This is a genomic window from Candidatus Thermoplasmatota archaeon, assembly GCA_035540375.1.
GTDB lineage: Archaea > Thermoplasmatota > SW-10-69-26 > JACQPN01 > JAJPHT01 > DATLGO01.
Map to the genome: position 1 here is coordinate 1 of DATLGO010000110.1, position 56,017 is coordinate 56,017.

The 56,017-nt window shown below is 69.7% G+C and carries 59 protein-coding genes (1 of these 59 cut by a window edge); 34 read left to right on the forward strand and 25 right to left on the reverse strand.

Translation table 11 applies throughout. From position 1 onward, the window contains the following. Nucleotides 1–308: 308 nt before the first annotated feature. From VM889_14715 to VM889_14750, 8 genes are all read right to left on the reverse strand, one after another. Nucleotides 309–731: a hypothetical protein gene (locus VM889_14715; GenBank protein HVL49805.1), complete on the reverse strand. Its 423-nt coding sequence runs from the start codon at nt 729–731 to the stop codon at nt 309–311. 385 nt (nt 732–1,116) lie between these two features. Then, entirely contained in the window at nt 1,117–1,557 is a 441-nt protein-coding gene (locus VM889_14720) for a hypothetical protein (GenBank protein HVL49806.1), read from the reverse strand. Nucleotides 1,558–1,620: 63 nt separating this feature from the next. Then, nucleotides 1,621–3,708 carry a PKD domain-containing protein gene (locus VM889_14725; protein HVL49807.1) on the reverse strand — a complete coding sequence of 696 codons (2,088 nt, stop codon included), beginning with the start codon at nt 3,706–3,708 and terminating at the stop codon, nt 1,621–1,623. Nucleotides 3,709–4,219: 511 nt separating this feature from the next. Then, nucleotides 4,220–4,996, reverse strand: a complete 777-nt coding sequence (locus VM889_14730; protein ID HVL49808.1) for a hypothetical protein — start codon at nt 4,994–4,996, stop codon at nt 4,220–4,222. Next, the gene (locus VM889_14735) at nt 4,993–6,318 is read right to left on the reverse strand and encodes a DUF58 domain-containing protein (GenBank protein ID HVL49809.1); all 1,326 of its coding nucleotides are present in this window, start codon (nt 6,316–6,318) and stop codon (nt 4,993–4,995) included. The genes VM889_14730 and VM889_14735 overlap by 4 nt, the downstream gene beginning before the upstream one ends. A gap of 13 nt (nt 6,319–6,331) precedes the next feature. Continuing rightward, nucleotides 6,332–7,261 carry a MoxR family ATPase gene (locus tag VM889_14740; GenBank protein ID HVL49810.1) on the reverse strand — a complete coding sequence of 310 codons (930 nt, stop codon included), beginning with the start codon at nt 7,259–7,261 and terminating at the stop codon, nt 6,332–6,334. 104 nt (nt 7,262–7,365) lie between these two features. Next, nucleotides 7,366–9,003: a hypothetical protein gene (locus tag VM889_14745; protein ID HVL49811.1), complete on the reverse strand. Its 1,638-nt coding sequence runs from the start codon at nt 9,001–9,003 to the stop codon at nt 7,366–7,368. 16 nt (nt 9,004–9,019) lie between these two features. Continuing rightward, entirely contained in the window at nt 9,020–12,346 is a 3,327-nt protein-coding gene (locus VM889_14750; protein ID HVL49812.1) for a carboxypeptidase-like regulatory domain-containing protein, read from the reverse strand. A 160-nt stretch (nt 12,347–12,506) separates the two neighbouring features. On the opposite strand from VM889_14750, the gene VM889_14755 reads away from it, so the two are divergent. From VM889_14755 to VM889_14765, 3 genes are all read left to right on the forward strand, one after another. Continuing rightward, nucleotides 12,507–14,117, forward strand: coding sequence for a methylmalonyl-CoA mutase family protein (locus VM889_14755; protein HVL49813.1), 1,611 nt, complete (start codon nt 12,507–12,509; stop codon nt 14,115–14,117). 45 nt (nt 14,118–14,162) lie between these two features. Next, entirely contained in the window at nt 14,163–15,959 is a 1,797-nt protein-coding gene (locus VM889_14760) for a CocE/NonD family hydrolase (protein HVL49814.1), read from the forward strand. A gap of 78 nt (nt 15,960–16,037) precedes the next feature. Next, nucleotides 16,038–16,778, forward strand: coding sequence for a hypothetical protein (locus VM889_14765; GenBank protein ID HVL49815.1), 741 nt, complete (start codon nt 16,038–16,040; stop codon nt 16,776–16,778). An 11-nt stretch (nt 16,779–16,789) separates the two neighbouring features. Here the strand turns inward: VM889_14765 and VM889_14770 are convergent, their stop codons facing one another. From VM889_14770 to VM889_14785, 4 genes are all read right to left on the reverse strand, one after another. Beyond that, nucleotides 16,790–17,092 (reverse strand): hypothetical protein, encoded by a 303-nt coding sequence (locus VM889_14770; protein HVL49816.1) that lies wholly within the window; start codon nt 17,090–17,092, stop codon nt 16,790–16,792. Between the two features lie 62 nt (nt 17,093–17,154). Then, on the reverse strand, nt 17,155–17,376 hold the full coding sequence (locus tag VM889_14775) for a hypothetical protein (GenBank protein ID HVL49817.1): 222 nt from the start codon (nt 17,374–17,376) through the stop codon (nt 17,155–17,157). 37 nt (nt 17,377–17,413) lie between these two features. After that, nucleotides 17,414–18,178, reverse strand: a complete 765-nt coding sequence (locus tag VM889_14780; GenBank protein HVL49818.1) for an alpha/beta fold hydrolase — start codon at nt 18,176–18,178, stop codon at nt 17,414–17,416. A 37-nt stretch (nt 18,179–18,215) separates the two neighbouring features. Further along, the gene (locus VM889_14785) at nt 18,216–19,094 is read right to left on the reverse strand and encodes a hypothetical protein (protein ID HVL49819.1); all 879 of its coding nucleotides are present in this window, start codon (nt 19,092–19,094) and stop codon (nt 18,216–18,218) included. A gap of 188 nt (nt 19,095–19,282) precedes the next feature. On the opposite strand from VM889_14785, the gene VM889_14790 reads away from it, so the two are divergent. Then, nucleotides 19,283–20,773 carry a hypothetical protein gene (locus VM889_14790; GenBank protein HVL49820.1) on the forward strand — a complete coding sequence of 497 codons (1,491 nt, stop codon included), beginning with the start codon at nt 19,283–19,285 and terminating at the stop codon, nt 20,771–20,773. An 81-nt stretch (nt 20,774–20,854) separates the two neighbouring features. Then, on the forward strand, nt 20,855–21,004 hold the full coding sequence (locus VM889_14795; protein ID HVL49821.1) for a hypothetical protein: 150 nt from the start codon (nt 20,855–20,857) through the stop codon (nt 21,002–21,004). On the opposite strand, the gene VM889_14800 is transcribed toward VM889_14795, so the two are convergent. After that, complete coding sequence (locus VM889_14800) at nt 21,001–21,231, reverse strand: hypothetical protein (protein HVL49822.1); 231 nt, start codon at nt 21,229–21,231, stop codon at nt 21,001–21,003. The genes VM889_14795 and VM889_14800 overlap by 4 nt on opposite strands. Before the next feature lie 86 nt (nt 21,232–21,317). Between VM889_14800 and VM889_14805 the strand changes: the two genes are divergently transcribed. Continuing rightward, nucleotides 21,318–22,775, forward strand: a complete 1,458-nt coding sequence (locus VM889_14805) for a hypothetical protein (protein HVL49823.1) — start codon at nt 21,318–21,320, stop codon at nt 22,773–22,775. Continuing rightward, nucleotides 22,772–23,284 carry a hypothetical protein gene (locus tag VM889_14810; protein HVL49824.1) on the forward strand — a complete coding sequence of 171 codons (513 nt, stop codon included), beginning with the start codon at nt 22,772–22,774 and terminating at the stop codon, nt 23,282–23,284. Before VM889_14805 ends, VM889_14810 begins: the two co-directional genes overlap by 4 nt. A gap of 145 nt (nt 23,285–23,429) precedes the next feature. Here the strand turns inward: VM889_14810 and mgtE are convergent, their stop codons facing one another. Genes mgtE through eif1A form a run of 4 tightly spaced genes read right to left on the reverse strand, consistent with a single transcriptional unit; the run spans nt 23,430 to nt 26,659 of the window. Next, nucleotides 23,430–24,770 carry a magnesium transporter gene (gene mgtE / locus VM889_14815; protein HVL49825.1) on the reverse strand — a complete coding sequence of 447 codons (1,341 nt, stop codon included), beginning with the start codon at nt 24,768–24,770 and terminating at the stop codon, nt 23,430–23,432. 50 nt (nt 24,771–24,820) lie between these two features. Continuing rightward, nucleotides 24,821–25,366 carry a KH domain-containing protein gene (locus VM889_14820; protein ID HVL49826.1) on the reverse strand — a complete coding sequence of 182 codons (546 nt, stop codon included), beginning with the start codon at nt 25,364–25,366 and terminating at the stop codon, nt 24,821–24,823. A gap of 1 nt (nt 25,367) precedes the next feature. Continuing rightward, nucleotides 25,368–26,261: a serine protein kinase RIO gene (locus VM889_14825; GenBank protein ID HVL49827.1), complete on the reverse strand. Its 894-nt coding sequence runs from the start codon at nt 26,259–26,261 to the stop codon at nt 25,368–25,370. Between the two features lie 53 nt (nt 26,262–26,314). Then, nucleotides 26,315–26,659 (reverse strand): translation initiation factor eIF-1A, encoded by a 345-nt coding sequence (eif1A, locus tag VM889_14830; GenBank protein HVL49828.1) that lies wholly within the window; start codon nt 26,657–26,659, stop codon nt 26,315–26,317. Between the two features lie 236 nt (nt 26,660–26,895). Between eif1A and VM889_14835 the strand changes: the two genes are divergently transcribed. The 3 genes from VM889_14835 to VM889_14845 all read left to right on the forward strand — a co-directional run bounded on the left by VM889_14835 (nt 26,896) and on the right by VM889_14845 (nt 31,025). After that, nucleotides 26,896–28,560: a hypothetical protein gene (locus tag VM889_14835; protein HVL49829.1), complete on the forward strand. Its 1,665-nt coding sequence runs from the start codon at nt 26,896–26,898 to the stop codon at nt 28,558–28,560. A gap of 64 nt (nt 28,561–28,624) precedes the next feature. Further along, nucleotides 28,625–30,025 (forward strand): hypothetical protein, encoded by a 1,401-nt coding sequence (locus tag VM889_14840; GenBank protein HVL49830.1) that lies wholly within the window; start codon nt 28,625–28,627, stop codon nt 30,023–30,025. Between the two features lie 514 nt (nt 30,026–30,539). Then, a complete protein-coding gene (locus tag VM889_14845; protein HVL49831.1) occupies nt 30,540–31,025 on the forward strand; it encodes a 50S ribosomal protein L11 in 486 nt (161 codons plus the stop codon). A 440-nt stretch (nt 31,026–31,465) separates the two neighbouring features. Here VM889_14845 and VM889_14850 read toward each other — a convergent pair whose 3' ends face one another. Beyond that, nucleotides 31,466–32,149 carry a hypothetical protein gene (locus tag VM889_14850; protein HVL49832.1) on the reverse strand — a complete coding sequence of 228 codons (684 nt, stop codon included), beginning with the start codon at nt 32,147–32,149 and terminating at the stop codon, nt 31,466–31,468. A gap of 108 nt (nt 32,150–32,257) precedes the next feature. Between VM889_14850 and VM889_14855 the strand changes: the two genes are divergently transcribed. Next, the gene (locus VM889_14855; GenBank protein HVL49833.1) at nt 32,258–33,031 is read left to right on the forward strand and encodes an inositol monophosphatase family protein; all 774 of its coding nucleotides are present in this window, start codon (nt 32,258–32,260) and stop codon (nt 33,029–33,031) included. Beyond that, nucleotides 33,028–33,840, forward strand: a complete 813-nt coding sequence (locus VM889_14860; GenBank protein ID HVL49834.1) for an NAD(+)/NADH kinase — start codon at nt 33,028–33,030, stop codon at nt 33,838–33,840. The genes VM889_14855 and VM889_14860 overlap by 4 nt, the downstream gene beginning before the upstream one ends. Here the strand turns inward: VM889_14860 and VM889_14865 are convergent, their stop codons facing one another. Beyond that, the gene (locus VM889_14865; GenBank protein ID HVL49835.1) at nt 33,841–34,302 is read right to left on the reverse strand and encodes a hypothetical protein; all 462 of its coding nucleotides are present in this window, start codon (nt 34,300–34,302) and stop codon (nt 33,841–33,843) included. It lies immediately after the preceding gene. A gap of 111 nt (nt 34,303–34,413) precedes the next feature. On the opposite strand from VM889_14865, the gene VM889_14870 reads away from it, so the two are divergent. The 6 genes from VM889_14870 to VM889_14895 all read left to right on the forward strand — a co-directional run bounded on the left by VM889_14870 (nt 34,414) and on the right by VM889_14895 (nt 37,638). Further along, nucleotides 34,414–34,914, forward strand: a complete 501-nt coding sequence (locus VM889_14870; GenBank protein HVL49836.1) for a Mov34/MPN/PAD-1 family protein — start codon at nt 34,414–34,416, stop codon at nt 34,912–34,914. Next, a complete protein-coding gene (locus tag VM889_14875; protein HVL49837.1) occupies nt 34,911–35,240 on the forward strand; it encodes a hypothetical protein in 330 nt (109 codons plus the stop codon). Before VM889_14870 ends, VM889_14875 begins: the two co-directional genes overlap by 4 nt. Before the next feature lie 4 nt (nt 35,241–35,244). Next, nucleotides 35,245–35,463 (forward strand): PspC domain-containing protein, encoded by a 219-nt coding sequence (locus VM889_14880; protein HVL49838.1) that lies wholly within the window; start codon nt 35,245–35,247, stop codon nt 35,461–35,463. 26 nt (nt 35,464–35,489) lie between these two features. Beyond that, nucleotides 35,490–36,527: a YkgJ family cysteine cluster protein gene (locus tag VM889_14885; protein HVL49839.1), complete on the forward strand. Its 1,038-nt coding sequence runs from the start codon at nt 35,490–35,492 to the stop codon at nt 36,525–36,527. A 44-nt stretch (nt 36,528–36,571) separates the two neighbouring features. Further along, nucleotides 36,572–36,985 carry a GNAT family N-acetyltransferase gene (locus tag VM889_14890; protein ID HVL49840.1) on the forward strand — a complete coding sequence of 138 codons (414 nt, stop codon included), beginning with the start codon at nt 36,572–36,574 and terminating at the stop codon, nt 36,983–36,985. An 80-nt stretch (nt 36,986–37,065) separates the two neighbouring features. Beyond that, nucleotides 37,066–37,638, forward strand: a complete 573-nt coding sequence (locus VM889_14895; GenBank protein ID HVL49841.1) for an archaellin/type IV pilin N-terminal domain-containing protein — start codon at nt 37,066–37,068, stop codon at nt 37,636–37,638. Here VM889_14895 and VM889_14900 read toward each other — a convergent pair. Then, a complete protein-coding gene (locus VM889_14900; protein ID HVL49842.1) occupies nt 37,619–39,094 on the reverse strand; it encodes a hypothetical protein in 1,476 nt (491 codons plus the stop codon). The two genes, VM889_14895 and VM889_14900, sit on opposite strands and share 20 nt — an antisense overlap. A gap of 190 nt (nt 39,095–39,284) precedes the next feature. On the opposite strand from VM889_14900, the gene VM889_14905 reads away from it, so the two are divergent. After that, a complete protein-coding gene (locus VM889_14905) occupies nt 39,285–39,881 on the forward strand; it encodes a type 1 glutamine amidotransferase (GenBank protein HVL49843.1) in 597 nt (198 codons plus the stop codon). A 587-nt stretch (nt 39,882–40,468) separates the two neighbouring features. On the opposite strand, the gene VM889_14910 is transcribed toward VM889_14905, so the two are convergent. Continuing rightward, nucleotides 40,469–41,560, reverse strand: coding sequence for a DUF1611 domain-containing protein (locus VM889_14910; GenBank protein ID HVL49844.1), 1,092 nt, complete (start codon nt 41,558–41,560; stop codon nt 40,469–40,471). After that, complete coding sequence (locus VM889_14915) at nt 41,557–42,558, reverse strand: pyridoxal-phosphate dependent enzyme (GenBank protein ID HVL49845.1); 1,002 nt, start codon at nt 42,556–42,558, stop codon at nt 41,557–41,559. The genes VM889_14910 and VM889_14915 overlap by 4 nt, the downstream gene beginning before the upstream one ends. A 141-nt stretch (nt 42,559–42,699) precedes the next feature. On the opposite strand from VM889_14915, the gene VM889_14920 reads away from it, so the two are divergent. Genes VM889_14920 through VM889_14945 form a run of 6 tightly spaced genes read left to right on the forward strand, consistent with a single transcriptional unit; the run spans nt 42,700 to nt 46,899 of the window. Next, nucleotides 42,700–43,725 (forward strand): hypothetical protein, encoded by a 1,026-nt coding sequence (locus tag VM889_14920; GenBank protein HVL49846.1) that lies wholly within the window; start codon nt 42,700–42,702, stop codon nt 43,723–43,725. Nucleotides 43,726–43,782: 57 nt separating this feature from the next. Beyond that, a complete protein-coding gene (locus VM889_14925; GenBank protein HVL49847.1) occupies nt 43,783–44,862 on the forward strand; it encodes a deoxyhypusine synthase family protein in 1,080 nt (359 codons plus the stop codon). Further along, on the forward strand, nt 44,843–45,322 hold the full coding sequence (locus tag VM889_14930; GenBank protein HVL49848.1) for a hypothetical protein: 480 nt from the start codon (nt 44,843–44,845) through the stop codon (nt 45,320–45,322). Before VM889_14925 ends, VM889_14930 begins: the two co-directional genes overlap by 20 nt. 60 nt (nt 45,323–45,382) lie before the next feature. Continuing rightward, entirely contained in the window at nt 45,383–46,177 is a 795-nt protein-coding gene (cas4, locus tag VM889_14935) for a CRISPR-associated protein Cas4 (GenBank protein HVL49849.1), read from the forward strand. 44 nt (nt 46,178–46,221) lie between these two features. Further along, complete coding sequence (locus VM889_14940) at nt 46,222–46,500, forward strand: hypothetical protein (GenBank protein ID HVL49850.1); 279 nt, start codon at nt 46,222–46,224, stop codon at nt 46,498–46,500. Between the two features lie 39 nt (nt 46,501–46,539). Next, nucleotides 46,540–46,899 carry a hypothetical protein gene (locus VM889_14945; GenBank protein ID HVL49851.1) on the forward strand — a complete coding sequence of 120 codons (360 nt, stop codon included), beginning with the start codon at nt 46,540–46,542 and terminating at the stop codon, nt 46,897–46,899. Here VM889_14945 and VM889_14950 read toward each other — a convergent pair. Continuing rightward, nucleotides 46,868–47,323 (reverse strand): hypothetical protein, encoded by a 456-nt coding sequence (locus VM889_14950; protein ID HVL49852.1) that lies wholly within the window; start codon nt 47,321–47,323, stop codon nt 46,868–46,870. The two genes, VM889_14945 and VM889_14950, sit on opposite strands and share 32 nt — an antisense overlap. An 88-nt stretch (nt 47,324–47,411) precedes the next feature. Here VM889_14950 and VM889_14955 point away from each other — a divergent pair, with 88 nt between their 5' ends. After that, entirely contained in the window at nt 47,412–49,007 is a 1,596-nt protein-coding gene (locus VM889_14955; GenBank protein ID HVL49853.1) for a sialidase family protein, read from the forward strand. Nucleotides 49,008–49,140: 133 nt separating this feature from the next. After that, nucleotides 49,141–49,425 carry a hypothetical protein gene (locus VM889_14960; protein HVL49854.1) on the forward strand — a complete coding sequence of 95 codons (285 nt, stop codon included), beginning with the start codon at nt 49,141–49,143 and terminating at the stop codon, nt 49,423–49,425. A gap of 4 nt (nt 49,426–49,429) precedes the next feature. Here the strand turns inward: VM889_14960 and VM889_14965 are convergent, their stop codons facing one another. Beyond that, nucleotides 49,430–49,582, reverse strand: a complete 153-nt coding sequence (locus tag VM889_14965) for a hypothetical protein (protein HVL49855.1) — start codon at nt 49,580–49,582, stop codon at nt 49,430–49,432. 568 nt (nt 49,583–50,150) lie between these two features. Here VM889_14965 and VM889_14970 point away from each other — a divergent pair. The 7 genes from VM889_14970 to VM889_15000 are packed head-to-tail and all read left to right on the forward strand — an operon-like array spanning nt 50,151 to nt 54,737. Continuing rightward, the gene (locus VM889_14970) at nt 50,151–50,921 is read left to right on the forward strand and encodes an SDR family NAD(P)-dependent oxidoreductase (protein HVL49856.1); all 771 of its coding nucleotides are present in this window, start codon (nt 50,151–50,153) and stop codon (nt 50,919–50,921) included. A gap of 39 nt (nt 50,922–50,960) precedes the next feature. After that, on the forward strand, nt 50,961–52,166 hold the full coding sequence (locus VM889_14975; GenBank protein ID HVL49857.1) for a cation:proton antiporter: 1,206 nt from the start codon (nt 50,961–50,963) through the stop codon (nt 52,164–52,166). Nucleotides 52,167–52,221: 55 nt separating this feature from the next. Next, nucleotides 52,222–52,446 carry a hypothetical protein gene (locus tag VM889_14980; protein HVL49858.1) on the forward strand — a complete coding sequence of 75 codons (225 nt, stop codon included), beginning with the start codon at nt 52,222–52,224 and terminating at the stop codon, nt 52,444–52,446. Then, the gene (locus tag VM889_14985) at nt 52,447–52,719 is read left to right on the forward strand and encodes a hypothetical protein (protein ID HVL49859.1); all 273 of its coding nucleotides are present in this window, start codon (nt 52,447–52,449) and stop codon (nt 52,717–52,719) included. Between the two features lie 52 nt (nt 52,720–52,771). Next, nucleotides 52,772–53,269 (forward strand): CBS domain-containing protein, encoded by a 498-nt coding sequence (locus VM889_14990; GenBank protein ID HVL49860.1) that lies wholly within the window; start codon nt 52,772–52,774, stop codon nt 53,267–53,269. 31 nt (nt 53,270–53,300) lie between these two features. Continuing rightward, the gene (locus VM889_14995; protein HVL49861.1) at nt 53,301–53,723 is read left to right on the forward strand and encodes a secondary thiamine-phosphate synthase enzyme YjbQ; all 423 of its coding nucleotides are present in this window, start codon (nt 53,301–53,303) and stop codon (nt 53,721–53,723) included. A gap of 30 nt (nt 53,724–53,753) precedes the next feature. Continuing rightward, nucleotides 53,754–54,737, forward strand: a complete 984-nt coding sequence (locus tag VM889_15000; protein HVL49862.1) for a kelch repeat-containing protein — start codon at nt 53,754–53,756, stop codon at nt 54,735–54,737. Here the strand turns inward: VM889_15000 and VM889_15005 are convergent, their stop codons facing one another. After that, nucleotides 54,738–56,017 carry the 3' portion of an MFS transporter gene (locus VM889_15005; GenBank protein HVL49863.1) on the reverse strand. It continues 541 nt past the right edge of the window, so only the last 1,280 of its 1,821 coding nucleotides appear in the window; the start codon falls outside the window, past its right edge; its stop codon occupies nt 54,738–54,740.

The following is a 56,017-nucleotide window of genomic DNA, read 5'->3' on the forward strand; positions in this document are numbered from 1 at the left end:
GGACGACCCCCGCGACCCCGATCGCGAGCAGGACCGGGACGATGACGAGGGTGAGGCGCCCCGTCCGGCAGGGTCGCGAGGATGGCCTCGCGTCTCTGGAGGAAGAGGAACGCGAGGCCAATGCCGGCCGCGGACCCGGCCGCGAACGTCGTGAGGGCGCTGCGGGCGACGGCCTGCGTCGCCGCGCGCGCGTTGCATGCGCCATCGCCGGGCTCGCGCCAACGCCGCGGCCGCGAAGAGACGGTCGCCGACTGGGTCCGCCGGTATCCATGTCATGACGACCGTGCTTGAGGGTCGCTCGCGCTGGATCACCCGCCTGGGACGCGGACCTCCACGCTACGCGACGCGAGGTCCACGTCGCGGCAGCTTTGGGTGCAGGCGTGTTCGATGAGGCGGAACTCGAACGCGTAGGTGCCTGCAGAGGGCACCTCGACCGTGAGGTTCCAGGACGGCCAGGCTCCGTCGATGTCCACCACGTCTGTGGTGTGAATCTCAAGCCACACGTGCACGCGCTGAGCGGCGGGCTCGAGCTTGACGAAGCGAACCCAGTCCACGGTGCCTGGTTCCCGATCGATGAAGTCCCCGGTGGTGGGACCCTCGACTCGGAACGCGACCGACGTGTTTGCGACGCGGACGACGCTCACATTGAGGCCTTCGCGGTGGCCTTCGACGGCGCGGTACTCCGCCGCGTAGGGGAGGTCCTCACCGGGGGGCGGGGGAAATCGCCACACGCATCCGGCCAAGAGCGCCGCGACGACAACCGAGGCGCCGATGGCCGCGAGGGCTGGGATGAAGGCATGTCCATGCGCACGCCCTGCTCCGGCATCACACGACCCACGGTCGGCAGGTTGCGCGGGAACTACCGCAACCCCCTCGCAGTCGGGTTGGTAGTCAACTCGCGGGTCACAGGCACCTCCAAGATCGCTTCCGTCTCGCTGCTCCCGCAGCCCACTGCGCAGTAAGCCTTCGCGATGCGGATCCAGACCCGCTCGGGCTGCCGAGGGGGGTGGGCCGTGGCGGTCCAGGTCGAGATCAACGGTTCCGGCAACATCACATCCGACGCCACCGGCATCCGTCCCCTCGTGTTGGCCGTGCTTGACGGTGGAGCCCGTTGGATCACCCGCCCGGGACGCGGACCTCCACGGTCCGGGAGGCGAGGTCCACGTCACGGCAGCTTTGGGTGCAGGCGTGTTCGATGAGGCGGAAATCGAACGCGTAGGACCCTGCAGAGGGCACCTCGACCGTGAGGTTCCAGGACGGCCAGGCGTGCTCGCCGACCACATCGGTGGTGAAGATTTCAAGCCAGACATGCACGCGATCGAAGGCGCGATCGAGCCTGACATACCGAACCCACTCCACGGTGCCTGGCTCCTGGTTGAAGCTGGACCAGGTGGAGGGCCCCTCGACGAGGAAGGCAACAGACGAGTTCGTGACGCGCACGACGCTGACGTTGAGGCCTTCGCGGCGGCCCTCGACACCGCGGTAGACGGCCTCGAAGGGGAGATCCTCGCCGGGAGGCTCGGGGAACCGCCACGTGCACCCGGAAACGAGCAACACCGCGACGACTAGCAGCGTGGCCGGGATTGGCCCTTGGTTTCGGGTGATAGAATGCAAGTCAGTTCACTTGGTCTCCCTGGCATGGCCAGATTGAATCTCGGCATAGGCGTCGTGGTGACGCGCTCGGAGGCGCTCGGTCTCCCCATATCCGAGGAGCCGCAGCCACGCGCCGTAGGAGGCGGGATCGTCCAGCGTCGCCTCGTCCCCGTGAAGGTGATGCCATGGATCACGGTCTCCCAAGAAGGGCCCGTTGGCTGCCCAATGCTGAGCGTTGGTTTCTCGCAAACCGGCGCCGATGTCGTTGCTGGGGCCCAAGTTGTAGGACCAGCGCCGCGGGCCGTAATCATTCTGCTGGCTCTCCACACGATACCACATGATGTAGTCTTGCTGGTTGTGGTGGTACACATCTGACCTTCCATTATCATCGAGCCCGCGGTCTTGCGAGGGCTCTATCGTCCCAATGAGGTTGTGGCCGAGTTCGTGGATGAAAGATCGTCGTTGCATGGCGTCCACTTCCCACGGGAAGTACACGTTCATCATGCAGCCGTGGAAGAGGACGAACATGAAGCCCGGAGCGCTGCCCATGCCTACCGTGCGATCTTCCCACGGGAGAACACCGCACGAGGACTGCATCGAGTCGGCGATGAGCGCGTAGTGGAAAACTCCCCGCTTGACCATGGGCATGTTCGTATTGTAATAGCTCTTCCACTGCGACTCAGTGTTGAAGGGCTTCTGATAGGGCACCTTGTACCCAACGAAAATGTGGAGCCGGAAGCCCTTGCCTTGGAAGAGATTCTTTGCGATCGTTGCCTGCTCGTCGGTCAGCGCGATCAGGCACCGCCCGCTTTCGAAGCACTTGTCCATCACGTCCTGCCAAACGTAAATGTCCCGGACGGTCGGCGATGGATACTCGCATGGGCTGCCGCCGTCGCGGCAGAAGATGGCGTTGCGGTCGTGCATCGGGTACCACTGCGACTCGAGGTAGTCGTTGAGCCCGTCGAAATCGTGGTCGGGGTTGCCGTCGCTCGTGCCCTGGGCCGCTTCTCGGCATAGAACGAGCCCGTCCTGGTCGACGTCGCGCGTGTCGGCCGTGTGAATGGACTCGGAGGAGGTCGCGGAACCGCCGCGCCCGTCGTTCACGGTGAGGCGGATGGTGAAGGTGCCGCCGGGGCACGCGTAGGTCTTGGTCTTCGTGGGCCCGCCCGTGGCCGTGGTCCCGTCGCCCCAGACCCAACTGTACGCGATTGGGTCGCCGTCGGGATCCCCCGAGCACCCCGCTTCCACACGAACGAGCAAGATTGAATCGAAGTAGGTCTGGAAGCATGCCGTCGGCGCGCGGTTCGCAGGCGGAGGCGAGCTTCCTGAGTGGCTCACGGAGCAGCTGACGTCGGCACCGCCGGGGCGGTTCGTCGTGCCTTGGACGAGGACGCTGGAGGCAAAGGCGACGTTGGCGTTCAGCTGCGTCGTGGTGATCGAGCCGGCCGTGAAACCTTCGGTCCCTCCCGTGTTGAAGGGCGGCGTGTCGGTCGGGTTCGGCAGGAGATAGTACGTCGTGGACCACGCGTTGGACTGCCAGTGGATCCACGCCCCACCGTCGACGCGAAGGCGGTACCACTGACCATACGACGTGGTCCCCGTATAGGCAAACTGCGTGAGCGTTCCCGAGCCGGACGCGCTCCAGATGGTCGTCCACGCGCCGTCGGTGTCCGCCGGCGTATACGTGGCAGACGTGGCAAGGTGCACGGTGCCCGATACGGGGGCCGGCGACGGCCCGGATGACGTCACGGCCGTGTAGCTCGTGGTCGTCGAGGGGTTCCGGTTCGTCGTCCCTTCGACCCGCACGCTCGAGGTGTATGCGAGGTTCGCGTCCGTCGGCGTCGTGGTGATGGAACCGGCAGTGAAACCGTCGGTGCTGGGCGTATTGTACGGGGCGGTGTTCATCGGGTTGGGCTGGAGATAGTACGTCGTGGACCCCGCGTTGGACTGCCAATGGATCCACGCCCCGCCGTCGATCTGGATCCGGTACCATTGGCCGTACGACGTGGTGCCGGTGTAGCTGAAGCGGGTGAGGGTGCCGGAGCCCGTCGTGCTCCACATGAGCGACCAGCCGGGGTCCGAATCGGGAGGCGCAACGGTCTCCGCCCTATTCAACGTGGCACTGCCCGAGTCCGTGCCCATAGGAGAAACTGAGACCTCCTCACCCTCCTCGGAATCCTCGCCCGATCCCCGCCTCACCGCGCTCAGGGTGGCGTCGAGCGAGCCGAGGGAGTCGTTGGTCGCGTGCACGAGTCCGGTGTCATGAGCCGAACCCGGTGCGCGGTCGTCCTGCGAATCGCTCACGTCCGCGGAATGGCTGTCATTGTGTGTGTGTGTGTGTGTGTGTTCGCGTATCCGGCCTGCCTGCGTACTCCGTCGCTGGCTCTTGGGCCGTGCCGTCCTCGGCCGATTCGGCGAGGACGAACCCCGGTAGCCCGGGGGCAATCAGAGCGGCCACCACGATCCACGATCTGATCCTTGTCCAACTGCCTCCCATGGCATGACAGAAGCACGCCACCCGGACATGTACGTTTCGTTGCGACTGAGTATGGCACCTGCTCCGCTGGCTTGGAGACTGCGCTCGACGGTCGGGCCGGCCTCGCACGGCGCCAGTTCCTCGACGTGGTCAAGGGGACCCGGGAGGACGCGGGACTTCGGGAGCGTCTTTCCCCCGGGGCGCGAACAGCGCCGCCCGGCGCCCGTCGAGCCCCCGCCCCCGGGCGAAGGCGAGGACGACGCCCGCGACGCCGATCGCGAGGAGCACGGGGACGATCACGAGGTTGAGGCGCGCGTCCGGGAGGACCGCGAGGATGGCATCGCGCCCTTCGAGGAAGAGGAGGGCGAGGACGAGGCCCGCGCCCGACCCGGCCGCGAACGTCGTGAGCGCGCTCCGGGCGACGGCCTGCGTCGCCGCGCGGGCCTCGGTCGCCGCGACCCCGCGTTCGCGCCAGCGCGCGGCCGCCGCGAAGAGGCCTTCCCCGATCGCGTAGGCGCCCGCGGCCGTGACGAGGAGCGCGGCCGCGACCCACACCGCGAAGTCGGGCTCGCCGCCCGGAAAGAGGCCGCTCAGGGGCGAGGGCCCGAACTGCTGCAGGACCTTCACCCACTGGAGGCGCGTGTACCCGTACCCCATGAGGAAGATGGCGCCGACCGTGACGGTGCGGTAGAGCGCGACGCGGCGCGTCGAGAGCATCGCGAGCGCGGCGGCCGTGAGCGTCCCCGTGAGGACGAGCGTGGGCGCGTACCCCAGGGGGGAGCGGTCGAGAGGCCCGAGCGGCACGCGCGGGAACGACTCGATGAGCCGGAACGATCCGATCGCGAGGGCGAGCGCGAGGACGAGCGCCGCGGCGACCGCGACGGCGACGACGCGGAGGACGAACGGCGCGGGGACCGCGACCTTCATCGCGCGACCCCCGGGCGCGCGGTGCCGCTGAGGAGCACCGCTTCGATGGTCTGCCGCGAAGGGTCCCACTCGACGACGCTCGCGCCGATGCGACGAAGGCGCTGGATGCGCGGACGCTCGGCGCGCGCGAGGAGCGCGGCGACGTCGCGACCGTACTCCTTCGGGCTCGGGATGAGCGTGTGGACCGTCGGCGAGACGACGAGCACGGGGAGGCGTCGGCGGCGCCGGCCCACGAGCGCGCGCAGGCGCTTCACGGCCGCGAACTCGGGTTCGTCCGCGCGGCCCGCGCGCGTCACGATGACGATGAGCGGCCGGTCGGTGACGAGGTGCCGGTGGCAGCGGTCGAGCGCGCCCGCGAGCCCCTCGCGCGGCGGCTGCGGCGAGAGCGCGGTGAAGGCGCGCTGGAGCTTGAGGAGCTGCTTGCGCCCCACTTCAGGATAAAAGAAGTCGCGGCCCGTGCCGTTGTAGACGTACGCGCCGAGGCTGTAACCGCGGTCGAGGAAGAACTGCGCGATGCCCTGCGCCGCCTTGACGGATTCCTCGAACGCGTTCACGACGGTGTTGCCGACCTCCATGTAGTCGGCCGTGTCGAGAAGCAGCCACACCGCCTTCTTGCCTTCCTTCTCGTACTCGTTCACGAGCGGCGCTTCGGACCCGTCGAGGACGCCGGGCCTGCGCGCGGTCGCCTTCCAGTTGATCGACTTCACGGGGTCGCCGTACGTCATCGCGCGGATCTCGCGGAACTCGCTCGTGCGGATGCCGAGCGTCGCGCGATCGTTCTCGGGGGCAAGCTGCTTCGCGAAGCCCTGGGAGGATCGCACGCGGCGCACAGGCGACGGCTTCGGGCGCACCTCGAGGGCGAGCGGCTCGCCGATCTCGCCTGCGGTCGGTCCGCGGATCCCGGGCCCGTGGACGCTTTCCACCCGGAGGGGCGGGAGCACGTACATGCCTCGGCGCGTCGCGCGCATCGTGAAGACGTGCCGCCCTTCGAGACGACCGGCCTCCTTCACCGCGACGTGGAGGTTCGAGCCCTCGACGAGGTCGAAGAAGTCAGGGAGCTTCTGGTGGAACTCGAGGACGCCGCGGCCTCCCGAAGCCGTGTAGCGGATCTCGACCTCGACGAGGTCGCCCGCGCGCGGCGTCGCGGAGGAGAGGCTCACGCGCGCGGTGACGCCGTGCGGGTTGTCGACGAGGAGGCCCGCGAAGAGGGCGAGGAGCGGGGCGAGGCCGGCTGCGAGGTAGAGGAGGTTGCCCGCGGCGAGGCCCGCGGCGAGGAGCGCGAGCGCCGCGACGAGGATGGTGAGGCCCGCCCGCGTCAGCATCGCTCGACCCTCCTCAGGCGGCAGATCCCCCGCTGTCCTTCCAGCGGAACGTCGTCGGGATCGGCACGTTCGCGACGACCTCGGAGACGATCCGTTCGGGACGCGTGCCCTCGATGATCTCGTCGAGATCGAGGATCGTGCGGTGCGCGAGCGCGTCCACCGCGAAGGTCTTGACGTCGTCAGGCACGACGAAATCGCGACCGTTCACGACGGCGAAGGCGCGCGAGAGCCGGAGGAGCGCGAGCGAGCCGCGCGGCGATGGGCCGACCTCGACCTTCGGGTGCGCGCGGATGCCGCGCACGATCTGGCCGATGTAGTCGAGCAGCTGGTCGTGGATGTAGACACGCGTCTCGACGATCGACTGCAGCTCGCGGAACTCCTCCGCGGAGACGACAGGCTTCAGATCGTCCGTGGGATCGTTCTTCGTCCACGCGATGCGTCGCTTCAGGATCTCGCGCTCGTCCTTGAGCTCCGGCGGGTAACCCGTCGAGAGGCGCATGAGGAAGCGGTCCATCTGCGCCTCGGGCAGCGGGTACGTGCCCTCCTGCTCGATCGGGTTCTGCGTCGCGAGCACGAAGAAGGGGGGCGCGAGCTTGAGCGTCTCGCCCTCGATCGTGACCTGGCGCTCCTCCATCGCCTCGAGGAGCGCGCTTTGCGTCTTCGGGGGCGCTCGGTTGATCTCGTCCGCGAGAAGCACGTTCGTGAAAACCGGTCCCTTCTGCAGCGTGAAGGCGCCCGTGCGCGGGTTCCACGTCTTCGTGCCGAGGATGTCCGAAGGAAGCAGGTCGGGCGTGAACTGCACGCGGCTCGACGCGCAGCCGATCGCGCGCGCGAAGACCTTGACGAGCAGCGTCTTGCCGAGGCCCGGGTAGTCCTCGAAGAGGACGTGGCCGTCGGAGAGCGCGCCGGCGAGAAGCTTCCTCAGGATGAGCGGTTGACCCACAAACGTGCGGCCGACGCTTCCGACGACGGTCTCGCACCGCGCCTTGATGCGGGGCCAATCGGAAGCGGGCGCGACGGGGACGGTCCTTGCGGGATTGTCGGTGCTCAGCGCGTCACCAGCCTGTCCATGACGGCGCGGTGCGCGTCCAGCCGGCGGCTGCGACGCGCGGTCTCCTCCGACTCGACCCTCGGCCGAGCGGACCGGGCCGCCGTCCAGAGGATCGCGTAGGAGATGAAAAGCCCTCCGAGAAAGGCGCCGAGCGGCCCCTGCACGTGCTCGAGCGCGGCGAGGAACCCGCTCGGGACGACGCCGACCGCGACGAGCCAGGAGACGGCCGACGCAAGCGGCACGTAGAGCACGAGCACCATGACGGCGACGAGCGTGGCGCGGCGCCGGGTGAGCGCTTCGCGCTTTGCGAGCGTCTCCAGCCGGGGCGGCCCAGGGGGCCACGTGTTGTTCGCGAGCCTCCGCCGCATGCGCAGGGCTTCCGCGACGGGGACGGCGGTGACGGCGAGGACGACGCCCCCGGCGATCGCGAGGAAGAGAAGGGGAGGCGCGCCGCCCGTGATCTCGACGACCGCCTGCCATGCGCCGATCGCGACGAGCGCTGAGCCTCCGAGGCCGAAGGCGAGCAGCGCCTCGACGCTCGCCGCGGCCCGCGCCTCGTCCTGGTAGCGATAGACCGCGAATCCCGCGACCGCGATCCCGAGCGCGACCCCGGCCGGCGTCCATTCGAGCAGGAGGAGGACGAAGAGGGCCGCCCCTGCGGCCTGCGCGAGCGCCGCCATGACGAGGGCCGCGAGGGGGATCGCGGGCGGCGCAGGAGGCTCCCGGAAGCGCGCGATCGCGCCGAGGTCGTCGTGGTCGGGCTCGACGCCGGCCACCTGCGCGACGACCTCGCGGTACGTTTCCGCGCCTTCGCCGCGTTCGACGAAGTCCTCGACCACGCGCGCGAGGCGATCGTACGACGCCTCGGACCGGGGATCGAGCTTCGAGACGTGGCGGCGGCGCTCGGAGGCGGTCGGCGATTCGGAGAGATCCTTCTTGATGAGGTTGCGGAGGCGCGCGAGGACCGCGCCGAAGAGGATCATGCCGAACGAGAACTCGACCATCCCGAACATCGGGACGTTCTCGCTGATCCAGGGTCGCGCCGCGAAATAGGCGACGAGGATGCCCGCGAAGAGCGCGTTCCGCGCGAGGTTCTGCTTCAGCCACGCCGCGAATCCGTGGGCTCGCTTGTCGCTTTCCGAAGCCGTGTAAGCGAGGACGACGCGCAGGACCCAGAAGACGTAGAGCAGCGCCGCGCCCGCCATGAGCTGCGGAGCGGCCGGGATGACGTCCTGGACGTCCTCGTACACGAGCCAACCGCCGAGGCCCGCGAGCGCGACGCCCGCGAGCACGAGACCGAACCCGAGGCCTCCCTTCTCCGACTTGACGCGCCGCCGCGCCGCGTGGAGCGCGAAGCCCGCGAGCACGAGACCGACGGCGGGCGGGTTCACGCCGAGCGCGCTTCCCGCGCCGAGGCCCACGAGGAAACCGGCGAGGCCGCGGACGACGGCCGCGATGATCTCCGCGCGCGCGCCGCCGACGCGTTTGTATCGCACGACGAGCGCGACCGCGTAGAGGAATCCGATGAGGCCGACCGCGATCATCGCGGGGCCATTCGCCGACGCGACGAATGCGAGAACGAACGTGGCCGCGGCGACGAGCGTGAGCGACGACAGGAAGCGGCCGCGCGTCATCGGCGGCGCGCCCGTCTCAGCGGCCGCCGGCTGGATCCGCGGCACCTCCGAGAACGCCGTCGAGGGCGAGCTTCGCCGTCATGAAGCGGAGGTAGAGCGGGCGGTCGACGCGCCGCTCGGAGTAGTTCGAAATCTCGAGAGCGTCGATGAGCGCGCCGAGGTGGACCCGCGCGGACGCGTCGAGGCGACCTTCGATCGTGTATTGGACTTCGCGCGGCGTCGCGGTCGCGTCGAGCGTCGGCGCGAGCGTGCGCAGACGCTCGAGAAGGACGTCGAATTCGCGGGCGATCTCGCGCTTGTACTCGACGATCCGGACCGTGAAGCGGCCCTCCACGCCGGGCGCGCGCACGACGGCGTTGTAGTCGCCTTCCCGCTGGGCCGGGACGGTCCACCGCGCAAGGCGGCCTTCGCCGACGCCCACCTGGCCGACGCCATCGACGTCGAGGTGCGCGCCGACCGGCTGGCGGGCGCGGGCCGCGAGGACGAACGGCTCGCCGACGCCCCAAACGGCGGGAAGCGGCGGCGGGGCTCCCGCGAGCTCGAACTCGAAGGCGGCCGCGTTCGTTCGGGCGACCGCGACGGCGGCGGGGGCCGCCACGAGGGCGACGGGCGCCGCGACGCGCGCGCGCCGCCACCAGAAGTATCCGGCGCCGCCCGCGACGGCCGCGACGGCGACGCCCGGGAGGAGGAGCCCGCCGAGGCCCGCGTCGGCGGGAGGCGCGGTGACCGTGAGGACGAGGCGCCCCTCCGCGGATTTGTACCAGCGGTCCTCGGCCGCGTCGGAGCGCGCCACGACCAGGACGCCTTGTCCCGGCTCGAGCGGTCCGAGCGAGGCTTCGAAGGGCGCGTAGCGGCCGGACGCGTCCGAGGGCGCAAGCCGCGCGGTCAACTCGACGGCGGCGGGGTTCGTCGCCGCATCGGCCGCGGTGCCGAAAGCGGCAGGGACCGCCTCGATCGGAATCCCGTCCTCGTCGACGAGCGTCGCGTTGACCTTGAACGCGCCGTCGGGGCCGAGCGGCGAGGCGGATTCGAGCTTGAGCGAGGGTCGCGCGAAGACGACGTACGGGAGCGCGCCTTCGTAGCGCGGGTCCACCACGTCGACGCCGAAGAGCGCGGGCCCGAGCGGGGTGGCCTTCGTCGTCGCGGGCGTCCAGCGCGCGCGCCCGTCGAGGTCGAGGCGGTGGAACGCGTTCTCGAACGCGACTTCGCCGTTCGAGAGCGGCGAGCCGCCGAAGAGGACCTGGAAGGCGAGCGGCTCGGGTTCCGTCCGGACGACTTCGGGCGTGCTCTCCCAGCGCACCTCGAGCTTGCGGAAGTCGATGCGCTCGGACGTGGTCGACCGCGCGTCGACGTACGGCTGGGCCGAGAACGCGCTCACCACGTAGAGGCCCGGCTTCTGATCGACGGCGTCCGGGTGGAATACGGCGACGCCGTCCGCGCCCGTCCGTTCGACGCTCTGGAGGGTTCCGCCGGGGCCCTCCCACCGGAGCGCGACGAGCGCATGCGGGATCGGTTTGCGGGCCTCGTCGAATAGCGTCGCGCGCACAGGCGCGCCGAAGCCGAGGGCGCCGCGGTCGGGCGCCTCGAGCGTGATCGTTCCCTTGAGCTCGACGCGCACGGGCGCTCGCGTCGAGATGCCGTAATCGTCGGCCTCGATGCGCGCGACATAGTCGCCCGGCGCGAGGTGGGCGGGCGCGAGGAAGGCGAGCTTGAACCGGCCGAGCGCGTCCGTCTTCGCGGCGCTTTTCGTCGCGGCGTCCACGAACTGGCCGGAAAGCGAGGCTCCGGGCTGCGGGGAGCCGGAGACGAGGAGGCGGCCGTCGATCGTGAAGGCCGCGCCGGGCGACGTCGTCACGAGCGCTGGAATCTCGATTCCGACGTTCGAGATCGTGATCTGGATCGAGTCCGCGCTCGATTCATGGTGCTCGGTGCCCGCGAATCGCGCCTCGATCGTGTACGTGCCCGGGCGCGAGAACGAGACCCCCCACGCGAACGCTCCGTCGCGGTCCGTGACCGCGCGCCCTTCGCGCACGTTCGAGACGAAGAACGAGACGACCGCGTTCGGGACGGGAACGCCGGATTCGTCGACGAGGCTCCCCACGAGCGAGACGACCGCGTTCACGCCGGCCGTCGAGGGCCCGATGAGGTCGAGTTGCGTCCGGGCGGTGACGTCGACGATGGGGTCGCTCCAGGCTTCCGCGTACGCGACGCCCGTCGGGGTCCCGAACGCGCGGCTCTTCGAGAGCAGGTTGTACTGGCGCGCTTCGAGGTCGTCGGGGAATCGGCCTTCGACGCGGAACTGTCCGTCCGCGCCCGTCATGCCGCTTCCCACGAGGTTGCCGATCGCGTATTTGGTGACGTTGAGGTAGATCTCGATCGGCGCGCCCGCGACCGGTTGACCGGAGGCCGTCGCGACGTAGCCCGTGACGACGAACGGCTCGCTCTTGCGGATCTTCGTCGGGTACGTCGTGATGTCCGTCACGACGGGGATGGCCTTCGAGCCGCCGGGCCCGTCGCCCGGCTTCGTGCCGTTTCCGGGGCCGCCCGTCCCCGGTCCGGTGCCGGGACCCGTGCCCGGTCCCGTGCCGGGACCCGGCCCTTGGCCTCCCGTGCCGGGCCTGTACCCGGGGACGTCGCCGTAGTCGCCGGGCGGCATCGAGAACGTCGTCCCCTTTGGAAGAAGATACGAGAGCGCCGCGGCGAGGGCGCCGGGCGGCGCGGGGAACTTCGACCCGGGCGGAAGCCGCAGCGTCGTCCCCGCGGGGAGCTTGAGCGAGGTCCCGTCGGGGAGCTTCAGGTTCGACACGTCGATCGAGGCGCCGCCCGGGTCGTCGATCGTGAGCGTGCGGTCGCGCGAGAGGCGGCCGTCCGGAAGGTCGTTCTTCATGCTCTCGGGGAGATCGATCTGCGCGTCCTTCGGGAGCGTGAACGTCGAACCGTCCGGGAAGGTGACGGTCGTGTCCTTCGCAAGCGAGACCTTCCCGTCGCGCACGAGCGAGCCTTCCGGGATCCTGATCTGAGCGCCTTCGGGGAGGCGCATCGAGAGATCGTTGAGCTTCGTGCCGGGCGGGAGCTTGAGGTCCATCGCCTGCTTGAGGAGCGCCTCCGCCTGGTCCTTCGAGATCTCCGTCCCCGGCGGGAGCGTGATCGGCGTATCCCTGGGAAGCTGCAAATTGCGCGCGTCGATCGGTGGCGACTGCGGGGGCTTGAAGTCCGCAGGCGGCGTGATCCTCGCGAGGTCCTGCGGGTTCGCGATCTCCGTCTCGACCTGCTCCACGATGGCCGAGGCTCCGGCAAGGAGCACGATGAGGGCGATCGCAAGGGCAGGGAGGCGCCAATCCATCGGCAACGCGGCTCCGCGGCGGGGCGGAGCCTCCGGGGAGGCGACCGGCCAGCCTTCTTCCCCCTCTCGACCTCGTACGTATAAAAGACTTCGGAGGTGACACGGAAAGGTCCCGACGAGGGGCGGAGCGCTGATAAACCGACGCCCCTTTGACCCCGCCATGCCCCCGCGCAAGGACGGCGAGCGACGCGACGTCTTCACCACGGTCTCCGGCGCGCCCGTCGACCGCCTCTACGGGCCCGAGGCGCTCGAGGGTTGGGACCCGGCCGCGAAGCTCGGCATGCCCGGGGAGTACCCGTATACGCGCGGCGTCCACCCGACGCAGTACCGCGGCCGCCTCTGGACAATGCGCCAGTACGCGGGCTTCGGCACCGCGGAGGAGTCGAACAAGCGCTACAAGTTCCTCCTCTCGGCCGGCACGACCGGCCTCTCCGTCGCCTTCGACCTCCCGACGCAGATCGGCTACGACTCCGACGACCCGGTCGCCGAGGGCGAGGTCGGCAAGGTCGGCGTCGCCATCTCGAGCCTGGAGGACATGGAGCGCCTCTTCGAGGGCATCCCGCTCGACAAGGTCTCGACCTCGATGACGATCAACGCGCCCGCGGCCGTCCTCCTCGCGATGTACGTCGCCGTCGGCGAAAAGCAGGGCGTTCCCGCCGACAAGCTGAACGGCACCATCCAGAACGACATCCTGAAGGAGTACATCGCGCGCGGAACGTACATCTTCCCGCCCGGCCCGTCGCTCCGGCTCATCGCGGACACGTTCGCGTTCTGCGCCGAGCGCGTGCCGAAGTGGAACACCATCAGCGTCTCCGGCTATCACATCCGCGAGGCGGGAAGCACGGCTGCGCAGGAGCTCGCGTTCACGCTCATGGACGCCGTCACCTATGTGGAGACGGCGAAGGCGCGCGGCCTCGACGTCGACGCCTTCGCGCCGCGCATCTCGTTCTTCTTCAACTCGCACCTCGACTTCTTCGAGGAGGTCGCGAAGTTCCGCGCCGCGCGCCGCATGTGGGCGCGCATCATGCGCGAGCGCTTCGGCGCGAAGGACGCGGACTCGCTGAAGCTCCGCTTCCACACGCAGACCGCGGGGAGCTCGCTCACCGCGCAGCAGCCCGACAACAATGTCGTGCGCACGACGCTCGAAGCCCTCGCCGCGGTCCTTGGCGGCACGCAGTCGCTCCACACGAACGCCCTCGACGAGGCGCTCGGCCTCCCGACGGAGAAGACCGCGCGCATCGCGCTCCGCACGCAGCAGATCCTCGCGCACGAATCCGGCGTCGCGAACACCGTCGACCCGCTCGCGGGGAGCTACTTCGTCGAGGCCATGACCGACCGCCTCGAGGCGGAAGCGACCGCGATCATGAGGCAGATCGAGGAGCGCGGCGGCATGCTGAAGGCCATCGAGACCGGCTGGGTGCAGCGCCAGATCCAGGAGAGCGCGTACCGCTTCCAGCGCCGCGTCGAGACGAAGGACTTCGTATGGGTCGGGCTCAACGATTTCAAGGTCGAGGAACCCGCGGCGGTCGAGATCGCGAAGCCGGACCCCGCGCTCGAGCGCGGCCAGGTCGCGCGCCTCAAGGCCCTCAAGGCCCGCCGCGACAACGCCCGCGTGCGCGAGGCGCTCGACGCCCTCGCGAAGGCCGCGCGGGGTTCCGACAACCTCCTTCCCTTCATCCTCGACGCCGTCAAGGCCTACGCGACGACGGGCGAGGTCTGCAACACGCTCCGCGAGGTGTGGGGCGAGTACAAGCCTCCTGCGGACGTGTAGCGTCCCGCGCGAAAATAGAAATACCGAGAAGGCGAGCGGGCCCGCATGCGGCTCCCCGTCGCCCTCGTCGTCGCCACCCTGGCCCTCGCCGGCTGCATCCAGCTCGCGCCCGCGGGCGGACCCGTCGATCCCGCCGTCGCCCCCGCGACCGGCTTCAGCGGCACGCACGTTTTCCCGGGCACCTACAACACGACCGAGAAGTTCGCGCGCGTCGCGATCCCCGGTCCCTTCAAGCTCGCCGTCCCCGAGATCACGCGCCACGCGAGCGCCTACGACGGCGCATCGATCCAGATCGGCGTCGTGAGGCCCGAGGTCCCGAATGGCACGAAGGTCCCGATCGTGGTCTTTGCAAGCCCGTACCTGAAGTCGCTCGACACGATCGATCTCACGAAGACGCAGCGCCGCCTCGTCGAGAACCTCGTCCCGCACGGTTACGCGGTGGCCTTCGTGCCCGTGCGCGGCACCGCGGACGCGGGCGGCTGCAGCGACCTCATGGGCAAGGCCGAGCGCGCGGACCTCGACCAGGCGATCACGTGGCTCGGCGAGCAACCGTGGTCGAACGGCGCGATCGGCATGGTGGGCGTCTCGTACGACGGCTCCACGCCTTGGGAAGTCGCGGCCTCGGGGAACCCGTATCTCAAGACCATCGTCCCCATCAGCGGCGTCAACGACGTCTGGGACCTCATGTACCAGAACGGCACGAACGAGGCGCGCGGGATGGTTGTTCTCAACGCGCTCTACTACGAGTACGGCTTCGTCGAGAACAACGTGCTGAACGGCCGCTCGCCGCAGCATGTCGCAGGCGGCATCGTGTGCCCCGAGTCCTTCAAGGGCTTCGGCGCGGCGATGAGCGCGTTCGCGTCGGGCGAGCGCGACCCGCTTGGATACTGGGCGGAGCGCAACTCGCGCCCGGGCGTCGAGGCGAACTACAATGGGTCCATCTTCCTCGTGCAGGGTCTCCAGGACTGGAACGTGGACCCCGGCCACTCGTACCCCTGGGTGAACCAGCTCGAAGCGAAGGGCCTCGTCGTGAAGCACCTCCTCGGGCAGTGGGCGCACGCGTGGCCCGATTCGTTCACGCGCGAAGGCCACCCGGGCCGCTGGGACTGGGCCGAGATCCTCCTGCGCTGGTTCGACTACTGGCTCAAGGGCGACACGAGGGTCGACCTCGGCCCGCGCGTGCAGGTCGCGGACTCGTCCGGCCGATGGCGAAGCGACCACAGCTGGCCCCCCGCGGACGCGACGCCCTTGAAGCTCCATCTCGCTCCGAACGGCAAGCTCGCGACCGAGCCGCCCGCGGACGCCGCGCGCATCCCCGTCGCGCTCGACCCGGCCCGCGGGGGCTTCGTGTCGGGCGCGACCAACGCCGTGCCCGCGCTCGGCCCCGCGCTCAAGGCGGGATGCGCCTGCGCGGTCTTCGCGTCCGATCCCTTCGAGGACGGGCTCAGGTTCGCGGGCATGCCGCGCGTGCACGTCACGGTCACGCCCTCGGGACCCGGCGGTTGGATCTCGGCGCACCTCTACGCGGTCGAGAACGGAACCGAGAAGCGCGTCGGGTGGGGCCAGCTCGACCTGCGCTTCGCCGACGCCTCGCAGACGATGAAGCCGGTCGTTCCCGGCCAACCGATCGTCGCGCGCCTCGCGCTCGAGCCCCTCGACGCGGTCGTCGCGCCCGGCGGCTCGCTCAAGCTCGTGATCAGTCAGGGCTCCTACGGGGACAATGTGTACGGGACGACGCCGTTCCCGGTCGTCCTGGAAGTCGGCGGCGAGAAGAGCGCGATGACCCTCGACTCGTTCGAGCGCGACGCGTCCGCCTTCTTCGAGCCCCCGACGAACGGGTGATCAGCGGCCCCGTCGACGTTTCGTCCAAATCAGTCCGAGATCGCAAGATCCATCCCAGTCCAATCTCATGCCGGTGTCGTGGAACCGGTGCGCCGTGAAGAGGCGATCCGACGATTCGCCGAAAGCTTGGGCGTCGATGCTACGCTCGGCGCTGAGCTTTTTGACGCAGGATATCGCACACCTGCGGAAGTCCGGATGGAAAGTCCGGATCGCCTGGCTGCGACCGTGCCCGGGTTCCGCGCCTTCATGGAACAGGCGTTGTACGGCCCAGGAGCACTCGCCCAGGTTCCGCCAGTGACGCTCCAAGCGCACCCCTCGGTTGCCACCTCCGAGATCAAGATCCCTGCGGGTAGCCGCGAGATTCCCACGATCCAACCCGCTCCCGCCGCGCGCGAAACTCCGATCCACTTGACCTCCCGACCGGCGGCGGTACCAGGGATGACCCTGATTCTCTACATGATGGCCGCCGTTTTCTCCGCAGGGATGATCCTCGCGCTCTTTTTCGGGCCCGCCATCATGGATAGTACATTTGGAAAGACGCTCGCCTTCGATTGCAAGCCATCGGGCTGCGACGAACTTAGATTCGACCATTCGGCACGCGTGAACGGCATGCGGGTGGGCTGGGCTGCAACTGTGGACGGAACGCTCTCCGTCTACGATGTTTCGAGTGGCGGCCGGTCTCTCCTCGCTATGGGCAAGGGAGCGAGCGGGACGATGGTCATCAAGATGTCATCTGACTGCGCTTGCCTCGTGACGTTCACGCCTGCCGTCAAGGGAATCACGTCGGGCACGGTCCGTATCGCCCCGGTCGTGCTCTAAAGCCTGCCAACTCAGCGGTCGCGCCCGCGCGGCGACCAGGGATTGCGCGGGCGGCCGCGCGGCTCGTCGAGCCCGCGGCGGTGGCCCGGCGGCACGCCCCGGCGGTAGATGAAGGAGAGCCAATCGAGGCCGTCCGAACGCCGGGTTTCGGCGGACGGCGCGGGCGCCGCGAGGTCGGGGCGGTGGATCGCGATGTGGTCCTCGAGCAGGCCGAAGGACTTGAGCTCGGAAAGATGCCGGCTCACGTCGTCTTCGTCGTCGAAGGCGCGTCCGCAGTAGCGGCAGGCGGTGGACGATTCCGCTTCGGCGGTCACGGTGTGGCGTCGGCCGGCCGTGGCGCAAAGCCGTTCTCGCCGAGCGATCGATCAAGGACGCTTCAAGGTCGCCCACCCATCTGGTGCGGACCGCCCTCGCTGCCGGGGCCGAGGAAGCGCTGGGGATCCGCGACGAACTTGGCGCGGCATGGCGCGCCGCAGAAATAATGGTCGACGCCCTCGTGGACGGCCTTGCCGCCGGGCGGGTTGGACTTCTCGACCTCCATGTGGCAGACCGGGTCCACGGCCTTGCCCTTGAGCTTGTATTTGTCGAAGACGCCCATGGGGGACGGAACGCGCGATGGATTCCTGAGCCTTTCGTCAGAGGAAGTGTCGCGCGAGCGCCTCGACGAGGGGGCCGGGCTCCTCGATCATCGGCATGTGGCCGCTTTGCGCGAGAACGACGAGCGTCGCGCCAGGGATCTCCTTCGCCATGCGCTCCTGCTCCGAGCGGGGCATGACGCGATCGTCCGCGCCCGCGACGATCAGCGTTGGCTGGGCGATCGAGCGGAGCAGCGGGGTCGAATCCGGCCGCTCCCTCATGGCTTCGAGCGCGCGGACGAGGCCCGTGACGTTGTTGCCCTCCACCATCCGCCGAGCCTCCTCGATCGCGATCTCGCCGGCGCCTTCGCGGAAGAGCTTCGGGATGAGCGCGCGGGCGAGGCCGCGCGGACCTTCGCGCTCGAGCAGATCCGCCTGACGGCGGCGCGCTTCCTTCGCCTCGGGGGAATCGGGCGTGGCCTTCGTCGTGACGAGCGCGAGCCGTCGGACGCGGTCCTTCGCGCGCCGAAGAACGCCGAAGGCCACGTAGCCTCCGAGCGAATGGCCGACGAGGTCGAAGCGCTCGCACTCGAGGCGGTCGGCGAGCGCGAGGACCGCCTCGGCCATCGCGTCGATCGACGGCGCGCCCTCGCCCGCGGGCGAGGCCCCGTGACCCGGCAGGTCGGGCGCGATCGCGCGGAAGTCCTTCGAGAGCGCGGCGAGGACGGGCGTCCACGCGGCGCGCGTCAAGGGGTAGCCATGGAGAAGGAGAAGGGGCGGGGCGTCCGCGCGCCCCCACACGTCGGCCTCGAGTCGGACCGTCACGCGGGGACGAGGGCGCGGACGCCCATGATCGTTGCGCCTAGCTGCGCCGGCGGACGACGACGGCGAGGAGCGCCACCGCCGCGATGACGAGCGCGGGGCCGACGATCGGCACGGGCTTCGTCGCGGTCGACGCGACCGTGAAGGTCGGATCGTAGACGAGGCCCTCATAGCCGCCGGGCGCGCCCTCGAAGAGCAGCACGATGCGCTGCTTGCCGCGCGCGGCGCGCTCGCGGTCGTCGTCCTCATCCTCGTCCCCCTCGTCGGTCGCCGGCGCCTGGATGCGCCGCACCGTGAGGTTCGCCGATGATCCGTCCGCGTAGGTCGCCTTCGCCTCGGGGTCCCACGTGATCAGGCCGCCCGTCACCTCGACGGACCGGCCGTCGCGGAGCTTCAGCTCCTTTTCGTGGACGAGCATCACCAGCGCGAGGCTGTGGTTCGCGGCGTTCTCCGCCCAGCGCCAGTTCTCGACCTCCAGGTCGAACTTCACGCTCGGTGCGGATTTCGAGATGTGGAAGACAAGCTTCACGATGGCCTGCCCCTCGGCGCGGACCATCGTCACCGTGAGCGTGTCTGGACCGTCGATCGTGCGCACGTTCCAGTCGTCCGCGCGCGAGAGCTTGAGCGACCGGACGACGCGCTCGCCCTTCGACGCGTCCGCATCGACCTCGATGACACGTTCGATGTCGACGAAGTAGCCGGTCTTGTTGCCGTCGGCGTCCGTGTGGAACACCTTGAGCTGAGGCTTTGCGTGATTCTTCGCCGCGTGGAACCACACGGAGATGTTCTCGTTGCGAAGCAGGAACTTGTCCCCATGCTTGCCGAAACGAGGCTTCTCCGGCTTGCGCTCGAGGCCGTCCTTGCCGTCATCATCGTCGCCGCGGCCCGCAAGCGCGATGCCCGAGGCGGCAAGCATCATGATCGCGACACCGATCGCGAGAAGGGATCGCCTTTTCACGGAGTCACCAGGAAAGCGACCGGCCGCGCGACCTTAATAATGCGATGGGGCGAACGCCGAAGCATTCCGGCAGGACCGGCCGGGAGACATCTCAAAGCCTCCATCCAATCGCGGTATAAGCCCCTCGAGGCACACTCCGACCGACGTCCATGCGGAACCTCATGCCCGTCCTCATCGCGCTCATGCTGCTTGCGACCACCGTCGGCGCGGCGACGTACCTCGCCCACGACGGGGAATCGCCCCCCGCCGACGACGTCGGGCACGCGCACGGCGAGAGCCACCCCCCCGAGACGCGCGGCCATGATCACGGGGCCCACGGCCACGACGACGCCCGCTCGTGGTCGGCGCTCTGCGACGGGGGCGTGAGGCCCCCGGCGGCGACCGGGGCGCGCATCCCGACGCGCCTCGACGCGATGCTCGTCCTCGACCGCCTGCCGCGCATCGTGATCAAGTCGGACGCCGACTTCAACCCCTCCCGCGGCGTCCGCTCGGGTAGCGGCGCGCCCGACGACCCGTTCGTCATCTCCGGCGTGAGCACGGACCTCGTGCACATCGCGGACACGAGCAAGTGGTTCGTCATCCGCGAGTCGCACATCGGCCGGCTCATCCTCGACTGGACGGGCCCGGGCGGCCTCGTGCACGCGAACCGCATCCAGTCGCTCGAGACGAACCGCAACGTCGCCCGCACGGGGGACGCGACCGCGGCCGTGATCGTGGACAACGAGATCGCGCGGGTGAAGGAGATCCGCCACTTCGACGGCGTCGTGGCGAGGAACGTCATCGGCGACCCGCTCGAGGCGCGACCCGGCGTCGTGCTGAACATCGCGGGCTTCAACGGCGCCGAATTCACACGGAACACGATCTATGGCGCGGTGGACATGAAGCTCCACGGCCACCACCACAGCTCGTCCATGTGCGCGCGCGGCCACAACCACGGCGCGTCCGACGACGGCGGCATCGTGGACCACACGGTCCGGCACATCCACTTCCGGTTCCATCACAACACGATCCGCGACCCGACCGGCGCGGGCCTTCGCTACAACGACCTCAACCACGCGGGCGACGACCGGAAGGCCGCAAGCGAGCAGAACGAGGAGCTGGAAAAGCCCCACGTGCACCACACGCGCGTTTCGATCGACAACAACACGATCGAGAAGTCGAGCCTGCGCATCGCGATCTTCAACGCGCAGGACGAGCGTCACCTCCACTCCGAGGGCGTGCTCGTGATCGAGAACAACACGATCCAGGAGCCCGCGGTCGGATCGGGCCTCGTCGTGCAGGCCGTGCGCGACGCGTCGGTGGTGCTTCGCGGCAACGTCGCGACCAAGCCGCTCCTGCGCCTTTCGGGCGAGTCGGGGATCCTCCTCGACAAGCTCCGCAACACGCAGGTCCTCGTCGCCGCGAACGCGCTCGACGGCTTCACGTACGGCGTGCGCGCGCACGACTTCGACGCGAACACGACGTGGCGCGTGGCCGCGAACGCGATGAACGGCGTGAAGCACCCCGTCTACTGGGACTCGACCGTCGCCAACCCGCCCGAGACCGAGGGCGGGCACGCCGGGCATCGCCACGAGACGGTTGACGCGGTCGAGGTCCCGCTCGACGTGTCGATTCCGATCGTTCGACCGGCGATAATGTAGAATAACGTACGATCGACCGATCCAACAGGAGGCGAAGCGAAGAAGGAAAGGTTAAGACACACGGTCGACAGTCAACTGCCCATGCGAGAGACCTGCGCCTCGTGCCACGCGACCTGGGACACGCCGGAGCCGCACCTCGTCTTCGTCGCCCATCTCGATGCGCGACCCGAGTGCCGGCAGTACTGGCGCGAGGTGCGGGAACTCATCGCCGAGGACTACGCGGGCGCCTAGCCCGGCTTGTACGACACGTGCCGGTTTCCGCTCCACTTGTGCAGGTTTCCCTGCGTGTCGACGAGCTTGTCGTAGCGGGACCCGCATGTTTTGCACTTGAACGCGTACTCGTGGTCGAACGCGAAGTCGCCGCGGGTCGACGTCATGCGGCGCTTCTCGCGGTGGAATTCCTCGAACTCGCGCTTCGCCCCGCACGTCTCGCACGGCGCCGTGAACGTGGCCGTCACGCGGGGCCGAAGGCCCCCCGGCGTCATCAGGGTTCCCCCGGGGCGAGTCGATGTCCTTTTTGGGGTCGAGCGCGGTCGCCCCCCTCATGTCCGACCTCGCGGCGTTCACGCGGGACTGGGAAGCCCGCGAGCAGGCGCTCGCGCTCGAGCACTACAACCAGTACGCCGGATTCCCGCATTCGGAGGCGCGCATGGAGACGCTCGCCGCCGAGGTGGAGGCGCTCTGCAAAGACGGGCTTGCGCGCTTTGCGCGCGAGGACCTGCCGCCGCGCCTCTTCTGGGCGATGGTCTCGAATGGCGCCGCCCGCGAGCAGAACCGGCTCCAGAGCGCGATCTACCGGATGCGCAACGACGACGTCGTCGTCGAAGGGGCCGGGGAGAAGGTGAACCTCAACAACGTGCGGCGCTACAACTTCGCGCACGCGCGCGACGCGGCGGCGCGACGGGACGTGTTCGACAAGCTGATGGCGAAGGCCGATGTTTTGACGCCCGTCCTGCGGGAGCGTTTCGCGCTTTCGCGCGCGACGTACGCGCCGCACGGCGCGACGCCGCTCGACGTGTACCTCGTTGACGAGTCCATCACGCTTCCGCGCCTCAAGGAGGTCGTGGACCGCGCGGCCCGCGCCGCGAAGCCCGCGTTCGCGCGACTCGCCGGCGAGCTGACGCCCGAGGTCCTCGGCAAGCCGGCGATGGAGTACTTCGACGACATGTACGTCTACCGCAGCGTCGTGTACGGGCCCGTCGACCGGCTGTTCGCCAACGTCGATTACCACGCGAAGCTCGCGGAGACGGCGCGCGGTCTCGGCTTCCCGGTGGAGCGCGTCGCGATCGACGGCGAGCCGCGCGAGGGCAAGTACTCGAGCCCGGTGTGCTTCGGCATCCGCATCCCCGGCGACGTGCGCGTCCTCTACCAGCGGACGTCGCCGCTCGGCGACTACGAGTCGTTCTACCACGAGATGGGGCACGGGCTCCACTTCGCGTGCGTCGAAGCCGACCGCCCGTTCGAGGATCGCGTGCTCATCCCGAACGGCGTCGCCGAGATCTTCTCGACGCTCTTCGAGGAGCTGGCTTTCACGCCCGACTACCTCATCGAGGACGTGGGCCTCGACCCGGCCGCGGTGGCGGACCTCATGCGCCGGCGCCGCTTCATGGAACTCTACTTCCTCACCTTCTACGGCGCGAACGCGATGCACAAGATCCACTTCTGGGAGGACGACCTCGTCGACGACCTCGACGCCGCCGATCGCCTGTACGCGGACCTCACCGAGCTGTACATGGGCGTGCGCGTTCCCGGGAAGTACTGGCAGACGCACCACATCCTCTCGATGAACGACATGTACGCGCCGAGCTACCTGCTCGCCAACATCCGCAAGTCGGAGCTTCGCGCGGTGCTCGAGCGCCAATACGGACGGCGCTGGTGGCGCGAGCCCGAGGCGGGCGACTTCCTGCGCGACCGCGCGATGGGGCCCGGCGGCGCGATCGACCTCGCGGGATTCTCGTCCCTCGATCCGGAAGCCTATCTGAAGCACGTGGTGGCCGCGTGAAGATCACGCTCCGCCGCGCGCTCGGCGGCCTGGGCTTCGGCGCGGGCCTCGCCGTGGCGGCGACCGTCGTCACGGGCATCGTCGAAACGGTCGCCCGCACGGGTGGCGACCTTTCGCTCCTCCTCGGCCTCCTCAACCGTCGCCTCCTGCTCCTCGCGGGCCTTGCGGCGCTCCTCCTCATCATCGGCTGGCGGCTCGCGTTTCCGCGGCCGCGCGCCGCCGCTTCCGCACCCAGACCGGGCGCCCCCGCGCCCGAGACGGAGCCCGTCCCGATCCCGTCGGACGCCGTGGAGGACGAAGAGGGCGAGGTGACCGCGTGCCTGCGCTGCGGGAGCGAGAACGTGGCGCCTTCGACGCTCGACGACGGCATGATCCTCGGCGGCGGCGAGACGCTCCTGTGGGTCTGCCGGCGCTGCGCGTGGCGAGGCCAACCCCTGACGTTCGCCGACCCTTCCGCCTACCGGCAGTTCGTGCGCGGACTCCACGAGGCGCACGCGGGTCAGCGATGAGAAAACTTGCGCGCGATCATGCGCTCGCGCCACCATCGCTTGCTCGGCGACGCGTATCGAGGACTTGGCGGTTCGACCTTGACGGCCATACCGGGCTTCGATCGCAGTGCGGCATTGACGAGCCTTCTGGTACGAACGCCGATCCTCACGCCGATGCGAAGACCCACGTCGCGATGGAGAAGTAGATGACAAGGCCCGTGACGTCGGTGAGCGACGTGACGAGCGGGCTCGATGCGACGGCGGGATCGACCTTCGCCTTGGACAGGAGGAAGGGAAGGGCCATACCGAGCAGGTTCGCCGCGAGGACGATCGCGATCATGGTAAGCCCGACGACGAGGCCGATCGTCCAGCCTCCCCTCAGGAATCCCACGAGCGACGAAAAGACCCCGAGCGTGGCTCCGAGAAGAACGCCGACGGCGAGCTCCTTGCCGAACGTGCTCGCCCATTCGGCCATCTTGACGTCCTGCGTCGCGAGCGCGCGCATCATGAGCGCGGCCGACTGGGACCCCGTATTCCCGCCGCTCGCGAGGAGGAGGGGGATGAACACCGCGAGCGCGATCGCCGCCTGAAGCGTCGATTCGTACGCGGCGATGACGCCGCTCGAAAGGATGCTGAGGACGACGAGCGCGATGAGCCAGACGACCCGGCGCCGGTAGAGGACCCAGACGCCCGCGCGCTTGTAGCTCATCTTCAGGGGCTCGATGGAGGCCGCCTTCTGGATGTCCTCCGTCGCCTCCTCCTCGGCAACGTCGAGGAGGTCGTCGGATGAAAGCACGCCCACGAGACGCCGATCCGCGCTCACGACCGGAAGCGCGCCGAAGTCGTATTGCGCGAGCGTCCGCGCGGCCTCCTCCTGATCGGCAATGGCGGGGACGGCGATGACGTTGGCCTGCATGAACTCCGAAACGGAGGCCGCGGGAGGAGCGAGGATGACGTCGCGCAGCGAGGTCACGCCCGCGAGGCGGCCGTGCCGGTCGACGACATACACGTCCTGCGCCACCTCGGCCTCCTTGCCGACCGCGCGGATGTGGTCGAGGATGCGCGCCGCCGTCCAGTGCTCCCGGACCGCGATGTAGGCGGTCGTCATGCGGCCGCCCGCGCTCGATTCCGGGTACGTGAGCAGCTCGCGCACTTTCGCGGTCTGCTCGTCGGAAAGGAGCCGGAGCACGTAGGAGGCCTGGCGGGGGTGGATGGAACCGACGAGGTCCACGAGCGCGTCGTCGCTCATCGCTTCGAGGACCGGCTTTGCGGTCGCCTCTCCGATCGCGACGAGGAGATCGTGCTGCTCGTCAATATCGAGGTGCTCGAGCGTCCCCGCGGCGAGGCCGGGGGGAAGGAGCGAGAGGAGCGCGGGCTGCCGGGTCTCCTCGAGGTCGCGGAGGACCTCCGCGACGTCGAAGGGCTGCAGCTCCTCGAAGACCTCCTCCGGTATGGGGCGCGGGGCGTCGATGAGCCCCAGGATGCGCGCGCGGAGGATGTCGTCCATCTCGTGCCCGGGAACCCGGCGGGCTCACTTAACGATGCCGAGACGCCGGCTCAGAGGCCCATGTCGTGGAGGCGCAGCTCCTTCCGCTTGCGCTCGAGGAACTTGTAGACCGTCGCGTGGCTCGCGCCCGCAAGGAGCATCTCGACCGCTTCGCGCGCGAGGGCGACCTCGGCGACGTCGCCGACGATGCCGACGGTCTTGCCGAAGATGCTCACCTGCACGCCGGTCGCCTCCTCGATCGAGCGGCGCGTCTTGCCGCCCGTGCCGATGATGCGCGCGCGGACGCGCTCGATGTCCTTGCGCGCCTTGCCGACGTGGTCGGTGATGTCGATGATCTCGAGATACGAATCGTCCTGGAACAGGCGGAAGGCGTGCTCGGGCGAGAAGCCGCGGCCGATCGCCTTCACGACGTCGCGGACCTTGAGCGAGAGGACGGGCTCGAAGGCCTTCTCGTCGTCGATCGTGATGTCGCCGCTTTCGGAGTCGACGCCAAGGTAACATCCGCTCCGGTCCTCGATCTCGCGCTTGACTTTCCCGTCCGGGCCGACGAGCGCGCCGACGCGGTTCTGGGGGATCTTGATGACGATGATCGTCACGTCAGTCGTCCTCCTCTTCTTCGTCGTCGTCCTTGACTTCGACGGGGTCGGGGCCGCGGAGGTCGGCCTTGACCGCGTCGGGCGAGAGCTTGAGCCCCTGCTTCGTGAAATATCGCGCGACGTTCTTCGCGTCGCGCTCGAGCAGCTCGCGCGCGAACGGGTGCCGGACGAGCACCGATTGCGCGACGTCGATGATGACGAGCTCGTCGCCGGCGGGGCAGCCGGTCCCCGCCTTGTGGTGGTGCAGGATGTTGAACTCCGAGAGGTCGCCGTGCACGAGGCCCGCGTCGCGATACATGCGGCGGTAGTTCGCGACGATCGCGTCGTACGCCTTCTGCGCGTCGTCGAAGGGACGGTCCTTCACGAGCGGCGCGGGCGTGCCCTCGGTCCCCACGAACTCCATGATGACGACGTTCGCGAGATGCGCCTGCGGAATCGGCGCGCGGACGCCGGCCTCGACGAGGCGTTGGAGATTCTTGTATTCCTTCTGCGCCCACACGTGCACGAGGTCGCGGTGTCCGCGCCCGATCTTGCCGAAGCGAGGGTCGCCCTCGATGTAGGGCATGAGGTTGTGGAACGTCGCGGTGTTCGTGCGGTAGATCTTGACCGCGACGCTCGAGCCGTCCGCCGCGGTCGCGTGGAAGACGTTGCCTTCCTTGCCCGTCGAGACGGGGTAGTCGAGCGTCTGGATGAAGCCGCGCGTGATGAAACGGTACAGGACGAGCAGCGTCGCGTGGTCGAAGACCTCGTCGAGGGTCTTGCGCTCCTCGTCCTCCTTGCCCTTGTTCGGTCCGCGCAGGCGCTCGATGCCGCCTTCGACGACGTCGAGCCAATCCTCCGGGAGGTCGGGGTCCGCGTCGCCGCCGCCGGTCGCCCGGTGACGGACCTCGCGCACGCGGGGCAGGGCTCAGCCCTCCTGGGAATCGACGTCGGAGGGCATGAGAACCACTAGAAGACGTCGATCTGCTTGGGGATGATCTCGCGGCGCGAGAGCCACGCCGCCTGCGTCTTCGTGTATCGCCAAACCACGTCCGCCTTCTCGTTCTGGAAGCTCCAGGGCTTCACGATGACGAGGTCGCCTTCGCGGATCCACATGCGGCGCTTCATCTTGCCGGGGATGCGCGCGACGCGGCTGTTGCCGTCCTCGCACATGACCTTGAGACGGGAGCCGCCCAGGAGCTGGTCCGCGATGCCGAAGAGCTCTCCGAGCTTCTTGTCGGGGAGCCTGACGCGAACAATCTCCTCGCCCTCCAGGTCGGGGGCTTCAAAGGCTTCGTCATCGGGCCCGGGCATCGGCCGTGCTATGCCCGGTCCGTATTTAAGAGTTTATGGCTGGCCCGGGGGATGCGTGACGCGCGCCCCGTCCGCTCGGACACGGACAGGCCGACATCGCCGGAAAGGGTTCAGGCGCCTGAAGCCCCATCCCCGGCGCGGGAGGCTTCACCCTGCAGTCCCGCGTTTCGCGCCTCGCCGCCGCCCTCGCCGCGCTTCTCGTCGCCGCCGCCGTCGTCCACGCGGACCCGGCGGACGTGCGTCGCGAGACGAACGAGAACCGCCACGCGACGAACGACGCCGCGGGTCAGCGCACATGCCTCGTCGAAGCGATGAACGACGCCCCTTCCCCCGCTTGTCCGTTCGAGACTTTCGCGGGCGCCTTCGGCCCGCACGAGGGATACCTCGTGCTCGACGTCTTCAACGGCTACTACGGCCCGGCGCGCGCGCCGGACCCCGCGGCCCTCGAACGCGGCGACGCCGCGGCCTTCGTGTTCGGCGCGCAGCCCGGGTCGCACATGAACCTCCACCGCGCGTCGGGCGGCCTCTTCGCCGAAGCGCTCCTCCCCGGCCCCGCGTGGTGGCGCGCGTGGTACGGACCGTGGGAGGATCGCGACGGCGACGACATGATCGACTTCCGGCCGCGTTTCCAGGGTAGCGCAGTCGTTGGCATGGAGCCCGACAACGAGTGGATCCCCCTTCAAGGCTCCACCGAGACGATGTACGCGTGGGTCGAGCCCGGCGCGCACCAACCCGCCTACGCGACGCACGCGCCCGGCCCCGACCAGCCCGACTTCGACTTCAAGCCGTCCGCGAACTCGCTCTGGTCGAGCACGAGCGGTCCGACCACGACGTTCTACGACGGGTCCGTCCTCACGACGTACACGATGGTCACGGTGACGAACCCGACGCTCGCGCCGAGCTGCGACGAGCGGGGTTGCCGACCCTACACGCCATCGACCCGCTCGCGCGCGGACATCGACGTCTACGCCTCCCTCGCGCCGGGACCCGTCTCCGCGCTCTACGAGGCGTTCGCGACCGGCACGGTGCACACGCTCCCCGCGCCCGGCTTCGCGCTCTGCCCGCGCGGATGCGCGGGACCGCCCGTGCCCGTCGACGGCGCGGCCCGGCCGTACGCCGGGCTCGTCGAAGGCGCGGTCTACGCGCCCTACGCCCAGGAGACCTCGATCGATCCCGGCGACGCGCGGCAGGCGTCGCACGCCTCCGGGGACGCGGCGCGTTTCCGGGAAGGCTTCCGCGCATGGATCGACCTTGTGCCCACCGTCGGCGTCGGCGACCGGCAGTTCCTCATGCCCGGCCGCGCGGACGACGGGCGCCCCACCATGATGCCCGGCAAGCTTTCCTGGAGCGTCATCGTGGGCGTGTGGTTCGACGCGAACGAGGACGGGTTCATCGGCGCCGTCGAGCGCGCCGATCCCTACAAGTCCGGCACGAATCCGTGGCCCGACGACTACGGGAACGCGCTCGGCGAATTCCTCCCGCACACCGTCGTGAACCCGCTCGGCCCCATCTCCGCCGATCCGAAGGAGATCTTCTGGGTCACGCTCACGCCCGACGACACGTGGGGCCCCGCGGGCGTGTTCATCGGCACGGGCGCGGGCAACCCGATGCCCGTCACGACGTCCACGAACCCGCCCGGCGCCGAGGCGCGACCCCCATCGGAGTGGCACGTCACGGGAACCGAGAAGGCCCGCTTCCCGCTGCGCCTCTCAACGACGGCGCCGGGCGTCTACCTCTCGACGCTCCACGTCTGGATGCCGCAGGGTAGCCCCGGCTTCACGCTGTGCACGCCCACGCCCGCCGACACGGGCGGCGCGCTCATCCTTGAGATGCAGCAGGACGGCGTCGACGTCGACGAGCGCGTGTGGGACTGCGATCACCTGCCGCGTTGGACGCGGTGATGGACAAGAGGGCGGCCACAGTCTTTATGAAACCTTCCGGGGGTGGAGGCGCGAGGCTGACCCCTTGACCCCGCCCCGTCCCCTCCTCCTCGCGAGCGCGCTCGCGCTCCTTGCCCTCGCCTTCGCCGGCTGCATCGCGACCCCGAGCGGTCCCGAAGTCCAGCCCGCGGGCGACGCGGAGGTTCCGGCCTTCGAGCCGTTCACCGTTCCGAAGCCCGATTTCGACTTCTCGAAGCTCGTGGACCCGGACCACGGCCCCGCGCACGCGGTCCCGACCATCCACGCGGGCTCGCACGGCTTGACGCTCGTCGGCCACACGGGCGTCGGCGGCATCCTGCCCCCGGGCGTCCGCGGGAGCATCACGCAGATCGACGTCCAGGGCAATTGGACCGTCGTCTCCGGCATGGAGGGCGGCCTCGCATTCGTCATCCTCGACACCTCCGACCCGAAGGCCCCGAAGCCGGTCTCCTGGGTCCCCTCGGCCGCGGACGGCTGGACGGCGCGCTTCAGCGACGACGGGGAGTACGTCTTCTACGGTTGCCAGATGGTCCTCCCGACGGCCGTCGTCGTCGGCGACTGCCGCGACGCGACCGCGCCGCACGCCCCGAGCACCCCGCCGTCGGGCATCGCGGTCTACGACGTGAAGGACAAGGCGAAGCCCAAGCTCGTGGACTTCCTGCCCACGGCCGGGTCGCACAACATCCAGGTCGCGACGATCGACGGCGTGGACTACGTGTTCACGAGCGCCGTCACGATCCTCAAGTTCGACCGCGCCGAAGGCAAGCTCACGGAGATCGCCAAGGTCCCGGGCCGCCACGACGCTTCCGTCGCGAAGCACCCGATCACGGGCGACTGGATCCTCTACACGGGCACGAAGGAACTCGCGATCTACAAGGTCAACGACCCCGCCTCCCCGGAGCTCCTTCACCAGGGCGCCGTCGGCGACTTCGCCGGGTGGCACGAGCAGACGCCCATCCCAGGCCTTATCAACGGGCGCGCCGTGATCGCGGTCGGCGGCGAGCAGTATGCGGACATCCAGGGCTTCGCGGACCGCGTCGGCCTCATCGACGTCACGGACCCCGCGAAGCCGGAAGCCCTCGGCACGTGGAAGCCGCCGTTCGCCCCGCGGCTCCCGTGGGCGAGCTACATGTACAGCATCCACGAGATGGCCGCGACGCCGCAGGGCCAGCTCGCGGTCTCGTGGTACCACGGCGGCGTGTGGGTCATCGACATCTCGAACGAGACGCGCCTCAAGGAGCCCGTCACGGTCGCGGCCTACATGCCCTCGAAGCCGATCAACGTCCTCCCCTCGACGTTCTTCCAAACGCCGGCCCCGCTCGTGCCGTTCGTGTGGAGCGCCGCGTGGGACGCGCGCGGGTACCTCCTCATCCCCGACATGCACACCGGCGTGTACGTGCTCGAGCCGGCGTGGGGGCTGCGGGACGTCGTCGACGGCGGCGCGTGAGGGCGCTCACGCAGTCCACACGACGACCCGGCGCGATGTGGCGAGAACCCGGGCATCGAACCCGTCGCCCCGTCCCCAGCAACTGCCCTCAGAGCGTCCGCTCCATGAACACAAGTGTTTCTGGAAGTCGAGCGGGATCTCGCTTCCTGAATAAGATTGGAATCCCGCCGCCCGGTACACCCCATGCGCCCGCGTCTTGTACGCCGAGCGGTTCGTTCGCCCATTGGAGGTCGTCCCAGAACAGAGCGCGAAGCGCGGCGCGGTCCTCGCGTCATAATTCGCCGCAACGCGGCCCTCCACCCGGTCCCGGTCCCGGACCCGGTCCCGGACCCGGGCCCGAATCCCGGTCCCGGCCCCGACTCCCGAGACCCGGCGCCCGTCACCCCGTTTCCCGCCTCCAAAACCTATAAAACACTCCGCCGCCTGCAACGCTTGCTCTCTCCATCCCCCTCAGCCCCTTCGCGCTCGCGAGGGGACCGAGCACCTTCGGGGTGGGAGCAGGAGCCACACAACCATGGCACAAGTCATCGAAGTTCTGGTGGATGGCGGGAAGGCGTCGGCCGGCCCGCCGCTCGGCCCCGCGCTCGGACCGCTCGGCGTGAACGTCATGAAGGTCGTTCAGGCCATCAACGAGAAGACCCGCGACTTCTCGGGCATGAAGGTCCCGATCAAGCTCACGGTGGACCCGAAGACGAAGGACTTCGAGATCACGGTCGGCACGCCCCCGACGTCGGCGCTCCTCATCTCGGAGCTCGGCATCGCGAAGGGCTCCGGCGACATGAAGAACGTGAAGGTCGGGAACCTCACGATCCCGCAGGCGATCAAGGTCGCCCGCATGAAGCAGGACGCGCTCCTCGGCGCGACGCTCAAGAAGAAGGTCAAGGAAGTCCTCGGCACGTGCGTCTCGATGGGCATCACCGTCGAGGGCCAGGACCCCCGCGTCGTCCAGAAGGCCATCGAGGCCGGCGAGTACGACGCGATCTTCAACAAGGAAAAGTAGGACTTTCAGCGCCACTCCGTCGCACGGGCCTTCGGGCCCGTGCGACTCCGTGCCAAAGGAGGGGGCTATCCGCCCCCTCCTCTGGACTCCGCACGAACCTGCGGGTTCGTGCTCGCCGCGGCGTTCCGCCGAACGCAAGGCGAAGACGTTCCGCAGAACGTCGCCGCCGCGGCGGCGTAACGCCGCGGCCCCTCCCGTGGACCAGGGGGCTGCCGCCCCCTGGACCCCCGACCCAAACCCGCGTCGTGTCCTCTATCGGCGTGGATCTTGTTTTCACTCTCTGACTCGTACTCACACGGCGCGCTTCGCGGCGGAGGAGTTCTTCCCGGCGGCCGTTCCGATCGGCTTCGTGAGGCGGCCGTACTTGCGGCGGGGCATGACGCCGCGATGGACTCGAGACGACAAAAGCGGATCAGTCGAAGCGATGCTTCCCGTCGAGTTCAGACCGCCCGGTCGAGCTCGACGACGAGCTTCGCGGCGCGCTCGCGCACGAGCGGCGAGGGGTGGCCGCGCAGCGGGGCGACGGCGTCGCGGACCGCTTTGCGGGCGTCGGCCGCGCCGGGGCCGCGCGCGAGGTCGGCCGCGGCGAGGAGGAGCGCCTTCGCGACGGGCTCGCGGGGCTTGCCCGAGAGGCCCTTCGAGAGAAGCGGAAGGATGGCGGCGCTGCGCTCGGGGCTCGTCCCGCCCCAGCGGCCGAGCACCATGTAGACGGCTTCGGCGAGCTCGGGCTTCGGGCGCTTCGAAAGCACCGCTTCGAGCACGCGCACGCCGTCGCCGTCGAGGCTCGCGGGGGCGAGCGGCACGATGTCGTTGAAGGCGCGCAGGATCGCCTCCATCGCGCGAGAGTCCCCCTGGGAGGACGCGATGCCCGCGACGAAGACGGCCGCGTGCGGGGCGAGGTCGGCCGAGTGCGCGGGGGCAATCTCCTGGAGCGCCTCGGCTGCGCCGGCCTTCACGTTGGGCTTGTCATGGTTGAGAAGCGGCACGACGCGCGGAAGGAGCGCCACGTCGGCCTTGAGCGCGTCGGCGAGGATCTTCGCCCCGCCCTTCGACCCGTTCATGGCGCGCTGCACGAACGCGTCCACGGGGTCGTCCGGGACCTTGCTTTCCCGCTCCACCGGCACGCGCCTCCAAGACCCTCGGGGGTTCATGAGCTTGTCGAGTTTTCCGACAGGGAGCGGGCCCACGGCCGCAAGGGAGGAAGTTTATGCCCGACGCGCCCATGTCGAAGCGTGCACCCGGACGTGGAGGCGCTCACCGCCATCGCGCGCGAAGTCGCGGGCGCGGTTCGCGCAGCGCCGGTGGACGGATTCGGCCGCGTCGTCGGCATGGGCGCGGACGGCACGTTCACGAAGGCCGTGGACAGCCTCGCGGAGGCGATCATCCTCAAGCACGCCGAGCGGCGGGGCTGGAACGTGCTCTCGGAGGAGGCGGGGGAGGTCGCCTACGGCGGCGACCGGCTCCTCGTCGTGGACCCGATCGACGGGACGACGAACGCGAGCCGCGGCATCCCGCTCTATTGCATCTCGCTCGCGCTCGGGCGCAGGCGCCTCTCCGACGTGGATTGCGGCGTGGTGCTGAACGTCGCGACGGGCGACGTGTACGCCGGGGTGCGCGGCCGCGGCGCGACCCTGAACGGCGAGCGCATCCGCACGCGGCCCTACGATCCGGACGACCTCCTCGTCGCGCCCACGCTCGGCAAGTACGCGGGCCCGAAGGCCATCGCGCTCGCGCGGCTTCCCTTCAACGTCCGCTCGTTCGGCGCTGCCGCGCTCGAGATGTGCTTCGTCGCCTCGGGCGGGCTCGACCTCTACTTCTACGCGCCGGAGCGCATGCGCGTCATCGACGTCGCCGCCTCGACGCTCATCGTCCGCGAGGCCGGCGGCCGCGTGCTCGACGCGCACGGCGCGGAGCTCGAGATGGATCTGTCGCTCAAGCCCCGCACGAGCGTGGTGGCGGCCTCGGGTCCCGAGATGCTCTCGGCGATGGAAGGGGTGCTCACGTGAGGATCGGCATCGCGACGAAGCCCGACGACCCGCGCCGCGTGAAGATCGCGCGGCACGTCCACGATTACCTCGCGGGCAAGGCGGACCTCGTCGTCCAGCCGGAGGTCGCGAAGCAGTTCGACGGCGTGAACGTCGCGGCGCAACCCATCGAGGACATGCGCGTGGACGCGATCGTCGCGGTCGGCGGCGACGGGACGCTTCTCCACACGCTGCAGCTCAACCCCGCGCCGATCTTCGGCATCAACGTGGGCGAGCTGGGCTTCCTCACGGAGATCGAGCCGATCGAGCTTTCCGACGGACTCAACCGCCTCCTCTCGGGCGACTACTTCGTCGAGAGTCGCCTGAAGCTCAGCGTCACGCTCAACGGCAAGGCGCTCCCGAACGCGACGAACGAGGTCGTCGTGAAGTCGAAGCGCGTGAGCAAACTCGTGTCGTTCGACCTCGCCTGGGGCGAATGGGACCGGCTCGCGATCCGCGCGGACGGCCTCATCGTCTCCACGCCCACGGGCTCGACCTCGTACGCGATGAGCGCGGGCGGACCCATCGTGGATCCCCGCGTCGACGGCATGATCGTCGTCCCGCTTGCCGCCTTCAGCCTCGCGTCGCGACCCATGGTTCTCCCGAGCACCGTCGATCTCGCGATCCGGATGCTCCACCGCGAGAAGGAGGCGATCGTCGTGGTGGATGGTCAGTTCGAGCAGGACATGAGCCCCGATGACGAGCTGCACGTCGGCGCTTCGCGCGAACGCGCGAGGTTCATCCGGTTCCGCAACCAGTTCATGACGCGGCTTCGCGAACGCCTGCGCTGATCAGCGCTCGACGTCGACCGTGGACCATCGCTTCGCCTCGGAAGCGGGCACGGGGCCTTCGAGGATGCCCTGCTTCTCCCACGTGTCGTAGATGGCGCGCAGGTAACGGCGCCACACCGCGCGAGGCACGCGGACCCGACGATCCTTGTACCAGGCAAGGACGTCGCGGTTGCCTTTGGATGCCCGGCAGCTTTCGCAGGCGGGGACGAGGTTGGAAGCGACTTCCAGGCCTCCCTTTTCCAACGGAACGAGCCACTCGCCTCCCGGCGCCGCTTCGATCCCGTCGAAAAGGCAGCGCGCGGGGTCCTCGACTTCATCGAAGCGCAGAGGTCCCACGCGGAGGGTCTTGACGCGATCGAGGATGAACCTCGCGTCCCCGGGACGGCGCGCGGCGACGGCCTCGAGCTTCGCGGCCTCGTAACAGAGGAGGTCGCGGCACGTCTTCACGTACGCGGGCGGCATGGAGACCCTCCCGCACTCCGAGACGACCCACCCTGCATAGCTTTGCCGATGGTTTGAGGGCATTCCCGCCGTTTCGGAAGCTATTTCGCGCGGCGCCGCGTCCCCCGGATCGTGGGTTTCCTGCGGCGTCTCAAGCGCTTTTTCGGCTCCACGACGCCCGAGGATCACGCGCCCGACCCCGCCGCGGAACGCTTCGCGGACGAGACCGAGGACGAAGAACCGGAATATGTCCGCAAAGTCACCAAGATCCGCCGCGACGTCCTCGAGATGGTGTTCGAGGCCGCGAAGGCTTCGCATCCGCACGAGTTCGGCGGGACGCTGCGCGCGGAGGGCGACACGGTGACGGAGCTCATCCTCGTCCCCGCGACCATCGGGGGCGAGCGCCACGCGCTCCTTCCGCTCTACAACCTGCCGGTCGACCCCTCGATCATCGGAACCGTGCACAGCCACCCGAGCCCGTACGCGATCCCGAGCGACGCGGACCTCAGCCTCTTCCGGTATTTCGGCCACACGCACGTCATCGTCGCGAACCCATACCGCCACGGCACGTGGCGCGCGTACGATCACGGCGGACGCGAGATCGAACTCGAGATTGTCGAGGACTCGTTTTGACCGAGGACGTCGCGCTCCGCGCGCTCGGCGCCCTCGTCCTGGGGGGCCTCGCCTTCGCCGTCGTGCCGATGGGCTTCCTCGCCTGGCTCATGCTCAAACGGGAGGACGTCCCCTCGCTCACGGCCCTCGGATTCGCCGCCTTGGTCCTCGTGGCGGAGATCATGTCATCCGGCATCGCGCGGCCGCCCCCCGAGATGGCGGGCCCGTGGACCCTCAGGACCGCGTTCGGGACCGCCTTCGTCCCCGGGATGGGGGCCATCGCGGCATATGGCCTCCTGCGCTACCATGAGCGGCGAAGGAGCCAAACGCGGGGAGGCCGATCCTGAGGCAATGAGCGAACCCAAGCGACTCTACCGCTCGCGGACCGATCGGGTGATCGGCGGCGTGTGCGGCGGCCTCGCAAAATATCTCGATGTGGACCCGACGATCGTCCGGCTCGTGACGGTGCTCGTGATCCTGTTCACCGCGCTCGTGCCGGGCGTCATCGCATACCTGGTCGCGCTCCTCGTCATGCCGGAGGAGCCGGCGGGCGCGGCTCAGCAAGGTTGATGCCCGGTCACGGGCCGTCACCGGTCGTGGACGTCGACCGCCGCGAGCTTCGCGGCAAGGCCTTCGCATGCCTCGATGGCTGCGGATTCTGCTGCACGTTCCAGCCGGAGGTCTCGTCCGCGGAGGCGCGCGCGCTCCGAACCCGCGTCACGCCGCTCAAGCTGTTGGCGCACGGCGATCGCTCGTACCTCGCGCTCCAGGGGGGGTGCGGCGCGTGCTCGCTCCTCAGGGACCGCAGCTGCACGGCCTATGAGGCGCGGCCGCTCCACTGCCGCACGTTCCCGTTCCACCTTTATTTCGGCGCGCGCGTCGAGGCGTACGTGAACTGGACGTGCCGCGGCGTCGAGTCGGCCCCGGGTTCGCTCGATGCGGCCTTCGAGGCGTCCATCGCGAGCGTGGCGCGCGAACGCCTCGCGACGCTCGTCGAGGAATCGCGCGCGAGCCACGCCGAGTTCCGTCGACGCGCGCGCCGCGCCCACGCCTGGGGAGACGCCGCGGCCGCGCTCGCGGGCATCGTCGCGCGCGGCGGCGAGACATTCACGAGCGAGGGACTCGAAGCCCTCGCCCGCGAAGGGGGCGTCGAGGCCACCTCGGCGGACCTCATGGAGGAGGCGCTCGAGCCTTTCGAGGAGCGCGACGTCGTGCGGCGCCCGTTCTACCTCGCGCCCGACCTCGCATGGCTCACGGGAGAACGCGACGGCGACGGGCTCCGCATCCTCTCGATGGACGAAGCCGGCGGGTTGACGCCACGTGGCCGCGTCGCCGGCCTCGATCATGCGCCCGATCTCGAAGCCTCCGCGCGCGAGGGCCTCGCCCGCATCCTCGCGGCGCTCGCGGAGCGCGACCATTTCGTCGGCTCCGCCTATCACCTCGTCGACGAGGCGCGCTACCGGCTCTCGGTCCAGGAGGCGGTGGCGCGACGGGCCGCGGAAGTCGCGACCGATCTCGTGGTGCGCCACCGCATCGTCACGGCGCTCGCCCCGGATCGCGATGCGGAGGACGAGACGCGCCGCTTCTACGACGCCGACTTCCTGGACGCGCCCACGATCGGAGGGTTTCTCTGACCGCCCGCGTCGTCGAGGCGCGTCCCGGCGACCTCGAACGGCTCCTGGCCCTCGAGCGGGCATGCTACCCGCCAGAAGTCGCCTACGACGTCGAGGATTACCGGTACGCGCTCGAGCGCGCGCGAAGCGTCAACCTGAAGCTTGTCGAGAAAGGCGAGCTCATCGGCTTTGTGGGGGCCTTCGTCCACGGCGGGTGGAAAGTCGGAACCATCTACACGGTGAACGTCCACCCCGAAGCCCGCGGGCGCGGCCTCGGAAAGCGTCTCCTCGCGACCATCGAGCGGCGCCTTGCGCGGGAAGGATGCCTCCGCGTGGTCCTCCAGGTGCATGTCGACAACAGGGCGGCGATCGCGCTTTACGAGGGCGCCGGGTACGAGCGGCTCCGTCTCCTGAGGAACTATTACCAGGTCTACGATCCGCCCCACGCCTATCTCTACGGGAAACCCATTCCGGAATGATTCGCCGAGGGGACCTCGGCCGACGGGCCACAAACGCGACTGTTATGTCCCCCCTCCGACCGAGCCTGTGCGGGAATCGAATGAAAGCGAACGCCGCTTCCCGTAAGATCGCCAACGACCGCGCCGAGGTCGGCGTCGGTACGCTGATCGTCTTCATCGCCATGGTGCTCGTGGCCGCTGTCGCCGCCGCCGTCCTGATCGGCACGTCTGGCCAACTGCAGCAGCGCGCGTCCCTCACGGGGAAGCAGGCGACGAACGAAGTCTCGTCGAACGTGCAGATCGTGGGTATCTACGGTACCCGCAACAGCACGTCGGCCGACATCTACCGCCTCAAGTACAACGTCGAACTCGCGGCGGGGGCGCCCCCGTCCGACCTTTCGAAGCTCGTCGTCCGATACTCGGACGGCGTGAACGTTCGGCACTACTCGGTCGACACCGCGCCGCTCTTCACGCTCACGTGGCTCCGCGGCGGCGACGGATCGAACGTCATCTCGCACGGCGACCTCGTCGAGGTCACCTTTGACACCCCGACGGCCCTTGCGCCGCGGAAGGCCATCCAGGTCGTCCTCCTCCCGGAGGTTGGCGCCCAGGTGTACGGCGACTTCACGACGCCGCCCACCTACGCGAACAACCTCAACGTCGACCTGCGCTGAGCCCTTCGCGGAAGATGCGCCGGAGGCCCGCCCCGATCCCGCGGGGCGGGCGCCACCCGCGCTCGTGCAGCGCGACCGCGCCGCGGTGGCGGCGAGGCTCGAAGCCGTTCGCCGAGCCTTCGAACCGCCACCCGCGCGCCACCAACGACGCAAGCGCGTGCTCCGCCTCGCCCTCGTCGAGCTTGAGGCGCGTGTCGCCCACGCGCGCCGCGAGCGCCCCCACGTCCTCGCTCCGGTACCGGATGCGCGTCGCGTCGAGGCCGTTCGCGCCGAGAAAGAGCAGGACGCCGAGGCATTTGGAGCAGCGCCCGCAGGGCACGACCGTCGTGTCCCCGCGTGCATCGCGGCGGATCGTCGTCGCGTGGCACGACGTCTGCGTCTCGAAAAGATCCGGGTAGCGCGTCCCCAGGAGGCCCTGGATCGCGTAGCACGTCAGCGGCCGCACGAGGCTCGTCTGCGCGACGCCCCAAGCCTTTCTTACGTAGTACTCCGAGGCCGCCGCGTCAAACTCGACGCTCTGGTCGTGGATCCCATGCCAGTGACGAACGCCCTTCACCTCCGGCCACGGCCCCTCGTCGTACTCGTTCCCCATCGCAAGCGTCCCCGCGCCGTCCGCCCAGAGGACGGGAAGCGCCGCGAGCTGGTAGTTGCTGAACGTCCAGAGCTGCGTCGGATAGACGTCGGCCGCGACGCGCTGGAAATCGGGCCGGACGCACGGGAGGATGCGGTTCGCGCCGACGTAGAGCCGGTCCACGTCCGTCCAGACCCTCCGCGCGCGCGGGTCCGCCGCTGAGAGGTGGCGCCAGCTCGTGAGGGCCGTGTGCCAGTGCCGCCCGGACTCGTTGACGAACACGGGATGCACCTCGCGCCCGAGCTCCCTCAGGAGGCCGTACGTGAGGAGCGACTCTTTGCCGCCGGAGGACAGCACCGCGAACCGGCCCGGGTCCGACGCGGGCGCGGCCTCGCCGCGCGGGGCGCGGTCGCGGCCCGCAACGAGCCTGGCGGTGCGCTCCACCATCGCGGGAACGAAATCCCCGACGGGCGTGTGGTACTCCGGGAGGATGAGCGGGTGCGGCGACTCCGTCGCGAAGCGGTTCAGCACCTGCTCGCGCGCCGTCACCGCGATCGCGCGCTCGATCCACGCGCGATCCTCCTTCGTGACCGCGTAGTCGAGCACGAGCCGCTTCGCGAAGAGCGCGTAGTTCACCGCGGGCGTCGCCGCGAGGACCCGCGCGTGGTTCGCCGCGCGCCACCCGTTCCCCACGACCGCGCGGTCGTAGCGGTAGCGCAGCGTGAAGCGCTTCACGCGTCCCTTCGCAGGGACGAACGCGATCGTCGTCTCGATCGCGCGCGGCGCGAGGCGCGGCTCCGCGACGCGCACCTCGTCGAAGAACGCAAGCGACGCGCCGGGGACCCCGCGAACGCCCCTGCCTCGCGCGCTCCGAGACGCCGACACGCGGCGCGATCGGGGGTGCCGGTCATGAAACTGCCGCCGGCGGCGTCGCGGGGTTCAAGCCCACGCCCCGCCGTGTGAAAGCCGTGCCCCCGTACCCGATCCTCGTCGTGCAGAACGCGCCCGCCGAGGCCCCGGGTCGCATCCTCGACGCGATCGCGGGCCGCGGGCTCCGCGCGCGCGTCCTCGAGGCGTGGCACGAACCCTCCCGAGCACCGTCTCGGGCCACCGCGGCCTCGTGGTGCTCGGCGGCCCGCAGGCCGCCTACGACCTCGACGGCGCCCCCTGGCTCCGTCGCGAGCTGGCCCTCGTCCGCGAAGCCCTGCAGACCCGCACCCCGTTTCTCGGCGTCTGCCTCGGCGCGCAGCTCGCGGCCGTCGCCGCCGGGGGCCGGGCGTTCAAGGGCCCCGCCCCGGGGATCGGCTTCGGCGAGGTGCGGCTCTCGGACGAAGGCCGGAAGGACGAGCTCTTCAACGTCCTCCCCGAGCGCTTCGAGGCCTTCCACTGCCACGGCGACGCTTACGCCCGGCCCGCGGACGCTCCGAACCTCGCCGTCTCGGACGCTGGCCTCGAGCAGGCCGCCCGCCTCGGCCCCTTCGCGTGGACGGTGCAGTTCCACTTGGAGACGACCCCCGCGATCCTCCGCGCCATGCTCGAGCGGGCGGACCTCGCCGCCCCCGGCGTCGAGGTGGACGCTGTCCTCGCCCACGCCGAGGTGGTCGAACCGGTTCAACGCCGCCTCGCCCACGACCTCTTCGACGGCTGGCTCGATATCGGCTGCATCGATTAAGAATCCCTGAAAACCCGGGCGGGCGGGCATCCACCCACCGTGGTCGTTGCGGTCGATATATCTTTCACGGGGGCCCATCGAGGCATGGGGTCGCGCGGGGACGCAGCCTCAACGCAGCCATACCCGAAGCATCGTCGCGGATCGGCAAGTCGCCTCCAACGGCTTTCCACGCAGGTCCGAACCTTCCACGCCCGCGCGACCCCTTACAGCGACACTCCGTCGCACAGGCCCTGCGGGGCCTGTGCGACTTCGTGCCAGAGGAGGGGGCTACTCGCCCCCTCCTCTGGACTCCTCCCGTGAGGCAAGGGGGCTCCGCCCCCCTGCACCCCCCGACGCGGGGCCCTCGAGCGGACGAGCGCAAGGGGCTTGCTACCCTCCAGCGGACGGGGTCAGCCGGCAAGGGGGCTCCGCCCCCTGCACCCGCCGACGCGGGGCCCTCGAGCGGACGAGCGCAAGAGGCTAGCTACCCTCCAGCGGACGGGGTCAGCCGGTTCGTGACTCATCGGCGACCGAGTGAAATCTTGCGCTGAGGATCGCGGTCCGACTTTGGGCATTCCAGACCATGCTTCTGTCACGAACGTCGACGCTCAACGCTTCACGTCGATCCCGTACGTTTGCGCCACCGCCTCCACCAGCGCGTCCGCCCCATCCCACAGCGGATCGGTGACCGGCTTCCCATGTTCTTTGGCGAGCCGCGCCTTCCACGCCTCGACGCCCGCTTTGTCGAGATTCTCGTGGTTCAGCGTGATCGCGATCACGGGACTCAGGCTCAGGAGTTCGAGAAGCTGGATCTCCCGCCCCAGATCCGGCATCGGATACTGCGGGAACCCATCGAGCGTCTTGCGCCCCGGAGCATGTTGCAGCACAATGCCCCGCACCCGAGCCCCCGCAATGATCTCGAACCCCCCCGGATAAGCAGGGTGCGTCAGCGCCCCCTGACCTTCGACCACGATGATGTCGGGCTTCTCGTGCTTCCACGCTTCGTGCACGGCGTGCTCGATCTCGCCCGTCACGAAGTCGTTGATGATGGAGTCGAGGATGATCCCGTAGCGGCCGCCCTGCATGCGGCCCGTCTGGCCCGTGCCGACGAAGACGGCTTTCGCGCCGCGCTCGTTCAGCCGCTTCACGAGGAGGCGCGCCGTCGTGCGCTTGCCGATCGCCGAATCGGTGCCGAGGACCGCGATCACGGGGCACGTGACCTCCTCGATCTTGCCCGTGAAGAAATGGAGGTCGCGCTTGGCGGGCGCGCGCCGCACGTCCGTGAGCGTGACGCCGCGCTCCTTCGCGAGGGCGACGAGACGCGGCTGGTCGTTCAGCTCCTCGTGGAGGCCCGACATGACGTCGAGCTTCGCGCGGATGGCGCGCTCGAGGACGGGGAAGTAGTCGGGCGGGATGCGCCCGCCGTCCGTGGCGACGCCGAGGATCAGGATCTTCGGCGCGCGGCGCGCGGCGGCCAGCGCGGATTCGAGGTCCGCGACGATCGGGATGCCGCAGGGGCGACCATCAAGGACCTCGCCCGCGTCGCGGCCCGCGAGCGTCGCGTCGATCACGGCCTGGATGTCGTAGAGTTCGCTGTGGCGCACGAGGCCGTGCGCGGTCTTGCCGTCGGCGTGGGCGAACTTGCCGTCGCAGAGCACGATCGCGGGGATCGTCGCGGCCGGGTCGGGCACCGCGGTCACGACGGCGGCGCCTCCGCGGGGCGCGCCGCCTTCGCAAGGGGCTGCTCGGGGCGGCGCGCCGGGACGCGGCGGCCCGTGAGGACCGCGACGTGGCAGTCGCCGAGGTCGTGCGTCGTCGCGACGCGCGCAAGGGCGGCGACGGCCGCCGTGCTCGCGGTGAGGACGTTGATGCCCTCGACGTTGCGGATCATCATCGTGACGCGTCGCATCTCCGCGTCGGAGACGTACTCGGCGAAGCCGCGCGATTCGTGGAGCGCCTCGAGCGCGCGGTCGCCGTCGAAGGAATGCCAGTTGGTGAGAGGCTCGTTGACCTCGGTTTCGCGGATCTCCGCGGGCTTGAGGTCGAGGCAGACCCGCGAGCCCTGCTTGAACGATTTGATGACGGGGTTGCCGCGCGGCGTCGAAGCCGCCACCATTCTGGGAACGCGATCCAAGCCGCGTTCCCCCATCACCTCCTTGAAGCCCTGGAACACGCCCGCGAGCGTCGTGCCGTTCCCGACGGAGACGGCGACGGTGTCGGGCATGCGTCCAAGGGCGTCCACGATTTCGCGCGCGATCATCCCGTAGCCCCGGCGCGCGATCGACCATTGGTCGGCGCCGCCGGGATTCGCGTCGTACCACCCTTCGCGGCGCGCGGCTTCGCGGCTTGCGGCGACCGCGTCCTCGTAGTCGCCGGGCACGCGCGTGATGTGCGCGCCGAGCTTCTCCATCTCCGCGACGCGCACCGCGTGGTAGTCGCTCGGGACGAAGATCGCGGGCCGGATGCCGTTCTTCGAGCACGCGTACGCGATCGCCGCGCCGAAGTTGCCGCACGTCGCGAGCGTGATGGTGTCGAAGCCCTTCTCGTGCGCGTCCTCGTAGTGCATCTGCGCGATGCGGTCCTTCTGCGTGCCCGTGGGGTTCGAGCCTTCGAATTTGAGGAAAAGGCGCTTGAAGCCGAGCGCGGACTCGAGGTTCCGCACCCTCGTGAAGAGGGTGTCCCCGGCGGGTTGGAACATAGAGGAAGGGTCCTCGGAGGCTTCCATCCAGAATGGCATATATAAGGGCTGTCAAGGGCCGTCCGCGTGGACCCGGCAACCCCGCGGCCCCCGCGACCGGCCATCGGAAAGGCTTTGACAGGTCGATCCCACTCCCCGCGCGTGCCCGTCCACCGGCTCCTCCCGATCGCGCTCCTCGCGCTCCTCGCCGCCCCCGCCCTCGCGGGCTGCATCACGGAGATCCCGGACGCGGCGACCGGCGCCGCCGTCCGGCCCGCCTCGCTCGCGGGCGTCGGGAACCTGACGGCGCCGGACGCGAACGCGACGGCGCCCGCGGCGGACCTCGCCCCCGTCTCCGCGCCGCCCCGGTGGGCCCTCGGCGACTGGTGGCGCTACGAGGCCGTCTCCGACACGACGGTCGTGGCCACGTTCACCCTCATCGTCGCGGACGTCTCCCCAAGTCAGTACCGGCTCGTGACCGACAACCCGGAGATCGCGATGTGGGACGAGATCTGGGACATGGCGCTCGTTGGCCCCATCTCGGCGTCCGACCTCTCGGCGCGCCAGCGCGGCAACGAGGTCAAGTTCCTCCAGTGGCCGCTTGCGAACGGCACGACGTGGTGGACACGCGTCGACGACGTCCAGGCGCAAGCGTTCCTCGCCGGCCCCGACGCGAAGGGGCGGTGGACGACCACGCTCCTCAGCAACAACCGCACGTATGCCACGTTCGAGTACGACCCGGCCGTCCGGATGTTCACGGACGTCGACTTCGTGCGCGACGACCTCGAGCTTCGCCTCGTCGCCTCGGGGACCGACTACGCGGGTAACGTGGGAAGCGTCGTCGTTTCGATGCTCGCGCGCGAGGAGCGCGCGGGGTACGGCCCGCTCGAGCGATTCTTCACGGTCGACGCGGGGACCTCCCGCGTGCGCGTGACCGTGGACGGGGCGACGGAGCGGTTCTTCTCCCATCATCTCGTCTTCGTCGGCCCCGACAACGGCCAGCGCCAGCCGATCGCGGCGCGCACGTGCACCGCGAAGTGCGAGGAATTCAAGGAGGCCCAGCTCGACCCGCTCGTCGGTCGTTGGAAAATCCTCGGCGATTTCGGCGCGATCGGCGGCAAGCTCACGCTCGAAGTGGCCGCGTACCGCTTCGTCGAGCACCCGTTCGTCGCGCGTTCGCCCCTCTGATCCGTCGGAAGCCTTTTAGAAGGAACCGGCCTTCCCCGCGCGACACGGGGACCGGGTATGGCGCGCTCGAAAAAGATCGGCAAGAAGGACCTTCTCCAGACCCCCATCAACCAGATCGAGCTCGAGAAGGTCTCGACCGTCGCGGACCTCCTCGACAATTACAAGGGCATGTCGTTCCAGGCCCGCAACCTCGGCACGTGTCTCCAGGTTTGGGAAAACGCGCTCACGGACCCCGAGCGCCCCACGATCGTGCTCGGCATCGCCGGGTCGCTCATGGCGGGCGGCCTGCGCCGCGTCATCCGCGACATGGTGCGCTTCAACCTCGTCGACGTCATCGTCACGACGGGCGCGCAGCCCTACCAGGACCTGTACGCCGCGCGCGGCTACAACTTCTGGCGCTCGTCCCCCCACGCGGACGACCTGCTCCTGCGCGAATTCTTCCTCGACCGCCTCTACGATACCCTCGTGGACGAGGAGAAGTTCCGCGAGACGGACGAGTACCTTGCGGAGCTTGTCGCGAAGCTCGAGCCCCGCGGCCACACGACCCGCGAGATCATGAAGTTCTTCGGCGAGCACTTCGACGACCCGGACTCGTGGGTCGTCGCGGCCGCGAAGCACGACGTGCCCATCTTCGTCCCCGCGCTCAACGACTCCTCGATCGGCATCGGCATGGTCGGCGAGTACGTGAAGGCCAAGAAGGCGAAGCGCGCGTACCCGTGGATCGACCCGATCAAGGACGCGTACGAGCTTTCCCAGATCAAGTTCAAGAGCAAGAAGACGGGCGTCGTCTACCTCGCGGGCGGCATCCCGAAGAACTACATCCAGCAAACCGAGGTCATCTCGGAGCTCATGGGCTACGACCCGGGCGGCCACCACTACGCCGTGCAGCTCACGACCGACGCGCCCCACTGGGGCGGCCTCTCCGGCTGCACGTTCGAGGAAGCGCAGAGCTGGGGCAAGATCGCGAAGGATGCGAAGAAGAGCCAGGCCTACGTCGACGTCACGCTCGGCCTGCCGCTCCTCGTGGGCGCCCTCATCCAGAAGCGCGCCTCCTTCGCGAAGCGCAAGCGCCTCCAGTTCGTCTACAAGCAGGACGAGCTCGCGGAGATCAAGCAGGTTGCCGCGAAGCGAAGCTGAAGGGTTCCGCTTTCCCTTCCTTCCCTGGCTCGCGCTCGACGTCGCGCTCACGGTCGCGATCGCCGCAGCCGTCGCGTACGCCATCGTCTTCGTCGTGGACGCGCGCGGCAACGGACCCCTCGCGGGCGCGACGGCCGCCGCCGGCCTCACCGCGCTGTTCGCGGTGGGGCGGAGCTTCCTCGGCTACTGGCCCTACCGGAAGGGCTTCGACGCGGTCGTCGCCGACGCCGCGGCGCGCCTTCCCGGCGCGACGCCTGAACCCGTCCTCGTGAGGCCTCTCCTCTCGGGACCCACCGTCCGCTTCCGCCTGCCCGAGGGCGTCCTCGAGGTCACGAACGTCGGCGCCGGCCTCGTCCGCCTGCGACGCCGGCCCGACGGAGCCCGCGCGTTCGCGCACGCCGGGCGACCCGACGCGGGCCGCCCGCTCGCGGCGCTCGGCCTCGCGCGCGACCCCCGCTGAAGCGGAGGCGGACGCCCGGTTCGGAAGCCTTCATGAGGGTTCCCCGAGAACCCAGGGGCGATGGGGTACAGCGCGGCGGACATCGAACGCTACACGTACTGTCCCCTCTCGTGGTACCTCGCGAAGAGCGGCCATCACGGGGACGACGCGGTCCTCTCGGAAGGCGTGCGCAAGCACGCCGAGAAGGGCAAGGACGTCGCGCGCTGGCGACGCATCATCGCGGAGCACGGCGAGGCGTTCCAGACGGCCCTCTATCTCGCGCTCGTCGCCGCAAGCGCGGCGACGCTCGCGATCGAGGTCGTGTTCCTGGAAGGGTTCTACGCGAACATCCTGATGATGCTGTCCCTCGTGTGGCTCCTCGTGTCGCTCGGCTTCCTCGTGCACGCGCTCCGCAAGCAGGACGAGGCCGAGAAGTTCGGCCGCACCGCCGGATTCGTGGCGGGCGAGCTGACCTACAGCGACCTCGATCAACCCGCGGCGACCCTCCGGAGCGGCCGCTACGAGGTCGGCGGCCGGCCCGACTACATCGTGCGCGACGGGCCCCACTACATCCCCGTCGAGGTCAAGACCGGGGCCACGCCGCAGAAGCCGCACGAAAGCCACGTCCTCCAGTGCGCGACGTACTGCCTCCTCGTCGAGGAGACGTATGGGGAGCGTCCCCCCCACGGCATCATCTCCTACTCGACGGGCCATTTCACCGTGCCCTACACGGAGGAGATCCGGGACAAGGTCCTCGAGACGATCCTCCGCATGAAGCTCGCGGACCTCACGGGCACGGCGCACCGCAACCACAACCGGCCGGGCAAGTGCGCAAGCTGCAGCCGGCGCGAGGCGTGCCCTGAACGCCTCGCGTGACTCGGCCGCAAGGGCTTTCACGGAATCCGGCCTTCGCGGCCCTCATGGGCCTCTACCTCGTCCGCGCCCTCGTCAAGCCCGGCGCCGAGGAGCCGTTCCGCGCCTGGGTCGACGACCCGGAGGCGGCGACCCCCGGCTTCGAGACCGACCTGCAGGCCGCGATCCGCGCCGGTCATTTCTCGGGCCCACGCGTCTACTTCACGGTGGAGAGCCCCCGCGGCGACCCCCGGGAGCTCGTCGCGGACATCCTCGGGGACTGGCTCACGCTCCAGTCGAGCGTCCCGGTCCACGAGGTGAGCCACGGCGACTTTGAACGCGATTGAGGGGAAAACGTCAAAGCGCGCGAGCGCTTCCGGGGCCCCGTGGACGTGCTCGCCCTCCTGAAGTCGATCCGCCTGCCGGAGGGCCGGTACGTGACCGAGGTCAAGCCCGGCATCCACGCCTTCGGCGCCGACCGGCCGATGTCCCGCGTGCGCTCGTACCAGACGAAGGGCCTCCCCGGGATGGCGGGCCGCGGGATGTCGCGCGAGTTCCTCCTTCTCGCCCACGTGCACGTGGACGCCGCCCGCAAGGTCACCCTGATCGAGGGCTTCAACGGCGGCGAAGGCCAGCGCGCGGCGGAGGCCATCCGCGCCGCCCTCGCCCAGGCGGGCCTCGCCGAAGGCGCCCGCTTCGAGCCGACGCAGCCCCTCAAGGCGTGCCCGGCATCGGGCTTCTCGTGAGCCGCTCCGCGCGCCGCGCGGCGGCCCGGAGCATCCGGCGCGTGAACGGGCCGTGCGCGAGGAACAGCATGCCCCGGTAGAGCGCGCCCAGGATTCCCGGGAACGCGGCCGCGGTGACGGCGCGCAGGACGCTTCCCCCGGGCCGCGGCTCGATCTCGAAGGTGAGCGTGTATGCGGAGAAGCGGTGAGCGCCGCCCAGGACGAGCCGCCGGGGGGCCTCGCTTTCCACGACGCGGAATCCCGGAATCGTGGCGCCGACGGCGGGGAGACGCCCGCCGGAGGCGGTCACGCTGCACCCGAGCCACCGCGCGGAACGCTCCGCCCGCGGTCCCGCGAAGGACTTGAGGAGCGTCGCCTGCACGGCTTCCCAGACCGCTTCCGGCGGCGCGCGGGCCTCGACCGCGTGGACGTCGTCGATGCGCATGCGGGGTGAGCGGGACGGACGTTCTTGAGCCTTCCCGGGAAAGGGGCATGCCACAAGCCTTTTAGCGGGCTTCCGGGGGTTCGCCACCATGCGCGGAAAGTCCCTCTCCATCGTCCTCGCTCTCGTGGCGACGAGCCTCCTTGCGGGCTGCATCGACCTTGCGAAGGAGCCCATTTCGACGGCCAACGTGATCGACGTCGGCCAGGTCAACACGGACCGCCTGTTCTTCCACAGGGGCCTTTCGCTGAGCCTGAGCGAGCTCGACCTGCCGCTCGTCGAGGCGCTGCGCAACTCGACCTCGCTGCCGTTCTACACGGGTCAGGACGGCGTCGAGCCGACGGTGGGCGTGACGAAGGACGGCACCCTCTTCGTGAGCGCCGGGACGTTCCGCAACAACAACCCGCTCGGCCTCCCCTGGACCCTCGTCATGAAGAGCGAGGACAAGGGCCTCACCTGGAAGAGCACGGGTCCGCGCCTCCCGAATGGCGACCCCAACCCCCCGATCACGTTCGACCCCTACGTGTACGTCGACCCCGCGACGGACCGCGTCTTCACCGTCGACCTCTACGCGCTCGCATGCAACTGGCTCTCGTACTCCGATGACAAGGGCCAGAGCTGGATCACGAACCCCATCGCGTGCGGCGACCCGCTCGTGGTGGACCACCAGACGATCGTCGCGGGCAAGCCGAAGATCACCCCCGTGACCCCGGCGTACCCGAACCTCCTCTACATCTGCATCAACCACGTCTACAAGTCGAGCTGCGCGCGCTCGATCGACGGCGGCCTCTCATTCCACGAGCTGCCCCCGGCCTACTCGGGCGTCTCGCCCCCCGCGCCCGGAAGCGGCGAGCAGGCCAGCTTCTGCGGCGGCCTCCACGGCCACGTCAAGACCGGCCCCGACGGCACCGTGTACCTGCCGCGCGGCTACTGCGGCAAGGTCATGGTCGCCGTGAGCGAGACCGACGGTCTTCTCTGGACCCCGTACGTCATCAACGAGACCGTCGGCATCCTCGAGGGGACCCACGAGATCACGATCGCGACGGACCCCGCGGGCAACGTCTACGCGATGTGGCCCGCCGAGGACGGCCTCATGCGCCTCGCCGCGAGCAAGGACAAGGGCAAGACTTGGGGCCCCGCGCACATCCTGAGCGCGCCCGACGTGACGCTCGCGGGCTACCCGGCGATCGCCGCGGGAGACGACGGCAAGCTCGCGTTCGCCTACTACGGCACGACGTACGAGGGCGGCATCGATGCGAAGGAGTCCATCGCGACCGAGGGCACCTGGAACGGCTACCTCGGCTACGTCCTCGACGCGCTCTCGGACGACCCGCTCGTCGTCACGACGATGGTGAACGACCCGAACGACCCGCTCGTCCGCGGCAAGTGCGCGTGGACGCGCTGTCCAGGCGTCTACGACTTCATGGACATCGTCATCGACGCGGAGGGCCGCCCCTGGGCCGCCTTCGTCGACGCCTGCACGGGCAAATGCGCGACGTCCGAGGGGGAGCCGAACAAGGTCGCTCCGGGCGCGGGCTTCGTGGCCGCGCTCTCGACCGGCCCGGCGCTCCGCGGCAACGGGACGCTCGCCGCGCTCGTCCCGCAGACGCTCGACCCCGCGACGATGCAGTCCCCCGCGAACGCGGGACCCGAGTCGGACGCCCTCGCGGCCCTCCTCCGGCGCTGATCGCGGGAGGGTGGACGTCGACGGGGGCCGCGCCGCGGCGCCGAGGACGTCCCCGCGCGCCTCGAGCGCGCGGGGGCATCCCGCCTTCGCGCCGACCACAATCGTTTTCAAACCCCGCCCGCTTCCTCGCCCCATGGCTGAGTTCGAGACTCTCGAAGCCAAGCGGATCGATTTCAACCAAGGCGGCGAGTTCCTGGAGCTCAGCATCAACGTCGCGAAGGACGGAACCCGGGAAACGCGGTATCTGCGCCTCGCGCGCGGCTACTTCGACAAGGAGGGCAACGAGCGCTACAAGCGCGGCGGCGTGACGCTCCCGCGCGACCCGGCCGTGCTCGCGGCGCTCTCGGAGGCGCTGAAGCAGGTTGACCTCTCGAAGCTCGGCGGCCCCGTCACGGCGGGCGCGCCCGAGCCCGAGTGATCCGTCAGTGCCCTTTCGGGCAGCGCCCGCTCGCGCGGTCGAGGTCCGACGCGCAGGTGGGGCAGACCTTCACGATGCGGCCGTCGCGGAAGACGGTGGTCGCGTTGCTCTGCCCCTCGATGGAGATCGAGGGCAGCTTCTCCCCCTTCTTCTTCATGCGTTCAAAATGCCAGACCCGGTCTTGAACCTGACCCCGCGCAGCCCGGTCGCCCGACCGATATCCCGACCCTCGTCGGCGCGAGCGAGACAAGCGCGGATGCGCGACACGTGTCATCGTAGACCCGCCGCTCGGAGGCTCTGGGTCGAACCTCTCGTTCGAGAGACAAGCGTCCGGGAGGTGCAGGGGGGTAAGGCCCCCCGCGGGCTCGTTCGAGAGACAAGCGTCGAGGGGTGCAGGGGGATGCCCCGCGGGTCGAACCTCTCGTTCGAGAGACAAGCGTCGGGGGGTGCAGGGGGGCAGAGCCCCCCGCCGCTGGGGGGTGAATCCAGAGAGGGGGCGCGCGCAGCGCCCCCTCTCTGGCACGGAGTGGCATGCGCCGAGGGTCGCGCCCGCAGGCGCGACCCGAGGTGTGAAACGCATGCCACGGAGTGGACCGCTGAAGGCCCCGAACTCCAATGTACCCGTGTGGCCCCGGCCACGTCCCACGGATCACGCGTCCCCGGGGTTGAAAAAGCCGGGGCCGTCCGGGCGAAGCCTCTTTCGGGGAAAGAACCTTGCCCCGCGCATGGGCCTCGCGGGCAAGCGCGCCTTCGTGACGGGCGCGTCGAGCGGCATCGGTCTTGCGACGGCGCGGCGTCTCGCCGGGGACGGCGCGTCGCTCGTCCTCGTCGCGCGCCGCGCGCACCGCCTGGAGGACGTCGCGAAGGCGATCGCTTCGGAGCACGGCGTCTCCGTCGAGACGCTCGTCCTCGACGTCGCGGACCCGACGGCCGTCGCGCACGCTGCGGAGGCGCGCCCGGGCGCGTTCCGGAACGTGGACGTCCTCGTGAACAACGCGGGCCTCGCGCGCGGGGTCGACCCCGTGCAGGTGGGCCGCCCCGAGGACTGGGACGAGATGATCGACACGAACGTGAAAGGGCTCCTCCGCGTGACGCGCGCGATCCTCCCGGACATGCTCGCGCGGCGATCGGGCCACGTCGTGAACCTCGGTTCGACGGCCGGCCATTGGGTCTACCGCGGCGGCGCCGTCTACTGCGCGACCAAGTTCGCGGTGCGCGCGATCACGGAGGCGCTGCGGCTCGACGTCCACGGATCCGGCGTCCGCGTGACGAGCGTGGATCCCGGCCTCGTGGAGACCGAGTTCAGCGAGGTCCGGTTCTCGGGCGACGTGGAGCGGGCGAAGGCCGTCTACGCGGGCATGACTCCGCTCACGCCGGACGACGTCGCGGACGCGATCCATTACGCTGTGACCCGCCCCGGTCACGTGAACGTCCAGGACATCGTGCTCATGCCCGTGGATCAGGCGAGCGTCCGCGACGTGCACCGCCGCGGGTGACCAAGCGGTTCAAGAGGCGTCGCGCCTTTCCCGCCCTCCATGGCTGGTTCCGAGAGCCTCATCCTCCTCCAGATCTTCGCGATCTTCGTCGCCGCGAAAGTGGTGGGCGGAATCGCGGGATGGCTCCGGATCCCGTCGGTCGTGGGGGAGATCTCCGCGGGCGTGATCCTCGGGAACACGTTCCTGAAGGACGCGCTGAAATTCTCCTCGGAGACCGAGATCCTCGCCGTCCTCGCCGAGCTGGGCGTGATCTTCCTCATCTTCACCGTCGGCCTCGAAACGCCTCTCCAGGAGATGCGACGGGTGGGCGGGACGAGCCTCGTCGTCGCGATCCTCGGGGTCATCGTGCCCTTCGTCGCGGGCTACGGAATCATGGCATACCTGGGAGCGCCCACGCTCGAAGGTCTCTTCCTCGGCGCGGCCCTCGTCGCGACGTCCGTGGGGATCACGGCGCGCGTTCTCGCCGACCTCGGCGTCATCGGCTCGACGGAAGCGCGCATCATCCTCGGCGCAGCCGTCATCGACGACATCCTCGGCCTCACCATCCTGACCATCGTCCAGGCTCTCGCCGCGGGAGGCGACGTGAGCGCCCTGCGGATCGGGATCGTGGTCGTCGAGGCGCTCGCGTTCGTCGCCATCTTCATGTTCCTCGGCGAGCGCGTCGTGACGAGCGTTCTTCGACCGAAGAAGTCGCCGCGCTGGGGCTGGGTCAACTCGAAGAGCACGGTCTTCACGATCGCGATCATCTTCCTGTTCGGACTCAGCGCGCTCGCGGGCACGATCGGCCTTGCGGCGATCATCGGCGCCTTCCTCGCGGGCATGGCCTTCGCGAGCACGCCCGACCGCGCGCACCTCATCCACGAGTTCGAAACCCTGGTGAAGTTCCTCGTGCCGTTCTTCTTCGTGTACATCGGCCTCAACGTCGACCTCGCGGTTCTCGCGCCCGTCGCGCCGTTCGCGCTCGCCGTCACGGCGGTCGCCATCTTCACGAAGGTCGCGGGCTGCGGCCTGGGCGCGATCGGGCGCGGCCTGCCGAGCGCGACCGCGATCGGCATCGGCATGGTGCCGCGCGGCGAGGTCGGCATCATCGTGGCTCTCGTGGGCCTGAGCCTCGCGTCCATCCCGACGAGCCTCTACGCGGTCGTGGTCGCGATGAGCATCCTCACGACCCTGGTCGCGCCGCCCGCGCTCGTGTGGTCGTTCCGCAGGCTCCCCGAGCACGCCGACAACAAACCTGCGGCGTGACCTTCGAGACCCGTTCCAGAAACGGCTTCGCGCTCGCGCCCCAGACCCAGCGTGAATGGGCGCGCGGTGCGACGAGTGCGGCCAGCCGTTCGCCAATGCCGAGGAGGTGGACCAGCACAAGGCGATGGTCCATGACGCCCGGTGGCGGGGTCGATCGGCGTTGTCAGAATCGGGTGACGAGAACGCGGTCGGGGCGGTGAGCGCGAAGACCGCGGACACCCTCTCCCCACGGCCGGCCCGCGCCCGCGAGCGCGCGGCGCGCCACGAGGAGGACGCCTGAATGGCCCTCTGGCAATGCGGCATCTGCAATGCGACGTATTCGAGCGCCGACGACCTGAACGAGCACCACGACGCGCGGCATGGAACCCGCCCGCGCCCGGCCGAGCCCATGCGCCCCGCGAGCGCGCGCGTGAAGACGCTCACGGGCGACGAGCCCGACGCCTCGACCATCCGCTCCAAACGACCTTTCGCGCCGACACCGGACCCCGGCGAGGGCTCGGGCGGCCACGACGACAACCATCCCATCCGACGCCCGCCGCGCGAGCTGCGCTGAGCGAGCCTTTGGTCAGACAATCCAAAGCGGCGCGACGCCGCAACCCGTCGTCATGCACGTGGAGCACTTCATGACAAACGAGGTCATCTCCTGCGACGTCGAGGCTTCGGTCGGGGACGTCGCGCGGATGATGAAGGACAAGAACGTCGGCTGCGTCGTTGTGGTCGACGGCGGGAAGGTCGCGGGAATCGTCACCGACAGGCAGCTCGCCTGCCACGTCCTCGCCGACAACAAGGGCGCGGATACCTCGATCTCCGAAGTGATGACGAAGGATCCGGTGTGCGCGACCCTCGACGACAACCTGTTCAACGTGCTCGACACGCTCAAGACCTCGGGCATGGTGCGCCGCGTTCCCGTCGTCGACCGGGACGGAAAGCTCGCCGGCATCGTGAGCATCAGCGACATCGCCGCGATCGCGAAGGAGATCAACGACGTCCTCCTCATGGAGGAGCTGCGGAACTCGACGGCCGTCCCGAAGGTCTTCACGGGCGCGCAGCGCCTCGAAGAGGAGATCAGCCGGGACCGCCGCCCGATCGAGGCCCGCCGATAGGCCCTTGTCGATCCCCGCGGATACGGCCGCCATGCGAGAGCACGCCGAGGACATCCTCCTCGCGACGAAAGGCGAAGTCGAGATCATCGACCTCACGGAGCGCCTCGCGAGCGTCGTCAGCGCTTCGGGCGTCGCGACGGGACAAGCGCTCCTCTTCACGACGTCGAGCACCTCCGCGATCACGGTGATCGAGTACGAGCCGGGTCTCCTCGAAGATCTTCCGGCCGCGCTCGAACGTCTCTTTCCGAGGGGACTCGACTACGGCCACGAGCGACGCTGGCGCGACGGCAACGGCCACTCCCACGTGCGCGCCGCGTTCCTGAAGCCCGACCTCGTCGTCCCGGTGCGCGACGGGAAGCCCCTGCTCGGCACGTGGCAGCAGGTCGTGTTCGTCGAGCTCGACAACAAGCCGCGCGAAAGGCGCGTCGCGGCGCACGTCTGGGGCACGGGATAGCTTGAAGCGCGCGGGAGCGGATCGCCCCGCATGACGCGCGCGACGCTCGCCCTGCTCGTCCTCGCCGCGGCCCTCGCGGGCTGCGCTTCCCCTCCGGCCGACGATCGCGAGCCCGGCGGCCCCGACGGCGACCCCGGCCCGACCTACGCCTGGTCCGCCCTGAAGGCTGCGCCGACGCCGCGCACCGAGGTCGCGGCCGCGGCGCTCGGAAACGACGTGTACGTCATCGGCGGATTCACGGGCGTCGGCGCGGCCTCGACCGTCGTCGAGATCTACGACACGGCCGCGGACGCGTGGCGCGCCGGCCCCGCGTACCCGATCCCGATCCACCACACCTTCGCGTTCGTTCACGGGAATGCGGTCTACGTGCTCGGCGGCTACACCACCTCCGCGTTCGTGCCGACGCAGCTTGCCTTCAGGCTCGCGGCGGGAGGCGCCTCATGGGAGCCGGTCGCGTCTCTCCCGGAGGCGCGGGGCGCGCACGCGGGGGCGGTCGTGGACGGCAAGGCGTATCTCGTCGGCGGGGTCGCCGCGGGCGGCGCGCTGACGAAGCAGGTCCTCGTCTACGACGCGGGCGCAGACGCGTGGTCGACCGCGCCCGACCTTCCGACGGCGCGCGACCACCTCGCCGCGGCCGCGGTCGACGGCGTCGTGTATGCCGTGGGCGGCCGGCTCCAGTCGCTCTCCTCCAACAAGCCGGTCCTCGAGGCCTTCGATCCGAAAAAGGGCGTGTGGGAGACGCGCGCCCCGATGCCCACGGCCCGCGGGGGCTTCGCGGCCGCGCCGTTTGCGGGCGCGCTCGTCGCGGTGGGCGGCGAGGAGTCGCGCGGCACGTTCGCCGCGGTCGAGGCGTACGATCCCGGAAGCGACACGTGGAGGAAGCTCCCCGATCTGCCGACGCCGCGTCACGGCCTCGGCGTCGTCGTCGCCGGCGAGAAGCTCTACGCGATCGGCGGCGGCCCGAACCCGGGCTTCACGACGAGCGGCGCGGTCGAAGCGCTCGCGGCGTCGTGATCACGCCGTTGCGCCGTGGACGATCGCGAGCGCATACGACGCGCGAAGGTCCTCGCGCGTGGGCACGTTGACGGGGCCGACCGCCACGTATTCGTCGCCACACTCGACGGCCTTGATGAGCACCTTCACGGGGCCCGGCGCGGCGGGCGTCGTGAGCGCGAGGGCGCCCTTTCCTCCTGCGCTCCCGACGACGTCGCTCTGGAAGCGCGCGCCGTCGGAGAGGAGGATCGTCATCTGGAGCCGGTCGGGCGCGTTCGTGGCGCCGGCGCCGGCGGGTTCGTCCGTCCAGGCGAGCGAGAAGGTCGCGTTTCCCGTCGCGTTCGCGGGAAGGGTCACGTCGTGCGTGACCGTCTTGCCCTCGTCGACGCGGCCTTCCATCGGACCAAGCGCGAGGAGGACGACGTCCGGGCCGACGTCGTCGGTCGCGGCCGGAAGAAGGCCGCGCGCCTCGGGCCCCGCGTAGGCCGCGCCGACGACGAGCGCGGGGATCAGGAGGATGGCGACCGCGGCCCCACCGGCGCCCGTGAGGAAACCGAGCGCGCGCGAAGGCGCGACGACGCCGGCGCGGCGGGCCCGCGCCCGGTTGTGGACGAGGAGCGCCGCGAGCGTCAGGAGGAGCACGCCCGTCATCACGGCCCAGAAGAGCGTGGGCCGGCCCATCTCGGTCGCGAAGCGGCCGTACAGGATGCCGCCCGTCATCGCGCCGAGCGTGAGGCCGACGCCCATCGGGACGAAGCCATAGCCGAGGTACACCGCGACGCGGTCGGGCGGCGCGATCTTCGAGACGTAGCTGAGGTAGCTCGGGTGCGTGACGACCTCGCCGACGCTCAGGAGCACGATGCCGAGGATGAACGGGATCGAGGTCGCGCTGAAGCCCATCACGACGAACCCGACGGCGTAGAGCGCCATGCCGCCCGCGATGAGCGCGAGCGCGTCTCGACCCTTCGTGAGCCTCCCGACGATCGGCGCCGCGAGCACGATGACGCCCGGGTTCACGGCGGCGAGGAGCGACGCGTTGAACCACTCCGGCATGCGGGCGTAGTCGCCCATGTAGATCGGCAGGAACGTCCAGATCATCGCGTAGAGGAACCAGAATCCGCTGTAGATCGCGAGCAGAACGATGAACGCCCGGTCCTTCAGCACTTCGCGCAGGCTCGCGAAGGCGGCGCCGATCCTTGCGTCGCGCTGCGGCGGCCGGATGTTGCGGAAGAACAGGATCGTGATCGCGAGGTTGCCGATCGCGAGCAGGGTCGCGACCGCGAAGGCCGCGGTTTCGAGGA

Excerpts from the sequence above, each read along its gene's own strand:
- VM889_14960 (HVL49854.1), top strand. The coding sequence starts at position 49,141 with ATGGCTGAGTTCGAGACTCTCGAAGCCAAGCGGATCGATTTCAACCAA.
- VM889_14735 (HVL49809.1), bottom strand. The coding sequence starts at position 6,318 with ATGCTGACGCGGGCGGGCCTCACCATCCTCGTCGCGGCGCTCGCGCTC.
- VM889_14785 (HVL49819.1), bottom strand. The coding sequence starts at position 19,094 with ATGATGCTTGCCGCCTCGGGCATCGCGCTTGCGGGCCGCGGCGACGAT.
- eif1A (HVL49828.1), bottom strand. The coding sequence starts at position 26,659 with ATGCCCGGGCCCGATGACGAAGCCTTTGAAGCCCCCGACCTGGAGGGC.
- VM889_14915 (HVL49845.1), bottom strand. The coding sequence starts at position 42,558 with ATGTTCCAACCCGCCGGGGACACCCTCTTCACGAGGGTGCGGAACCTC.
- VM889_14805 (HVL49823.1), top strand. The coding sequence starts at position 21,318 with ATGTCCGACCTCGCGGCGTTCACGCGGGACTGGGAAGCCCGCGAGCAG.
- VM889_14880 (HVL49838.1), top strand. The coding sequence starts at position 35,245 with ATGAGCGAACCCAAGCGACTCTACCGCTCGCGGACCGATCGGGTGATC.
- VM889_14925 (HVL49847.1), top strand. The coding sequence starts at position 43,783 with ATGGCGCGCTCGAAAAAGATCGGCAAGAAGGACCTTCTCCAGACCCCC.
- VM889_14845 (HVL49831.1), top strand. The coding sequence starts at position 30,540 with ATGGCACAAGTCATCGAAGTTCTGGTGGATGGCGGGAAGGCGTCGGCC.
- VM889_14980 (HVL49858.1), top strand. The coding sequence starts at position 52,222 with ATGGGCGCGCGGTGCGACGAGTGCGGCCAGCCGTTCGCCAATGCCGAG.
- VM889_14955 (HVL49853.1), top strand. The coding sequence starts at position 47,412 with ATGCGCGGAAAGTCCCTCTCCATCGTCCTCGCTCTCGTGGCGACGAGC.
- VM889_14950 (HVL49852.1), bottom strand. The coding sequence starts at position 47,323 with ATGCGCATCGACGACGTCCACGCGGTCGAGGCCCGCGCGCCGCCGGAA.
- VM889_14760 (HVL49814.1), top strand. The coding sequence starts at position 14,163 with ATGCGGCTCCCCGTCGCCCTCGTCGTCGCCACCCTGGCCCTCGCCGGC.
- VM889_14755 (HVL49813.1), top strand. The coding sequence starts at position 12,507 with ATGCCCCCGCGCAAGGACGGCGAGCGACGCGACGTCTTCACCACGGTC.
- VM889_14940 (HVL49850.1), top strand. The coding sequence starts at position 46,222 with ATGGGCCTCTACCTCGTCCGCGCCCTCGTCAAGCCCGGCGCCGAGGAG.
- VM889_14985 (HVL49859.1), top strand. The coding sequence starts at position 52,447 with ATGGCCCTCTGGCAATGCGGCATCTGCAATGCGACGTATTCGAGCGCC.
- mgtE (HVL49825.1), bottom strand. The coding sequence starts at position 24,770 with ATGGACGACATCCTCCGCGCGCGCATCCTGGGGCTCATCGACGCCCCG.
- VM889_14790 (HVL49820.1), top strand. The coding sequence starts at position 19,283 with ATGCGGAACCTCATGCCCGTCCTCATCGCGCTCATGCTGCTTGCGACC.
- VM889_14750 (HVL49812.1), bottom strand. The coding sequence starts at position 12,346 with ATGGATTGGCGCCTCCCTGCCCTTGCGATCGCCCTCATCGTGCTCCTT.
- VM889_14995 (HVL49861.1), top strand. The coding sequence starts at position 53,301 with ATGCGAGAGCACGCCGAGGACATCCTCCTCGCGACGAAAGGCGAAGTC.
- VM889_14865 (HVL49835.1), bottom strand. The coding sequence starts at position 34,302 with ATGCCGCCCGCGTACGTGAAGACGTGCCGCGACCTCCTCTGTTACGAG.
- VM889_14730 (HVL49808.1), bottom strand. The coding sequence starts at position 4,996 with ATGAAGGTCGCGGTCCCCGCGCCGTTCGTCCTCCGCGTCGTCGCCGTC.
- cas4 (HVL49849.1), top strand. The coding sequence starts at position 45,383 with ATGGGGTACAGCGCGGCGGACATCGAACGCTACACGTACTGTCCCCTC.
- VM889_14965 (HVL49855.1), bottom strand. The coding sequence starts at position 49,582 with ATGAAGAAGAAGGGGGAGAAGCTGCCCTCGATCTCCATCGAGGGGCAG.
- VM889_14745 (HVL49811.1), bottom strand. The coding sequence starts at position 9,003 with ATGACGCGCGGCCGCTTCCTGTCGTCGCTCACGCTCGTCGCCGCGGCC.
- VM889_15000 (HVL49862.1), top strand. The coding sequence starts at position 53,754 with ATGACGCGCGCGACGCTCGCCCTGCTCGTCCTCGCCGCGGCCCTCGCG.
- VM889_14795 (HVL49821.1), top strand. The coding sequence starts at position 20,855 with ATGCGAGAGACCTGCGCCTCGTGCCACGCGACCTGGGACACGCCGGAG.
- VM889_14990 (HVL49860.1), top strand. The coding sequence starts at position 52,772 with ATGCACGTGGAGCACTTCATGACAAACGAGGTCATCTCCTGCGACGTC.
- VM889_14775 (HVL49817.1), bottom strand. The coding sequence starts at position 17,376 with ATGGGCGTCTTCGACAAATACAAGCTCAAGGGCAAGGCCGTGGACCCG.
- VM889_14975 (HVL49857.1), top strand. The coding sequence starts at position 50,961 with ATGGCTGGTTCCGAGAGCCTCATCCTCCTCCAGATCTTCGCGATCTTC.
- VM889_14970 (HVL49856.1), top strand. The coding sequence starts at position 50,151 with ATGGGCCTCGCGGGCAAGCGCGCCTTCGTGACGGGCGCGTCGAGCGGC.
- VM889_14895 (HVL49841.1), top strand. The coding sequence starts at position 37,066 with ATGAAAGCGAACGCCGCTTCCCGTAAGATCGCCAACGACCGCGCCGAG.